At 50.1% G+C, this 47468-nt stretch carries 40 protein-coding genes, 2 tRNA genes and 2 pseudogenes; 16 read left to right on the top strand and 28 right to left on the bottom strand.

What is annotated here, in order from left to right; genetic code table 11:
* The first annotated feature begins 284 nt into the window (after nt 1-284).
* Nucleotides 285-653 (top strand): DUF6677 family protein, encoded by a 369-nt coding sequence (locus AB1611_21895; GenBank protein ID MEW6382225.1) that lies wholly within the window; start codon nt 285-287, stop codon nt 651-653.
* A gap of 147 nt (nt 654-800) precedes the next feature.
* On the opposite strand, the gene AB1611_21890 is transcribed toward AB1611_21895, so the two are convergent.
* The gene (locus AB1611_21890; GenBank protein ID MEW6382224.1) at nt 801-2237 is read right to left on the bottom strand and encodes a class II fructose-bisphosphate aldolase; all 1437 of its coding nucleotides are present in this window, start codon (nt 2235-2237) and stop codon (nt 801-803) included.
* Nucleotides 2238-2479: 242 nt separating this feature from the next.
* Entirely contained in the window at nt 2480-2743 is a 264-nt protein-coding gene (locus AB1611_21885) for a DUF6364 family protein (protein MEW6382223.1), read from the bottom strand.
* A gap of 55 nt (nt 2744-2798) precedes the next feature.
* Between AB1611_21885 and AB1611_21880 the strand changes: the two genes are divergently transcribed.
* The 3 genes from AB1611_21880 to AB1611_21870 all read left to right on the top strand — a co-directional run bounded on the left by AB1611_21880 (nt 2799) and on the right by AB1611_21870 (nt 5377).
* Nucleotides 2799-3791 (top strand): 2-hydroxyacyl-CoA dehydratase family protein, encoded by a 993-nt coding sequence (locus AB1611_21880; GenBank protein ID MEW6382222.1) that lies wholly within the window; start codon nt 2799-2801, stop codon nt 3789-3791.
* A 4-nt stretch (nt 3792-3795) separates the two neighbouring features.
* Entirely contained in the window at nt 3796-4581 is a 786-nt protein-coding gene (locus AB1611_21875) for an acyl-CoA dehydratase activase (protein ID MEW6382221.1), read from the top strand.
* Between the two features lie 211 nt (nt 4582-4792).
* Nucleotides 4793-5377, top strand: a complete 585-nt coding sequence (locus tag AB1611_21870; GenBank protein ID MEW6382220.1) for a hypothetical protein — start codon at nt 4793-4795, stop codon at nt 5375-5377.
* 90 nt (nt 5378-5467) lie between these two features.
* Here AB1611_21870 and lgt read toward each other — a convergent pair whose 3' ends face one another.
* From lgt to ileS, 3 genes are read right to left on the bottom strand one after another with little or no spacing between them, the layout of a single operon-like run.
* Nucleotides 5468-6235: a prolipoprotein diacylglyceryl transferase gene (gene lgt / locus AB1611_21865; GenBank protein ID MEW6382219.1), complete on the bottom strand. Its 768-nt coding sequence runs from the start codon at nt 6233-6235 to the stop codon at nt 5468-5470.
* A complete protein-coding gene (gene lspA, locus AB1611_21860) occupies nt 6216-6716 on the bottom strand; it encodes a signal peptidase II (GenBank protein ID MEW6382218.1) in 501 nt (166 codons plus the stop codon). The genes lgt and lspA overlap by 20 nt, the downstream gene beginning before the upstream one ends.
* An 11-nt stretch (nt 6717-6727) precedes the next feature.
* Nucleotides 6728-9601, bottom strand: a complete 2874-nt coding sequence (ileS, locus tag AB1611_21855) for an isoleucine--tRNA ligase (GenBank protein ID MEW6382217.1) — start codon at nt 9599-9601, stop codon at nt 6728-6730.
* Nucleotides 9602-10020: 419 nt separating this feature from the next.
* Here ileS and AB1611_21850 point away from each other — a divergent pair, with 419 nt between their 5' ends.
* The gene (locus AB1611_21850; GenBank protein ID MEW6382216.1) at nt 10021-12621 is read left to right on the top strand and encodes a hypothetical protein; all 2601 of its coding nucleotides are present in this window, start codon (nt 10021-10023) and stop codon (nt 12619-12621) included.
* A gap of 95 nt (nt 12622-12716) precedes the next feature.
* On the top strand, nt 12717-14621 hold the full coding sequence (locus AB1611_21845) for a hypothetical protein (protein MEW6382215.1): 1905 nt from the start codon (nt 12717-12719) through the stop codon (nt 14619-14621).
* 163 nt (nt 14622-14784) lie between these two features.
* Here AB1611_21845 and rnc read toward each other — a convergent pair whose 3' ends face one another.
* From rnc to AB1611_21785, 12 genes are all read right to left on the bottom strand, one after another.
* Nucleotides 14785-15486 carry a ribonuclease III gene (rnc, locus tag AB1611_21840; protein ID MEW6382214.1) on the bottom strand — a complete coding sequence of 234 codons (702 nt, stop codon included), beginning with the start codon at nt 15484-15486 and terminating at the stop codon, nt 14785-14787.
* Between the two features lie 93 nt (nt 15487-15579).
* Nucleotides 15580-16824 carry a beta-ketoacyl-ACP synthase II gene (gene fabF, locus AB1611_21835; GenBank protein ID MEW6382213.1) on the bottom strand — a complete coding sequence of 415 codons (1245 nt, stop codon included), beginning with the start codon at nt 16822-16824 and terminating at the stop codon, nt 15580-15582.
* A 15-nt stretch (nt 16825-16839) separates the two neighbouring features.
* On the bottom strand, nt 16840-17091 hold the full coding sequence (gene acpP / locus AB1611_21830) for an acyl carrier protein (protein ID MEW6382212.1): 252 nt from the start codon (nt 17089-17091) through the stop codon (nt 16840-16842).
* Nucleotides 17092-17154: 63 nt separating this feature from the next.
* Entirely contained in the window at nt 17155-17895 is a 741-nt protein-coding gene (gene fabG, locus AB1611_21825) for a 3-oxoacyl-[acyl-carrier-protein] reductase (protein MEW6382211.1), read from the bottom strand.
* A 69-nt stretch (nt 17896-17964) separates the two neighbouring features.
* Nucleotides 17965-19308, bottom strand: a complete 1344-nt coding sequence (locus tag AB1611_21820; protein MEW6382210.1) for a hypothetical protein — start codon at nt 19306-19308, stop codon at nt 17965-17967.
* Nucleotides 19309-19473: 165 nt separating this feature from the next.
* Nucleotides 19474-20667 (bottom strand): FAD-binding protein, encoded by a 1194-nt coding sequence (locus tag AB1611_21815; protein MEW6382209.1) that lies wholly within the window; start codon nt 20665-20667, stop codon nt 19474-19476.
* A gap of 178 nt (nt 20668-20845) precedes the next feature.
* Complete coding sequence (locus tag AB1611_21810; GenBank protein ID MEW6382208.1) at nt 20846-21637, bottom strand: electron transfer flavoprotein subunit beta/FixA family protein; 792 nt, start codon at nt 21635-21637, stop codon at nt 20846-20848.
* Nucleotides 21634-22791, bottom strand: coding sequence for an acyl-CoA dehydrogenase family protein (locus AB1611_21805; protein MEW6382207.1), 1158 nt, complete (start codon nt 22789-22791; stop codon nt 21634-21636). Before AB1611_21805 ends, AB1611_21810 begins: the two co-directional genes overlap by 4 nt.
* 48 nt (nt 22792-22839) lie before the next feature.
* Nucleotides 22840-23820: a beta-ketoacyl-ACP synthase III gene (locus AB1611_21800; protein MEW6382206.1), complete on the bottom strand. Its 981-nt coding sequence runs from the start codon at nt 23818-23820 to the stop codon at nt 22840-22842.
* Nucleotides 23821-23871: 51 nt separating this feature from the next.
* Nucleotides 23872-24906 (bottom strand): phosphate acyltransferase PlsX, encoded by a 1035-nt coding sequence (plsX, locus tag AB1611_21795; protein MEW6382205.1) that lies wholly within the window; start codon nt 24904-24906, stop codon nt 23872-23874.
* Nucleotides 24907-24914: 8 nt separating this feature from the next.
* Nucleotides 24915-25100, bottom strand: a complete 186-nt coding sequence (gene rpmF, locus AB1611_21790) for a 50S ribosomal protein L32 (GenBank protein ID MEW6382204.1) — start codon at nt 25098-25100, stop codon at nt 24915-24917.
* A gap of 23 nt (nt 25101-25123) precedes the next feature.
* Nucleotides 25124-25651, bottom strand: a complete 528-nt coding sequence (locus AB1611_21785; GenBank protein ID MEW6382203.1) for a DUF177 domain-containing protein — start codon at nt 25649-25651, stop codon at nt 25124-25126.
* 155 nt (nt 25652-25806) lie between these two features.
* Here AB1611_21785 and gltX point away from each other — a divergent pair, with 155 nt between their 5' ends.
* The 4 genes from gltX (at nt 25807) to AB1611_21765 (ending at nt 29774) form a co-directional block, all read left to right on the top strand.
* Nucleotides 25807-27360: a glutamate--tRNA ligase gene (gene gltX, locus AB1611_21780; protein MEW6382202.1), complete on the top strand. Its 1554-nt coding sequence runs from the start codon at nt 25807-25809 to the stop codon at nt 27358-27360.
* A gap of 47 nt (nt 27361-27407) precedes the next feature.
* Nucleotides 27408-27481 (top strand) — tRNA-Gln (locus AB1611_21775).
* Nucleotides 27482-27532: 51 nt separating this feature from the next.
* Nucleotides 27533-27607: transfer RNA gene (locus tag AB1611_21770), tRNA-Glu, on the top strand.
* Nucleotides 27608-28637: 1030 nt separating this feature from the next.
* On the top strand, nt 28638-29774 hold the full coding sequence (locus AB1611_21765) for a hypothetical protein (protein MEW6382201.1): 1137 nt from the start codon (nt 28638-28640) through the stop codon (nt 29772-29774).
* 30 nt (nt 29775-29804) lie between these two features.
* Here the strand turns inward: AB1611_21765 and AB1611_21760 are convergent, their stop codons facing one another.
* On the bottom strand, nt 29805-30269 hold the full coding sequence (locus AB1611_21760) for a type II secretion system protein (GenBank protein ID MEW6382200.1): 465 nt from the start codon (nt 30267-30269) through the stop codon (nt 29805-29807).
* Between the two features lie 302 nt (nt 30270-30571).
* Here AB1611_21760 and AB1611_21755 point away from each other — a divergent pair.
* Nucleotides 30572-30697 (top strand): annotated as a pseudogene (locus AB1611_21755) (transposase).
* On the opposite strand, the gene AB1611_21750 reads toward AB1611_21755, so the two are convergent.
* Together AB1611_21750 and AB1611_21745 are read right to left on the bottom strand one after the other, a co-directional pair.
* Nucleotides 30685-30840: a hypothetical protein gene (locus tag AB1611_21750; GenBank protein ID MEW6382199.1), complete on the bottom strand. Its 156-nt coding sequence runs from the start codon at nt 30838-30840 to the stop codon at nt 30685-30687. The pseudogene AB1611_21755 and the gene AB1611_21750 overlap by 13 nt on opposite strands.
* 219 nt (nt 30841-31059) lie before the next feature.
* The gene (locus tag AB1611_21745; GenBank protein ID MEW6382198.1) at nt 31060-31194 is read right to left on the bottom strand and encodes a hypothetical protein; all 135 of its coding nucleotides are present in this window, start codon (nt 31192-31194) and stop codon (nt 31060-31062) included.
* 154 nt (nt 31195-31348) lie between these two features.
* Between AB1611_21745 and AB1611_21740 the strand changes: the two genes are divergently transcribed.
* On the top strand, nt 31349-31621 hold the full coding sequence (locus tag AB1611_21740; GenBank protein MEW6382197.1) for a hypothetical protein: 273 nt from the start codon (nt 31349-31351) through the stop codon (nt 31619-31621).
* A gap of 272 nt (nt 31622-31893) precedes the next feature.
* The gene (locus tag AB1611_21735) at nt 31894-32805 is read left to right on the top strand and encodes a hypothetical protein (GenBank protein MEW6382196.1); all 912 of its coding nucleotides are present in this window, start codon (nt 31894-31896) and stop codon (nt 32803-32805) included.
* 80 nt (nt 32806-32885) lie between these two features.
* On the opposite strand, the gene AB1611_21730 is transcribed toward AB1611_21735, so the two are convergent.
* The 6 genes from AB1611_21730 to AB1611_21705 form a co-directional block, all read right to left on the bottom strand.
* Nucleotides 32886-34100, bottom strand: a complete 1215-nt coding sequence (locus AB1611_21730) for a zinc-dependent alcohol dehydrogenase (GenBank protein MEW6382195.1) — start codon at nt 34098-34100, stop codon at nt 32886-32888.
* A gap of 165 nt (nt 34101-34265) precedes the next feature.
* Complete coding sequence (locus AB1611_21725) at nt 34266-36404, bottom strand: amylo-alpha-1,6-glucosidase (GenBank protein ID MEW6382194.1); 2139 nt, start codon at nt 36402-36404, stop codon at nt 34266-34268.
* A gap of 147 nt (nt 36405-36551) precedes the next feature.
* Complete coding sequence (locus AB1611_21720; protein MEW6382193.1) at nt 36552-37856, bottom strand: alpha-amylase family glycosyl hydrolase; 1305 nt, start codon at nt 37854-37856, stop codon at nt 36552-36554.
* Nucleotides 37857-38010: 154 nt separating this feature from the next.
* Nucleotides 38011-41226 (bottom strand): PEP/pyruvate-binding domain-containing protein, encoded by a 3216-nt coding sequence (locus tag AB1611_21715; protein ID MEW6382192.1) that lies wholly within the window; start codon nt 41224-41226, stop codon nt 38011-38013.
* A 15-nt stretch (nt 41227-41241) separates the two neighbouring features.
* A complete protein-coding gene (locus AB1611_21710) occupies nt 41242-42018 on the bottom strand; it encodes a hypothetical protein (protein MEW6382191.1) in 777 nt (258 codons plus the stop codon).
* A gap of 13 nt (nt 42019-42031) precedes the next feature.
* Nucleotides 42032-42208, bottom strand: coding sequence for a hypothetical protein (locus AB1611_21705; protein MEW6382190.1), 177 nt, complete (start codon nt 42206-42208; stop codon nt 42032-42034).
* A 1397-nt stretch (nt 42209-43605) separates the two neighbouring features.
* On the opposite strand from AB1611_21705, the gene AB1611_21700 reads away from it, so the two are divergent.
* Nucleotides 43606-44397, top strand: coding sequence for a FliA/WhiG family RNA polymerase sigma factor (locus AB1611_21700; GenBank protein ID MEW6382189.1), 792 nt, complete (start codon nt 43606-43608; stop codon nt 44395-44397).
* Nucleotides 44398-44560: 163 nt separating this feature from the next.
* Here AB1611_21700 and AB1611_21695 read toward each other — a convergent pair whose 3' ends face one another.
* Together AB1611_21695 and AB1611_21690 are read right to left on the bottom strand one after the other, a co-directional pair.
* Complete coding sequence (locus AB1611_21695; protein ID MEW6382188.1) at nt 44561-45898, bottom strand: sigma-54 dependent transcriptional regulator; 1338 nt, start codon at nt 45896-45898, stop codon at nt 44561-44563.
* A gap of 164 nt (nt 45899-46062) precedes the next feature.
* A complete protein-coding gene (locus AB1611_21690; GenBank protein ID MEW6382187.1) occupies nt 46063-46290 on the bottom strand; it encodes a hypothetical protein in 228 nt (75 codons plus the stop codon).
* Here AB1611_21690 and AB1611_21685 point away from each other — a divergent pair.
* Together AB1611_21685 and AB1611_21680 are read left to right on the top strand one after the other, a co-directional pair.
* Nucleotides 46276-46590: pseudogene (locus AB1611_21685) on the top strand (glycogen debranching enzyme GlgX). The gene AB1611_21690 and the pseudogene AB1611_21685 sit on opposite strands and share 15 nt — an antisense overlap.
* Nucleotides 46591-47110: 520 nt before the next feature.
* On the top strand, nt 47111-47468 hold a 358-nt coding region (locus AB1611_21680; protein MEW6382186.1), incomplete at its 3' end, for a hypothetical protein.

Genomic DNA, 47468 nt, shown 5'->3' with positions numbered 1-47468 from the left:
ACTTTCATCAGGACCTTGCCGGATTGGTTGTTCTCTGCGTCTCTGCGTCTCTGCGGGAGATCTTTTTTCCCTGTGTGCTTTGTGTCCTCTCTATATTATAAGCTTGGCTTATGTAAGTGCCATTCGGGATAGGGATATTCGCACAGCTCATTCTGTAAAGTACCATTCCGAATAAATCTGCTCATTATGCAGAAAAGAAACTATGGGGAGTAATATGCAGGAAGGACTCCCTGAAAAAGAGACTCACACACAATACCAGCTCCAGCGAAAGAGGGGAGGTTCCAATGAGCACGAGTTCACCAACACAATCGGATATCCAGTCGGAAGTTCAAAATCTGCTGAAAAAATGCCCGTTTTGCTCTGAAGCAATTCTCATGGAGGCGAAAAAGTGTAGATACTGTGGGGAGTTTCTCGACCCGGAGTTAAAGGCCGCAGCGTCAAGCCGTTCTCAGGCAAAATGGAATCCGGCCATAGCGGCAGCTTTGTCGGTTCTGGTTCCGGGCGGAGGACATATCTATCGGGGCAGGGTTGCCAGAGGTTTCCTGTGGCTTCTGGTCGTAGCGGCAGGATACACCTTATATTTTCTGCCGGGCCTCATCCTCCATGCTGTTTCTATTGCCCTTGCCGCGGTGGGGAATACCCGCGAGGAATAGGCTCCGGCAGGGCTCCGAAGGACAGTCTGCACAATCGGGTGCAAAAGGCAGCAGTGTAAGAGAGGGCGCAGGGGAAAATCACCCCTTGCGCCCTGTTTATGATCCTGAATGAAAAGTCCTGAATGACAAACCCTGAGTGATTAATCCCTAATGACAGCAACTGCACTTTCTGGCAGAAGTGCCGGTAAGAGCAAGAAGGTCCTGGGGGATTTGTTTCGGGATCACCTGCATGTTGATATACTTCTCGATCAGCAACTGAGTGTTATTGGCATTCAATTTCTTGAAGAGAAAATCCAGTTGCGTCTCCAATTCCCGGCTGAGGGCCTCTTTTGTTTCAGGCGGCAGCATCCAGAGCTCTTTCTTGAATGGGCCAAACCCTTTCTTGCGGGTCTTGTAGATGAATTGCTCCTCGGTCTGCCCTTCCTTCCATTCGCTGGCGCAGTTGGTCTTCAGCCAGTCATAGATCCTGGTCCGCAGCTCCTGCGGCAGGGCTTTGCTCTCATAGACGATATTCTGGAATCCTGTAGCTAGGTGGACCTCGGCAGTCTCGGTGTCAGGGAAGCGGTGGAACGCCTCATCCGGCAGGGTTGACGCTCCATGCTGAACAGCCCCGGCCAGGCCGTATTCCTCTCTGGCTATTCTGGACAGGGTTTCCAGAGTATTAAAATCCAGCTTTACCTCGGCAATGCTTCCATCGGGCAAAACCACTCCGCCGTGCGCCGTGCCGGTCTGTACGCTGATCTTGCTGATTCCTTCCAGGTCAGGATCAATCTGGCGCAGGGTTTCACGATAGCCGTCCATGAAAGCGGTCAGCTCTTCCGGAGTACTGTTTTTCCCGCCAACCTCGCCGATCTCACCGCCTACGGAAACCGTGATCCCCCGCGGCTCGATTTGCCGGATATAGGCAGTAAGCTGGGCAGCGATGGTGTAGTTATCCTTCTGCTGCTCCCTGATGGTAGGTTTGCTCAAATCCACGACCGTGGAGCTGTCAATGTCAATGTTGTAAAAGCCGCTCTCGATCGCCTCGCTGATCAGTTTCTTGAGCCCGTTGATTTCAGCTTCCGGATCAGCCTTGTACTTTTTGGCGTTGACCTGGAAGTGATCCCCCTGGATGAAAATCGGGCCGACGTATCCGGTCTTGATGGCCGCAGCCAGGCACTGGGAGGCATATTCTGCCGGTGGCTGGAAGGTATAGCCGATTTCTGATTTGGCAATTTCAAAAATGAATGATTTGGATTGGTTTTTCAGAGCGGTTTTGATGATCGCCTGGGCCACATAGTAAGTAAGCCCGCGAATATTGATCGCCGGAACCGTAATTCCCTCAAATTCATCCCTTCCTCTGGCTTCGTAAAACTCCTGAATGGACGAAGGGAAAATGCCGAATTCCCGTGCTGCCTCCCAGATAATCCACTGGCTGGCCTGCTTAACGGCCTGGTCATCATTGAGGCTTGCATTCAAAGCCAGTTCATCGATCAACCGGCTCCTGAACAACTCCCGGTCAGTAATGTGCAGTGTGCCAGCCGAAATAGATACCCCATCTTTAATACTATCCAGCAATTCTTTTAAGTTACTGTATACGGTCATCGTTAAACCTACCCCTGAGTTTATTGATTCGTTTAAGGTTGTTGAGCTCATAGTGCACTTTCCTCCCCCTCAGAAATTGCCTCTCACTATTGCTGATAGAACGATGGACAGGTAACTACTTGATGATATTCCCCCCCTTTCTTTTTCATTGCGGTTTATCCTGCGGGTTGGATTGCGAAAAATTCCGTCGCGAATACCGGTTGAGATTCCGGCCTGAATTCCCTCCGGATCAGACCGGATTACTATAAAATCTTACGGGAGGAATGTAAAGAGAAAAATGCACTTCTTATGGTTAGCGATTTAAGATATTTCTCTACCATCTTTGATAAGCTCATATTTTTCCTTTGAGCATATTTTTTCACTTGTTGAATAATCTCTCTATCAAGTTTCTTGGAACATGGGGAAGATCTGCTGTGGTTTTCAAAGAATTGCCACTGCCGGGAAGATATGGTATTATAACTCGTTCTGTTATCGCATAAATATGCACAGAGTATAGCATACGGCATACTCCAAGCTCAAGATACATACTATTAGATATATACCGTGCCAGATATACCCAATATTCCAAAAATCGGCATCACCACCACAGTGCCCCTTGAAATTATCCTGGCCGCAGGATATGCGCCGGTCGATCTGAATAATCTTTTCATGAGCCGCGATTCCCTGCACCTGGTTCACCAGGCTGAGATTCAGGGCTTTCCCCGGAATCTGTGCGCCTGGATCAAGGGGATATACTCGGTTGCCCTGCAGGAGGGAATCTCCCAAATGGTGGCCGTGACCCAGGGAGATTGCAGCAACACTCAGGCCCTGATCGAAATGCTCAGCCTTGAGGGGGTCAGGGTCATTCCCTTCGCCTATCCCTATGACCGGGACGAGGAGCTTCTGAGGCTTCAGATGGAGCGCTTTTTGAAGTCCCTGGGATGTTCCTGGGAGAGCGCTCTGGCCATGAAGGAGAGGCTCGATGCCATCCGCCTCAAGGTGCACCGGATTGACCGGATGACCTGGGACGAGGGAGTGGTGAGCGGGTTTGAAAACCATTATTACCAGGTGAGTTGCAGCGATATGCAGGGAGACCCTGAGAGCTTCGAGGCCCAGGTCGATCAATTCCTGGATGAAATTTGCACCAGAGAGCGGATGCCGGAGAAAATCCGGCTGGGATTTATCGGCGTGCCCCCGATTTTCACTGATCTTTACTCTCTGGTAGAGTCGCTGGAGGGCCGCATTGTCTTCAACGAGGTGCAGCGCCAGTTCAGCATGCCCGCCTGCGGTCAGGGGGAAGACCTGGTGGAGCAGTACCGGCGCTATACCTACCCGTACGATGTCTTTGCCCGGATTGCCGATATCAGGGAACAGCTTGCAGTGCGCCGGATCGACGGCCTGATTCATTATGTTCAGTCCTTCTGCTTTCATCGCCTAGAGGATCTTATTGTCCGAAAGTCCATCAACCTGCCGGTCCTCACCCTGGAGGGGGATAACCCCGGCAGGATCGATGCCCGGACCAGGATCCGGATCGAAAGTTTCCTGCAGGTCCTGAAAGAGAGAAAGGGGGCATAAATCTATGGAAGCTCACGAGCTGGTCTGGGGAATGGATCTTGGCAGCAGAGAGGTAAAGATCGTTCTTCTGGAGAATGGCGATATCCGGCAGATGGAAAGTCATGAGACGATTGCCTTTTATCGCGCCTGCCGCCAGGTCGATCCGGGAAAGCTGCGAATTATGGATGAGACTATCGGTCCTGCCCAAAACCCCTGCTATCCGGTCGTGACGACCGGGTACGGACGCAACTCACTCACCTTCGAGAATTCCCACCAGATTCCGGAAATCATGGCCCATGCCCTGGGAGCCCGGTACCTGACCGGGTTATCTGACTTTCTCCTGGTCGATATCGGCGGCCAGGACTCCAAAGTGGTGCTGGTTGAGAATGGGAAGGTGGTTGATTTTATCATGAATGATAAATGTGCAGCCAGCAGCGGCCGGTATCTGGAAAATATGGCCAGGGTCCTGGGATTCAGCGTGGAAGAGCTGGGGCGATATTACCGGGACCCGGTCGAGCTTGATTCCACCTGCGCTATATTCGGCGAGTCAGAGCTGATCGGTAAGCTCGTGGAAGGCGTTCCCCTGCCCTCGCTGTGTGCCGGAGTGAACTTTTCCGTTTTTCGCCGGATCGCTCCCATGCTCAGCCGGTTTTCAAGTGAGATTGTCGTTCTTTCCGGAGGGGTTTCCCGGAACGAGGCCATTCAGCACATCATCCGGGAAAACTGCAAGCCCCGGCAGGTGCTGGTGCTTCCCCACGGCCAGTTTGCCGGAGCCATTGGCTGCGCCCATTGGTATACTCATCGTGTCTAAGCCTTCCATTCGCGCCACCAACCACAACAAGGGTTATATTTCCCCTGATTAATGATGTGCGAGGTGGAGTGATCAGATATCCTGGTGGCAAATATCCAAAAAATTAGATACAATATAATAATGACAGGTTTTTCAGGTATGAAGCAGCCGATCCCTTTTGGTAAATAAATTTTTGTAGAGAGATTGATTTTATTGGTGGAGAGCAATCCTGATGGCAGAGATCAACCTTACGACCAGCGACGAAATCGTCTACGAAGACAGCGATAGCGGCTGGAAGGAAGCTATAGAAATTTACTTCAAGGAGTTTGTATCTTTTTTCTTTCCAATCATATATCGAGAGGAGGAGCTTGAGGCCAGCCGCAATCCCTTTGGGATCATTGTGCTGGCTCATCTTAAGAGCTTAGAGACAAAAAGAGACTATCAGAGCAGGCTCCTATGGAAGCTGAGCCTGGTTAAGATGCTGTATAACAAAGGGTATAGTCGAGGAGATATTTTTAACCTTTATCGCTTCATTGACTGGCTGCTTGTTTTACCGAAGGAGCTTTCTCGCCAGTTTCAAGATGAGATCAGGGCATTTGAGGAGGAAAAGAAAATGGCTTATATCACTACTGCCGAAAGAATAGGCATTGAAAAAGGACGACAGGAGGGAATGGCCCAAGCTTTGTACAATCTGTATTGTGAAGGAGTCCTTACCTCTGAACAGGCAAAAGCAGAATTAAAAAAATTGTACACCAATAAATCACTGAGCGAAGAGATATATCGGGAGTTCATGAGTAAGATACAGGGGAATTCTTAGTCACTGGTTGTAGTTTGATCGGGCCGGATGGGACGGACGGCCGGATTTTCACGGCCTGGTAACAAGATGCCGGTACCGGGTTTCACCTTCTCAGCGCCCGGCAGCCACTTTTTTCAAGGTCCAGAGCATATAGAGGGAGCTCAGAAAAAGAGCGATCCCGATAACCTGAGTAAGGGAAAGGGTATGCCAGAAGAAGGCCCGGACTTCATCACCGCGGAAAAATTCAATCACAAACCGGAGCGCTGAATACAAGGCAATATACGTCCAGAAGATCTGTCCTTCAAAGCTTTTCTTTTTTCTCAATCCGAGTAAAAGGCCAAATATGAGCAGGGCACCGACGGCCTCATAAATTTGCGTTGGATGAAGCGGAACGTTCAGCACAGCCAGGCTATGGGGATCGGTAAAGCGGATAGCCCAGGGACAGGAGGTTTCTTTTCCATAACAGCAACCGGCCATCAGGCAGCCGATTCGGCCAATGCCCTGCCCCAGGGCAATGGCCGGGGCGAGAATGTCGGCATATTTCCAGACCCGGAGGCGGTGCTTTTTCAGGTAAAACAATCCTGTCAGAATGCTGGCGATCAATCCGCCATAAAAAACCAGCCCTCCCTCCCAGATTTTTACGATATTCCCCGGATGCTCGAGGTATTCCTGGATATTCAGGAAAATGAAGAGGATGCGGGAGCCGATGATAGCCGCAAGGGTGATGAAAAATCCAAGATCCATGATCCGCTCCGGATTTTCCCCCAGTTGTCTGGCTTCCCGCGAAGCCCAGAGGATACCGGCAATAAAAGCCAGGGCAATAAAAAAACCATAGGTGTAAATGGTAACCGGACCGAGCTTAAAAAGTATGGGATGCACCGGATATTCTCCCTTTCTTGCTCAAAAACATATCGATAATCAGCATGCCCACTCCGATGGAGATGGCGGTATCAGCCACATTAAAGGCAGGCCAATGATGGTGGTACCAGTGAAAGTCCAGAAAATCGATTACCCAGCCAAACCGCAGCCGGTCGATAAGGTTCCCCAGTGCGCCTCCCAGAATAAAGATCAATGCCAGATGGATCCAGGCCCCTCCTTCCGCTTTCCGGTAAAGAATAACAATCACCACAATGGCCACCAGAGAAATGAAAATAAAGAACGGGATACGGAACCGGGCACTGGTTTCGGCTAAAAAACCAAAGGCAGCTCCCCTGTTTTCGACATAGGTCAGATGGAAAAAGTTGGGGATTATGGCCAGGGAATGAATCCGGCTCAGGAAAGCCTGAGCCAGATATTTGGTTCCCACGTCCAGGGCCAGAATTGCAGCCAGGATGGACAAAGCCGCTTTCGGGGATTTCATATTCAGGGATCTCACCGGCTTGACTCTCCCGGCTCAACCGCTGGCTGAGGCTCCCTGCTGGGCAACTGATCGGGGGGCATGCTTTTCAACACCGAGATACAGGTATCACACAGATCCGGGTATTCGGAAGATTCACCGACCAGGGGGCTGAACTTCCAGCACCGGGCACACTTTTCTCCTTCGGCGTGAGCGACTTTCAGATAGAGCTGATCGAACAGGCTGCTGCGCGTGTAGCCGTCACCGTCATCCGGTGCGGCTGCGGCAGCTTCAAGTGATGCGGATGAAGTAATAAAGATTGTGGGCAGAAGCTCCTCATACCCTTTCAGAAAATCGTGCAACTTGGGATCGGTCAGGATCAATTCCACGCGGGCATCCAGGGAGTGGCCGATAAGCTTGGCATTTCTGGCAGCTTCCAGTACCTTTGAGACTTCAGTTCGAACCTGCAAAAGGGTCTCCCACTTCTGGGCCAGATCATTATCCAGGTAATCCTCGCAGGGAACTGGCAGGGAGGCCAGATGAACACTCTCCGGCAGGTCTTTTGATGCGGGCAGATACTTCCATATCTCTTCTGCGGTAAAGCAGAGGACCGGGGCCATCAGTTTCACCATGCCCAGAATTATCTCATACATTGCCGTCTGTCCTGACCTCCGGCTGAGGGATGCCTTCCCCCGGGTATACATCCGGTCTTTGGATACGTCCAGGTAAAAGGAACTGAGGTCAACGGTACAAAAATTATGGAGCCCGTGGAAGAAAATATGAAATTCGTACTCCTCAAAGGCCTTGCGGACTCTGGCCGTAAGCTCCTGGAACCTGTGCAGGATCCATCGGTCCATCTCCTCAAGCTGATCAAAGGGAACCCGGTCGGTTTCCGGGATAAAATCCTCAAGGTTGCTGAGAAGGTACCGGCAGGTGTTTCGGATCCGGCGATAGGCATCCGAAAGTCTCCGGATGAGATCATCCGAGATGCGGATATCGTCTTTGTAATCCTCGGAGCAGACCCACAGGCGCAGGATATCTGCCCCGAGTTTCTCGATTACTTCCTGCGGGGCAACAACATTTCCGGCAGATTTCGACATCTTCTTTCCCTCGCCATCGACCACGAATCCATGCGTCAGGACGGATCGATAGGGAGGTACTCCCCTGGTACCCACGGCAGCCAGAAGAGAGCTCTGGAACCAGCCGCGATGCTGATCGCTTCCCTCAAGGTAGAGATCGGCCGGAACATGCAGGCCCGGTCTTTTTTCAAGGACAGCGGCATAGCTGACCCCTGATTCAAACCAGACATCCAGGATATTCATATCCTTGGTGAATTCCACACCCTGGCAGTTCGGACAGGTAAACCCATCGGGCAGAAGCTCTTGTGGCTCTTTCCGGAACCAGATATCGATGCCTTCACTGGCCACCAGATCAGCCACATGGTTAATGATCTCACTGTCCATGATGGTATACTGGCACGACGAGCAGGAGAAGGCGATAATCGGCACTCCCCATGACCTTTGCCGGGAAATGCACCAGTCCGGCCGGTCGGTGACCATTCCGGTAATCCGGTTTTCACCCCATTTGGGGATCCACCGGATGCGGCGGATCTGCTCAAGAGCTTTCGCCCGCAGGTCATTTTTCTCCATGGAAATGAACCACTGCTCCGTAGCCCGGAAAATGACCGGATTTTTACAGCGCCAGCAATGAGGATAGGAATGGACCACGGTCTCTTCGAAAATGAGGGTTCCCCGCTCATGCATGAGGCGGATAATTTCAGGGTTGGCTTTAAAAATAGATAATCCGGCAAAATATTGAACCTCGGAAGTGAATTTCCCCTCATGATTGACTGGTGCATAGGGGGAAAACCCATGACGCTGGCCAACCTCGTAGTCCTCCTGACCGTGACCGGGAGCGATATGCACACAGCCTGTCCCCTGTTCGAGCGTAACATAGGCAGCCGGTACAACCGGCGACTCCCGGTCGTAGAAGGGGTGCTGACCGACGATCCCCTCGAGCATGCTGCCGGGAAAGGTCTTGAGAATCCGATAGTCGGAAATTTTTGCCTTGTGCATGGTCTGCTCCACCAGATCTTTGGCCATGAGCCAGACCTCATCTGCGACCTGGCAGGCGGCGTATTCATAGTCGGGATTAACAGCAATGGCCAGATTGGCGGGAAGCGTCCAGGGAGTGGTTGTCCAGATCAGGACCGACCAGGCGGCCTCATCGGCCAGGCCAGGAAATTTCTCCCGGAAGCCGGACCGGACGGGGAATTTTACCCATACCGAAGGTGAAGCGTGGTCAGCATATTCCACTTCGGCTTCAGCCAGTGCCGTCTGGCAGAAAGAGCACCAATAGACGGGCTTCAGACCCCGGTAGACCCCGCCGTTATGAACGAACCGGCCAAATTCCCGGACAATGGCTGATTCATATTCAGGATTCATGGTCAGGTAGGGATGGTCCCAGTCCCCGAAAACACCGAGCCGCTGAAATTCTTTTTTCTGGATGTCAACAAACTTTTGAGCGTATTCCCGGCAGAGCTTTCTGATTTCATATTTACTGGTCTGCTGCTTTTTGGGGCCGAGCTTTTTATCAACCTCGTGCTCGATCGGCAGGCCATGACAGTCCCATCCGGGAATGTAGACAGCATGAAAACCGGCCATATTTTTAGACCGGATGATAATGTCCTTCAATATCTTGTTAAAGGCATGCCCGATATGAATATGCCCATTGGCATAGGGAGGACCGTCATGTAAAATAAATGAACCATATTCTGTCCTGCGGTTTACCGTTTTATCATAAATTGATCTTTTTTCCCAGAACTCGATCAGCTCCAACTCTTTTTGGACAAGATTTGCTTTCATGGGAAACTTGGTTTTCGGTAAATTAAGAGTAAGGCTATAATCCATACTTTCGTCTCCTTAAGAGTCAGACCATAATAAATTCTTATCAGCCTAAGTATGAGAGGATATCATTTCATACGGGTAATGTCAATCCGACTGAACGGAGAAATAGTATTGAATTTCCGATAGGTAAATCTCTATAAATTATGATGATGGTCCTCTCTCATTATGAATATCGTTTCATAATTATGCAGAGAATTTCATAGTCGTTCAGCGGATCCTGGCTGCGGTCTGAAGTTTCATCCCTCCGGGGAAAGTGTTTTTCAAGGCTCTCGAACTAAAATCTTATCGTGACCAGGGGTAGGAAGATCAGCAGTTGCCATTCAATACCGGACTATGGCATGGGTGTTGCATTTAATTTTAAGGAATAAAATCTTGCCCGCAATTGAATATGAACCGTCCACGAGGAATAGGAGCATTATTCCATGCAGTTACGAAAAAATACAGGTTTTCCATTTCAGGTACATCCTCTTTTTATCGCTTTGCCGGTGGTAATTTTCTGTCTCGCCCGGGCACATAATGGCACCACGGCAAGCGCTCCGCCTGCTGTAATCAGCGGACGGGTGATTAAATATCCTGGTTCAGGCTCGGTCCAGGGGCTTGCCGGCATACAGATTACCGCTTATAACCCTGTCGGCATTACCCCTATCGAACAGACGGTAACCGATAGCAAGGGGTATTATACCCTGAATCTGAACCTGTCGGGATGGCAGGAGATATATCTGTGCGCTCAGGATCCTGGCAATCTTTATGTCAGCGAATGTTACGAGGAACACTACTGGCTTTATTCTGAAACCGGGCAATGGGGAGATGGAAACAAAATAGGGATTGCCCCCAACCAGAAAATCACCAGGGATTTCGCTCTCTGCCAGGGAGGGAGTATTCCGGTCACCGTTGATTTGCCTCACAATCATGGGTTTGTCTTGTATCTGGATGGTACGATTAACTATAAGGCCAAAACCTCCATGGTCTTCCCGCCTGAAAATCCACCCTGGAAGGGAATTTTCAGTGATCCCAATACAACGCATTACTCCCTTGATCTGGCAGATTATATTTTAAAACCCGATGCTAAAGTGCCGCTGCCATCGGGAAATTACACTCTCAGGGTGGAAGATTATGCCCAGTTCTTTTATGACTTCGAAATCACAACTCCGTATCTGACGTATTCCATCAATCCAATATCCTGCTTTCTCCCGAAAAGCAGCACTGTGGTTATCTCCTGTGACAAGCCACGAGCGGAACCGGTACATTTTGACTCGTTTGGTCGTGCGGGCATGATTTTCGGTATCATTACCGATCCGAATACCAGGGAAGTGACCTCTCACATTTTTTACGTTCAATCAGTTCAGGAAGGTCAGAGCGGCCAATCGGACCTGGATATTGGCAGGGACCCGAACCGCCGGGATCCTGCTAACCCGCAGATTACCTATTTTACGCAAGCCGATGGCAGTGACCAGGGAATCAAGGGCATCCAGGTGGAAATCGTTCCCGTCAATAACCAGCCAATAAGCCGATCTGTCATTCCGGCCAAGGTAATGAACGTTCCTGATCCCGATGCCAACCAGCCGGTAGTTTTCCATACCGGAAAATATGGAGGTTATGCTTTTAAGTTCCTCAAGCCAGGCGGGTATAAGGTACGGGCCTTTTCAAGGATTGGGAGTGTTGATATTTTTAGTGTTTTCTACGGTCAAAATGCCACTTCCACCAAGGAAGAGATAATTTCACTGGGGGAAGGAGAATCAAAGCAGATTAACTTTACCCTGGCGGAAACTTCTATCAGCGGCAAGGTGGCTGTCCAGGGAGGCAATTTGCCCAAGATTGCCATCTTGCTGACCAAAAACCATGAGCATATCAACTCTGCCTCTATCAATCCAACCACCGGAGAGTTTTCTTTTCACCAGCTGCTTTCGGGGGAGGTGATCCTTCGCATTGCCAAGGACGGCTACAGCGTGGTGGAGCAGACTCTGACGAATTTAAAATTGGGAGAAAACAGGAATGTCGGAACTATTACCTTAACACCGTTTATCCCCGGTCAGGGAACAGGAAAAATTCATGGCCGGATTTACCTGGATGAAGACCCTCAAAAAGGATTGGCTAATATTACGGTGCGTGCCCTCGATATCAAACACCTTCGTGACGTTGGCCAGATTCCCAGCTCCGCCATTACTGACACGGCAGGGAATTTCACCATATCCAATCTCCCAAATTCGGAATTTATTGTTTATACCGTTTATGATCCGAATAAAGTTACCGGTGGATATTTCAACGAGATGTATGACAATGTCATTGCCTTTAAGCAGGCGGAAAACTGGTGCCAATGGGAAACCAACCGACTGACATCGGTCCTGCAAAATATCGATTCGTCGCATATGGATGACCCCAACATTCTTATCACTCCTGTCTCTATTACTGGCGGGGAAGACCGGGAGGTCAACATCGGGCTGTCGAACCACCAGTATCCTTTTCCGGCAGGCATGAATCTATTCGCTTATCCAGGGACACCTCTCAAGGCTTGTGATACGGCCACAGAGTTCCTGGTGCTTTTCCCCCGCGAACCGCACAGCCAGACATCGATTGGAACAGGGGGGATCGGGAGAAAAACACTCTATATTGATCCCAACAGCAATTCTTTTCAAGGCAATGACTTCGCAATCGAAACCGGTCGCGGATATATATTGTATCTGGATAAGGAAGTCTCTAACCTTCGCATTCCTCCCTTTACTATCGCTCCACCACCCACAATCAACCTCGATAGTGGCCGCAATATTATTTCCGTCCCGGATGGACCTGATAAGCACTTGTGTGCTCAGGACGTTATCATTACCTTTGGAGGGAACAAACAGGATGCCAGACTCAACAGTACCGCTCTCAGCCACTTCGACCCCCGTGAAGGGAAGTGGAGATCCACAACCTGGCTCTGGGGGAGATGTGCGGGAGACAATTTCAAGATCGAAAGAACACGAGGATATTTGGCAGACATGAAAAAGGCAATATCATGGTCGAGAGGAAAAAGAACGACACCTTAACAAAAAATAACTCATTTTACATTTTTTATATTTATTAAATGGATAAAGAAGGAAAAAACAGCAGTCTTAGACCAAAGAGGGAAGGAGTTTCGGATATGAAGATTAAATTTTTGAGAGAATCAAAGGTTCAAAAACAAATATTTGGGCTGCTCCTTGGCGTTATTGTTCTTTTGTGCTGCCATAGGGTTTTGGCCCAGACAACACAGACAATTCGCTGGCAGGATTTTGAGTACTGGGATAATCCCCAAAACTGGGGGTGGAAAACTTCCAGTTATGCCTACCCCTACTTTGGTTATGGCGTCGGATATGGCAGCATGCATACTATCCTCGATTACACCGAGGGCAGCCGCGTCATGGAAGTCTGGTCATCCAATCCTTCAGTATTCAACAGCCTGGAACGCTTCTGGGTTATGAATGAGAACATTGCCTACTCGACATCAACGGGACCTCAGCCTGTCACCGATCACCAGGCCATCTCCTTTAACATTGCCTCAAGGCTCGGCCTGGAACAATGGGACCAATTTGAATTCCAGGTAGGGCTTGTTACCGCAAGTGGCCATTATGCAGTTTTAGGTTATCGTCCCCTCGGTACTCAGGGAGAGCCCCCCGCTTTGGTAGAAGGAGGATTCCCGGCAGGAGGAAATACGGAGAAGAATCCGGCCTACATCGTGGTCAACCTCGGACGGCAATATCAAGACGGGACCTGGCACATGGTGATGCGGGATATGGATGAGGATCTTGACCTGGCGGATGATGGAACCGATAATGATTCCCAGGCATTCGGGGGAGGCCAATCCAGGGTACTCTGGATCAGAATCTATGGTAACGGATACCGTATCGATAATATCTGGTTTCATAACAACAAGAACCTCATTACCAACCATCCGCCGAAACTTCAGAAGATCGGTCCTCAATTTGCCCAGCTTTTCGCTCCTTTCAATCTCGTGATCGAAGCTAGCGATATCGATGTATCTCCCCCGCCGGTAGGAGATCCTCAGTTACATTTTACCGCTAACATCGGTGGCTGGGGTGCACAGGGAACGGCTGCTCAAAACCTTATCACCCGGGTAAAACTTGTGGATGAGATTACTCCGATTCTTTATAGAGACAAATACCTTATGCCCTGCAGCATTGATGATCCGAAGGTCTTGTCCAATGTGGTAATGCTGACCTATATTCCGCAATACCTGGAAGAGATGGTAATAACTGTCCGGGTATCCGACCGGATGGGATTAAGCGATGTAGAGGTTTTTCCAATAACTGTGGTGAATTACCCGGTAGTCAATCATCCTCCCCGATTGGAGGAACTTGAGGATGATTTCTATCTTCTCGGAAGCTCCCAGCCGTATGAGAAATATTTCGTTTGTTATGATCAGGATAATCAACCAGATCAAAACGGGAAATCCGATTCTACCGGGGTTGGAACTTTCTGGGGCAACGTCACCTATACTGCCTTTATCGATGGAATGCCTTATTATGGATATGGACCCTATCAGGAGGATCTCATTCACGATCCCACCACGCCATATATCAGCTTTCATCCTCAATTTGAGGGGGTTCACCGAATCGTAGTGATTGCCAGAGATACCCGTGGCCTCAGCAGCGTGGGTGAATATACTCTTGTTGTGGCTAATCCCGGCAGTTGGTTGAATCATCCTCCAGTCCTGGGAGAAGATATCGACAGCCCCCAGGTTGCGCTGGCAGGTCAGTTGTTTTCCATTCCGGTTGAATTCTATGATCCTGACATAGAGCCTCTCTACTACTCCTGCAATATCGGCATGGTTACAGAGCTCTCGGGCAAGGGCATACAGGATCAGCTTAATGCTGATCAAAGCCTGAGCGGCGAGGCAGCCTACGGTCTGTATAGAGGCGGTGCTGTCTTCTCGTTCCTGACTTACTTCCCTGGCCTCTACCAGGTGCAGATTACCGCTTACGATACGCATGGAGCCTGGAGCACAGCACACTTCACCCTGGATGTACAACCCTGGTGGTCGTTGTAAGAGAGCGAAAGGTTGAAATAAAAAAAGGCGCCAGCCTCTCGAGAGACTGGCGCCTTTTGAATTTCAATGAGAAGAGAAAAGAATATTAACCACGAAACACACGAAAAGCACAGAAAATACTTTCGTGTATTTCGTGTGTTTCGTGGTCTAAAATATTTACTATTTAGAAGTCCAAACCATCAATGTTCATCTTTTTTAAGGCATGGTAGGCGGCTTTCTGCTCGGCCTCTTTTTTGCTTCGGCCCTCTCCGGTTCCATAGGTAGTTTGATCGATGGTCAATTTCACTTCAAAGATTTTTTCATGATCCAGGCCATTCTGGCTTGTGACTCGATAAATCGGTGTACAGTTGAGCTTCCCCTGCACATATTCCTGGAGAATGGTCTTAAAATCCGGGATGTAATTTTTTTGAGTTGCCTCTTCGATGTAGGGTTGAAAGTTCTGGATAATAAATGCCCTCACAGCCTCCAGTCCCTGATCCAGGTAAATTCCGGCAAACACAGCCTCCAGGCAATCGGCAAGGATAGATTTTTTTAATCTTCCGCCGCTGCTTTCTTCCCCCTTCCCCAACAGGAGATAATTCCCAAGGTTACTTTTCATGGCTATAGAGGCCAGAGTATTCTCACTGACAAGGTGAGCCCGCAGCTTTGAGAGCATTCCTTCGGTATATTCGGGAAACTTTTCCATGATAAAATCGGTAATTACATAGCAGAGAATAGCATCGCCGAGAAATTCCAGCCGCTCGTTATCTTCGATAACGAGGTTTCTGTCCTTGGCTTCATTGGCATATGATTTATGGGTCAGGGCTTGATTAAGAAAGGCTGGATTTTTAAATTGAGATTGGATATTGTCTTGTAATTCTTTCAAACAATTGATTCGATCTTCATCCATAAGTAATTTTGTTGTGTTAAATAGTTCGTTTCTCTTGAATCGACTTCCTGAAAGAGCCAGAATGAGCTTTCAAGGTTCAAACTTTTTCAACACGAGAGTAGCATTAGTTCCCCCAAAACCAAACGAGTTCGAAAGAGCCACCTGCACATCACTGCGCTGAGATTTATTGGGAACATAATTCAGATCACAGGCAGGATCAGGAGTTTCATAATTGATCGTCGGCGGAATGATCCCATGAAAAATCGTCAAAGCAGTAGCGACAGCTTCAACTCCACCGGCAGCTCCCAGAAGATGTCCGGTCATGGACTTGATTGCGCTGATCAGCAGCCGGTAGGCATGAGGGCCGAATACCTTTTTTATCGCTTCGGTCTCACTCCGGTCATTGAGCTCCGTCGATGTTCCATGAGCGTTGATGTATTGAACTTCAGAAGGTTCAATGCGGGCGTCCCGCAAGGCATTTTGCATGCAGAGGACAGCACCGTTTCCCTCCGGGTCCGGAGCAGAGATATGATAGGCATCACAGGACATGCCATAGCCGATCACTTCAGCATAAATTTTTGCACCCCGATTGACAGCATGGTTCATTTCCTCCAGAAGAAGGAGACCGGCACCCTCCCCCATCACAAAGCCGTCGCGGTCTTTCTCAAAGGGACGGCTTGCTCGTGCAGGTTCATCGTTTCTGCACGAGAGTGCCCTCATGGCACAGAACCCTCCCACTCCCATTGGGGTGATGACCGATTCAGCTCCACCGGTAATCATGCCGTCGGCATCTCCACGATGGATTATCCTGAATGCATCACCAATGGCGTTCGTGCCGGTAGCACAGGCGGTAACAACCGCGGAGTTTGGTCCCTTCAGTCCATGGCGAATAGCAATCTGGCCTGAGGCCAGATTGATAATCAGCATGGGAATAAAAAAAGGAGTGATCTTTTTGGGGCCGTTGTGCTGCAAAACAAGCTCATGGTATTTTTCAATGGTTGAAAGCCCACCAATACCTGCGCCAACCAATACCCCAAAGCGCGAGGATTCATCAGTGTCAATCTTGATACCTGCATCTTCCATAACCATATCTGAGGCAGCAAGCGCATAGTGGATAAAGGGATCCATCTTCTTGATTTCTTTTTTGGGTATAAAGTCTTCAGCATTGAAATCATGCACCTCGCCAGCGATCCTCGTCGGATAATTTTGAGCATCGAAACGGGTAATCGGCCCAATTCCCGGCTCACCAGCACACAGCGCCTTCCAGAATTTATCAACTCCCGTGCCCACTGGGGTTACTGCCCCCAGACCGGTTATAACAACCCGCCTTTCCAATGTTCCTCCTGCTCCTTATTCAGAATCTTCCTTAGCATTCTCAGTAATATAATTAACGGCATCACCTACCGTAATGATCTTTTCCGCATCTTCATCGGAAATCTCGATGTCAAACTCTTCCTCCAGGGCCATAACCAGCTCAACGGTATCCAGAGAGTCTGCACCCAAATCATCGATAAAAGAAGCATCTGGTGTAACTTCTTTTTCATCCACTCCCAACTGTTCCGTAATGATCTCTTTCACTCGATCTTCAATTGAAGCTGCCATCTTTTTTACCTCCTTGAGTTAAAATTCAAATCTTTCCGTACGGAGAATTAGTAATTAAGTTAATCACATGTACATTCCGCCGTTGACATTGATAACCTGGCCGGTAATGTAACTCGCCTCATCGGAAGCCAGAAAAGCGATAACCTGCGCTACATCCTGGACAGTTCCCAATCTTTTCAGCGGAATTGCATCTTCAAGTTTCTCTCTGGCTGCCTGGGGTAAAGCTCTGGTCATATCGGTATCGATATAGCCGGGAGCTACAGCGTTTACGGTAATTCCCTTGGCGGCCAACTCCCGGGCTACCGTCTTGGTCAGGCCTATCAACCCTGCCTTTGAGGCCGAATAATTCGCCTGTCCCGGATTGCCCATAAGCCCGACCACGGAAGCCAGATTGATAATGGTTCCCTTTTTTTGCTTTAACATAACCCGGGCAACAGCCTTGGTACAATGAAAAGCCCCTTTCAAATTAACCGAGAGCACGGAATCCCACGCAGCTTCAGACATCCGGAGAATAAGAGAGTCCCTGGTGATACCGGCGTTATTGACCAGAATATCGATTCGTTGAAATTGTTCAATAACCTTGGCTACAGCATCATTCACTTCCTGCTCGTCGGTGACATTCATGGCCAGAGGAAAATACTCCCGGTCAAGGCTCTGGAATTCATCAGCGTTTTTCAGAAGCAATTCTTTATTGAGATCAACGGCAACAATTATCGCCCCCTTTCGGGCCAGGGTCAGAGCGGTCTCTTTTCCGATTCCCTGGGCTGCTCCAGTAATAAAAGCAACCTTATTGTTTAAGCTCATAATTCCTCTTCACTTTCCTGCTCTTTGGGCACTTTTGTTCGTAAAACAGTACCAAGGTGAAGGCAGATATCAGTTTGGAGCCCTGCGCTCCCGCCAATTGGCAAGGAGAGAGGCTCCTGATGATGGAACAGATTCGCTGACTGCTTCCTCAAAGGCTGGATCGAATGCGATCTTCCAGGGTCTTCTGCTGCTTCCCTGCAGATCGTTGGTCATCGACCAGGCCACAATCCCACCCCGGATATCAACTCCAGCCTGCATTAAAAGCTCACAGCCAGGAGCCAGGATCGATCCGTAGACACGGCAGTTTTCCTGAAGTCTAAATTGCGGGTTATCACCGATACTATAACCCAGGATAGTGAGATTGCCGATATGGTTTGGATCTCCGATCTGGCTGTTTTTTCCCAGTAACATATCTCCAACGCAAAAAATTTTTACCTTACCCGTCCCCTTGAGCCTGGCGTCCGGCCTCAATTCCAGCCTGGTTAAGTAATAGTTCCCTTCAGACAGATTATACTCATGGTTGACAACAACCTCGGCTCTAGCCCCTGTCCCTCGTGCGTTGCCCGCTGTGCCGCGGTATTCGATATTATTGGTTGCATCGTGATAGTACCAGTCATACTCCGGATCCCTGCCTGGCAAGAGAGGTGACTTGGTAAGCGCGGCATTTGTGGTGGTGGGCAATAAAAGCCGTAAGCCATTTCCTTCCTCTTCATGCCTGGTCTCCATTTTCCTATAATAATTATCTTCAGATCTACAATTTACACCCTGGTTGCATCCTAAAGTAAGAAATGAAATAAATTCGTCGTGAAAATAGGTCGGGATGGTATAGAATAACTCATTTCTAATTCTACCTGCACTCTGGATGGCCAGAGAGTATTTATTTTTATCAATATCCAGGCATTTGCCATAGATATCCCCGGGAATAACGGCGAAGCTGGGCTCACTCTCAACATAAACCGCCGGTAGGGTAAAAGGCAATTCCCTTCTCCCCGGGCTCAACGTTGCCTCCAGAATCCGCCTCACTATATGCCCATCTTCAGTTCTGCACGCTCCCGAAACAACGATCCGAACAGGATTGCTGTCCGGCACCTTTTCCCCTTGGTACGTTTCGTCCTCCCCAAAGGAACCTAGCCACGGTTCCTGGCTCAGGTTTTTCTGCAACGCATCCGGATCCCTGGCAATCTTCTTCAATCCAGCCTGGGCAATATAAAAAGCCCTGATCGAACAGATTTCCCTCTCAAGCTGATACACCTGATTTGCCTGAAGACTCAGATATCCTGCGGCTAAAAGGATTAAGGTAAAAGAGATAAGACATGAAGAAATGATGAGAATATAGCCTGCCTCTTCCCGCTGATTAAATTGAGGATACGGCAGATTTGCCGCTTTCCTGGAATAATAAAAGCTATCCCTCATCAAAGTCGCGATCCTTTAACTCAACAGGCTGAGCGCCTGCTGTAATACCCGCCATATAGCTATACTGACGGCAAATATAGCAGGTTGTATATTTGTTGTCAATCCCAATTCTTTTCAGGAGTCAGGAGTCAGAATAACGGCTCCTGCTCCTGACTCCTTTCCTTTCTACCGTGCCTCCTGCAACTTTTTCGTCAGGGAGGGCACAATCTCAAACAGGTTTCCGACAAGCCCGTAATCAGCTACTGAAAAGATCGGCGCCTGCGGGTCTTTGTTAATGGCTACAATGGTGCTGGAGGACTGCATCCCGACCAGATGCTGAATCGCCCCTGAGATGCCGCAGGCAATATAGAGTTTGGGGCAGACGGTCTTACCTGTCTGGCCTACCTGGTGTGAATAGGGAATCCAGCCTGCATCCACAGCAGCCCGCGATGCACCGACGGCAGCTCCCAGGGCGCGGGCCAGATCGTGCAGCAACTGAAAGTTCTGAGGTCCTCCCAGTCCTCTTCCGCCGGAAACAATGATGTCTGCATCGGTCAGGTTGACCTGTTCGGTCAGATCCCTGACCAGGGATACAACTTTTGTCTCAGGCGATATCAGGTCTTCGGGTACGGTTTCAATCCGCAGCGTCCCGTGGGGAACAGCGGAAAAGGCGGCTTTTTTCATAACCTTATGCCGCACGGTGGCCATTTGGGGCCGGTGCAGCGGGGTGGTAATCGTGGCCATGATATTGCCGCCAAACGCTGGCCGGGTTTGCAGCAGAAGGCGCTGGTCAAGGTCGATATCAAGAGCTGTGCAGTCTGCTGTCAAACCGGTTTTAAGCCGGACAGCCACTCTCGGAATAAAAGAGCGCCCGATGGCCGTTGCTCCACTCAGGACAATTTCCGGCTGATATTTTTCGATCAGGTAACTGAAGACCCTGGTGTAAGAATCATCATGAAAATCAGCAAGGTCAGGATGATCGACCAGATAGACATGATCAGCCCCGTAATGCAGCAACTGTTCAGCCTCTGACTTCATGCCGGACCCTAAGACAATCACCCCCAGATGGGTGCCCAGCTTGTCTGCCAGACGTCTTCCTTCACCCATCAGTTCATAGACCACCTCCGATATGGTCCCATGCCTCTGCTCTCCAAAAACCCAAACCCCTTCACAAGAGCGGTCTTTGGGCGATGGCCTGCTTTTTTTCTCCTCTTCGAGAACAAGAGCCTCCGCTGGACAGACATTCAGGCACGCCTGGCAGAGAATACACTGCTCATTGATCTGAAGCCGGTTATTGACAAGACTAATGGCCCCGAGGGGACAGGCCAAAACGCATTCCCCGCAGCCAGTACAACGATCCTGTTGAATGATAATACCCATGTGGTCCCTTTTTTATAAGGAGTCAGGAGACAGAAGTCAGAATAAATACGCGGGAATTGCGCGGCTGGTTAAATAAAAGCCCCCCTCACCCGGCCCTCTCCCCCAAAAAAGGGGGCGAGGGAGTGGAGAGCAACTCCTCACTCTCCTGGCTCCTGTATTCTGACTCCTGACTCCTTTCCTATATAATTTTTTGTTCCCGTAACCTTTTCAGCAGCATTTGCGTCATCACCGCGGCCTCGCCGGTAAAAACTTCCCCTTTCCCTCTGGCAGGCGGGGCGAAGATACTTTTTACCTGAGTCGGCGACCCGGACAGGCCGAAATCCGCCATTTCTCCACCCAGATCATCCGCTCCCCAGATGGGAATTTCCAGCTTTTTAGCCCGCATTTTCCCCTTGAGCGAGGGAAATCTGGGCTCATTGATTTCCTTCACCATAGTTAACAGCGCAGGCAGCCGGACATCGAGGACCTCGTAACCATCTTCCATGAGACGCTGAACCCTTATGATACCCTTCTCCTGGTCAATCTCTTCGATCTTTTTCACATATGCGACATGCGCAATCCCAAGATGCTCGGCAAGACCGGGGCCAACCTGGGCGGTATCTCCATCGATCGCCTGCTTGCCGCAGAAAATCAGGCCAAAGGGGGCAAGCTTCTGGACAGCCAGGGAAAGGGTATAGGCGGTAGCATAGGTGTCGGCACCGGCAAACCGGCGGTCGCTCAGCAATATAGCCTGATCGATGCCCATCGAGACAGCCTCACGGAGGGCTTCTTCAGCCTGTGGCGGCCCCATGGTCAATACCAGCGTTTCTGCTCCCAGTTTCTCCTTCCACCGAAGCGCTTCCTCGATGGCGTACATATCAAGCGGATTGATGATGCTGGGAACGCCGCTGCGAATCAGGGTATTGGTTTGCGGATCGATCTTCACATTTCCCGTTTCCGGCACCTGTTTGATGCAGACAATGATTTTCATTTCTTCTGGGCCTTCTCCTTGATGAGCGACAGGGCGATGACATTGCGCTGGATCTGATTTGTTCCCTCATAAATCTGGGTGATCTTGGCATCCCGCATCATTTTCTCGACTGGATAGTCCCGCATGTAGCCATATCCGCCAAGAATCTGCACTGCCTGGGTGGTTACCTGCATGGCCACATCGGAAGCGAATACCTTGGCCATGGCCGATATTTTCGATACATCCTTGGCCCCGCTGTCGATGTACCGGGCGGCAGCATAGGTTAAAGCCCGTGCCGCTTCGACCTGGGTAGCCATATCAGCCATCATATGCTGGATAGCCTGAAGAGAGGAGATCGGTTTTCCAAATTGAACTCTTTCCCGTGCATACTCAATGGCCTCATCAAGGGCTCCCTGGGCAATGCCGAGAGCCTGGGCTCCGATGCCTGGCCGGGAGGTATCCAGGGTCTTCATGGCCACTAAAAAACCCATGCCGTCTTTGGCCAGGAGATTTTCTTTCGGGATCCGGCAATCGGTAAACACCAGCTCGCGGGTGGCGGAGGATCTGATCCCCATTTTTTTCTCTTTTTTACCGAATTCAAATCCGGGTGTACCCTTTTCAACAATAAAAGCACTGGCTCCCCGGCTTCCCCTGGCTCTGTCGGTCATGGCAATGACCGTATAAACCTGCGCCTCTCCGCCGTTGGTAATCCATTGTTTGGTTCCGTTTAAAACATATTCCTCACCTTCGAGCCTGGCCGTGGTTTGAATCCCTCCGGCATCGCTTCCGGCATTGGCTTCAGTGAGTGCAAAGGCAGCCAGTTTCCTGCCGCGGGCGATTTCCGGCAGGTACTTTTCCTTCTGCTGGCCATTGCCGAATAACAGAATCGGAATAGCACCCAGAGCACTGGCTGCAAACGAGACCGCCACTCCGCCGCAGACCCGGCTCAGTTCCTCGACTGCCAGGCACAATTCAAAAACTCCGCCGCCAGTCCCGCCGTATTCTTCAGGCAGATAAACACCGAAAAGATCCGCTTCAGCCAGACTCTGCATAACCGGCCAGGGGAATTCCTCCTTTTCATCCAGCTCAGCCCGGATCGGCAAAACTTTCTCCCGGGCGATCTGGCGGGCCAGGTCCCGAATCATGACTTGCTCTTCAGTCAGAAAATAATCCATATTCCTCACCTCTCTTCATTTCTTCATTTCATTGGATATCCAGCAATTTCACCATCTTATCACACTCGAAGCCCAGGTCAACCCACCGCCGAAAGCAGCCATACAGATGAGATCTCCCCGGTGAATCTTTCCAGCCCTGTTCAGCTCATCCAGGGTAATGGGAATACTGGCCGCAGAGGTGTTACCGTACCTGGCTATAGTCAACGGCATCTTGGACTCCGGGATGGACAGCCGCTCTCCCACGGATTGAATAATCCGGGCATTGGCCTGATGAAAAATGAAAAGATCGACCTCAGCGCAGGTGATCCCCTGATGGGTAACTGCGGCCTGGATAGAGTCAGTCAGGGCTTTAACGGCCACCTTGAAAGTTTCATTTCCCTTCATGGTGATGTAATGCAGCCGGTTTTCCAGGGTTTCGCGGGAAGCCGGCCGCAATGATCCCCCGGCTGGTACCTGAAGCAGCTCACTCAGGGTCCCGTCCGAGTATAAATGGGTGGAAAGTATGCCCCGCTCCTCATCCGTAGCCTTCAGAACCGCAGCCCCGGCTCCGTCTCCAAACAGGATGCAGGTGTTGCGGTCCGTCCAATCGGTTATTTTGGAAAGAGTGTCGGCACCGATGACCAGGATGTTCGCATACCGGCCGTTCCTGATGAATTGATCAGCAATACTGAGTGCGTATATGAATCCCGAACAGGCGGCAGAGACATCGAAAGCCGCTGCCCTGACCGCGCCGATTTTCCTTTGCGTCATGCATCCAGCCGAAGGAAAGGCCATATCGGGCGTTACCGTGGCCGTAATGATCAAATCCACATCCCCGGCCTCAAGCCCTGCATCCTCTAACGCGGATTGGGCTGCCTGGGCTGCCAGGTCCGAAGTAGGTTCTCCGTCCCGGGCAATTCGACGCTCTGAAATACCGGTCCGGGTGCGAATCCACTCATCGCTCGTCTCGACAATCTTTTCCAGAGCAAAGTTGGTAACTACTTCTTCGGGAACATAAGAACCTGTTCCTGCAATATAGGCAGATTTCATCTCTTTTCACTTTGTACCGTGCTGCATATCATGGATTTAATCGGGGATGGTCTAATTCTCTTGGGCAACTTTCCCGTGGTTCTCGAATTCCTTGGAAGGGGGGAAGGCCAGAGAATTCTGGATGTGACAGTTTACATTCTGCTGGATGAATCCTATTGCCACTTTAATGGCATTTTTGATCGCCTTTGCACCGGACCTGCCATGACAAATGATACAGACGCCATTGATCCCCAGAAGAGGAGCCCCTCCGTATTCGTCGTAATCCACCTTTTTTTTGAAACCCTTAAAGCAGGGTCTCATCAGAAAATAACCGATTTTCCAGATAAACTTCTTCGGAATTTCCTGCTTGAAATAGGAGGAGATCATCTCCGCCACACTCTCACTGATCTTCAAGGCCACATTGCCCGTAAATCCATCACAGACAACCACATCCACGTTTCCGGAATATAAGTCCTTTCCCTCTACATTACCGATAAAATTGAGTCCGCCATCTTTGAGTGTCTTGAAAGATTCCTTGGTGAGCTCATTCCCCTTGGATTCTTCCTCTCCGATATTCAATAACCCGACTCTCGGATTCATGATTCCAAGAATATCTTTGGAGTAGGTATACCCCATAATAGCGAATTGAAGCAGATGGCGGGGCTTGCAATCGACATTGGCTCCTACGTCCAATAACAGGGCAATATTCTTGGCCGTTGGCAGAATAGTCGCTATAGCCGGACGCTCTACTCCTTTCAGGGAACCTAACAGGATTTTAGCTGTAGCCATAGCAGCACCGGTATTTCCCGCGCTGACTACTGCATCGGCCTCACCGGTCCTTACCAGTTCGGTAGCTATCCGGATGGAAGAGTCCCTTTTTTTCCGGATGGCCATAGTCGGAGGCTCATTCATTTCAACCACTTCTGAAGCATGCCTGATACCGATATCCAGACCCTGCACATCGAAGCTCGCCAATTCGTGCTCAATCGTGCTTTGGTCTCCGACCAGCGACAACTGGACTCCAAACTCCCGGGCAGCCTGGATCGCTCCCTCCACAATTACCCTGGGGCCCCGATCTCCTCCCATCACATCAACGGCGATTCTCACTACTGTTCCTATATCTTCTCTTTTACTTCAATGATCTTTTGCCCGTTGTAATGCCCACAGTTAAGACATACGGCATGGGGAAGTTTCGCCTCCTGACATTGTGGACAGGTCGTGTATGTTGGTGGAGACAGCTTGTAATGAGTACGTCTCTTATCCCGCCTCGCTTTCGAGATTTTCCTTTTTGGCAGGGCCATATTGTATTCCTCCTTGTTTTTTCCTAGAGTGTTTTCTTCTTAGCCAGATACTGCAGTTTTTGCCACCGAGGGTCAACAGTCTCGGTAACGCACTGACATCGTGCCTGATTCAAATTCTGGCCGCACTGCGGACACAATCCCTGGCATGCTGGCTCGCAAACAGGTATCATGGGGATCGATAAGAGAATCTGATCTCTTACGATTTCCGTCAAATCAATTATGTCATCCTGGTAAAACTCTATATCCAGGTCCTCTTTGGCCAGTTCGATTTCCTCATCCAGTGTTCTGGGCGAAAAGGGCTGAAAAATCGTCTGAAAATTTTCAGCTACCGGATAGAGAAAATGATTCAGGCACCGGCTGCATTCCAATTCCAGTTGAGTATTGATAGTTCCCCGGATGAGAATCTCTTTCCGGATTTTCTCAATCTTTACGTTGACCTGGATATCTTTCCTGAGAACAGCTTCGTCAGGAGAAATATCAAAATGAGCAACGGGAACAGTAAAAACCAGGTTGGTTCTTTCGCCGACGATATCTTTAATGTTGATCTTCATCCTGAACCTTCCCCTTGAGCATTGAGAAAATGGGATTTTATTTTAAGGAGAAATTCTCCTCTTTGTCAAGCTAATTCTTGGCAGCCACATCAATAGGATAATACAAAAGTGAAGATCGGTCAACAGATTATCCTGAATATCATGAAAAATTATGCTTGACTGACCGGAAAGAGCAGTCCTATAATAAAGCCATGAATCAGCACACTCATCCGCCCGATGTATCGTCGAGGCCAGATAAAATCTGTGTCCGCTTCGCACCCAGCCCTACGGGATTTCTGCACGTAGGAGGGGCCAGAACAGCTCTGTACAACTGGCTCTTTGCCAGACGGAACCAGGGTATTTTCCTCCTGCGGATTGAAGATACGGATGTTGAAAGAAGCGAGGAACGATTCTGGAAGCAGATACTCGAAGACATGCAATGGCTAGGACTGGACTGGGACCAGGGGCCTTTTTTTCAGCACGGCAGAAAGGATATTTATGCCCGCTCCGCGAAAGATCTGGTCCAAAACCAGAAGGCATACTATTGCTTCTGCTCACCCCAGGAACTGGAACGGCAGCGGGAGGAAGCCAGCCGGAACAATATTCCCTTTCGCTATAATGGCCGGTGTCTGAAGATTCCGGCCCCGGAAGCCCTTGAGCGAATCAGCGCGGGCAATCCGGCAGCCATCCGCTTCCGGGTGCCGGAAGGCGGAAGAACCGAATTCCATGACCTGATCCGCAGGAAAGTTTCCTTCGATAACCGGGAGCTCGATGATTTCATCATCCTTCGATCCAATGGAGAGCCAACCTACAACCTGGCCGTAGTGGTCGATGATGCACTGATGAAAATCACCCACGTCATCCGGGGAGACGACCATATTTCCAACACTCCAAAGCAGATCCTGCTCTACCAGGCACTGGGTATCCCCTGCCCGCAGTTTGCACATATCCCCATGATCATGGGGCCGGATAATACCCGGCTGAGCAAGCGGCATGGGGCTGTGGCCGTCGGTCAGTACCGGGAGGCAGGCTATCTGCCCGAAGCCCTGGTGAATTATCTGGCTTTGCTCGGATGGTCCTACGACAGCCAGCAGACGCTGTTTTCAATCCCGGAGCTGATAGAGAAGTTCGACTTGAAAAAAGTCAGCAAAAAAGCCGCCATCTTCGACCCCATCAAGCTGGACTGGATGAATGGAAAATACATCCGGCAACTCGATGAGCCCCGGTATATTTCTCTCTCGCTGGCATATCTGCACAAGGCCGGCCTGGTGGATGAGGCGGCTACGCGGAAGCCGTCTGCTGAGGTTGTCCGAATTCTCGGAAGTGTCAGGGACAAGTTCAAAAAGTTCTCCGAGCTCCCTGACCTGGTCGATTTTTTCTTCGTCGATCCAATCACCCTGACCGAAGGTGCCCGAAGCCAGATTCTGGCCAGAGAGGATAATCTTTCCCTGCTTCAGGAGATTTCCGGGCGGCTGCCGGGTATCGGGGTGTTCGACGAGGCCGCAATAGAAAGCCTTTTCCAGGATATTATCAGGGAGAAGGGAATGAAACTTGCCGATCTTGCCCAGCCTGTCCGGGCTGCCATTACCGGGAAAACCGCCAGCCCAGGACTTTTCCTGACCATGTCGCTGCTGGGAAAAGAGCGGGTATTGAAGCGCCTGGCCGATGCCGTGCGCCAGCTTGCAGGAGTGAAAGCTTCCATATCAGATGGGGAACATCTGGCGTGTTGACAAAGGTCTTTACAGATAACAAAAAGTATGCTATTTTATATACATGCTGCAGGATCGGCTAATGGTAGGCCAGATGACTCTGGATCATCCAGTCCAGGTTCGAATCCTGGTCCTGCAGCCAATTCTTATAGAATAGAAAAGTCAGACCTTGATCAGAAATTGAAAGCCATGCGGCGCTATCGTCTAGTGGTTAGGACGGGTGATTCTCAGTCATCAAACCGGGGTTCGACTCCCCGTAGCGCTGCCAACTATCTCCTTGAAAATCCACCATAAAAATACTCGCTCATATGTTGTCTTACCAAATATGAGCGAAAATACTTATCCTACGCAAATAAATACAATATCTTGTCTTTTTAATGCGTGCTTCAGTTTTAATGCGTGCTTCAGATGGAGGGTAGAGGCAGCTACTTTGGAGTGCTCAGCGCACAAGACCGCTTTGCTGGCATAGTGCACAAACCTTGCATAGTATAACGCCCGGCAAAGCAGTATCGTGCCATCCCAATCCCAAATGGCCTGCCGCCGCAGTTGATAAAGGATGACTGTATGCTGAAGAATCCCTGCCCTTCAAGGAGCGCAAAAAGCCGCGCCCGCTGAAAAATGATAAATCTTTTATGTTTGCCGCTCATATGGATTTTTATAATATTTATGAAAATAGATGTTGAAATTTGTTGTATTATATTATATAATATTTCGGTATTAGTAAGCGCTCATATTAGATCTCAGCATGAAATTTTTGCTAATTTGATCTAATTTTTGCCTATTGATGTTATTGATCATGATATTAAGGTTTCAAGCGGTTATCCATCCTCATGCAGTAAAGATCAAAGTAGCCTCCATCGCAGGTTTGCTCTAAAAAGAGCCACATTCGCTGTAAATTCAATCCATAAGCGCATCTACTCAGAGATTGGTGAGACCAGGCTGAAGGCTGTTAGTCGATAGGGACCATATGCTCCTATGATCAATCAATTCAGGATAAATAAAGATCTTACTCCTTGATACAATCACAATTTTGTACTTAAATATCCTATTTTGATTGAATCTGTGATTCATTTTCCAATTATGTACACGGTATATTTTACTTGGAAAATATATTCTTTATCGGCAAAAGTTTTACTCAGTAACCTATTTACCGAAACCTCATACTTTTGATTTCAAAGAGCTATATAATTTTAATCATATTGTTTTAATTTGTCAAACAAATTGATTTCTATTTAAAACTAGTGGATTCTATTAAATAAGTTAATGAAAACAATATGTATTAAGATAAGGGGGCAGTAATGAAAAGGATATTCAAAGGTCAAAGGCAATGGCGGCAACTTTCTGGAATTATAGTTAACAAAGGGCTGTGGTTTTTTTCAGGCTCCAGGATGTTCGTTGGGTTACTTATCGGAGGATTGTTAGTAACCGGGTTTTCCCTGAAAGCATCTGCTACTGAATATTACGGATCTGGATATGGCCAATTGGCTGTTTTCAGCTCAAGAGTCAGCCCAAACAACCCAAACCCGGTATTTCGTGGTGGATTGGACTGCGCCAGCTATGGCGATCTTATCTATGTTCGTCATGCCATCGATAAGATCGATGAGTATAAGATTTCCGTGAATACCGATGATCCCTCTTCCAGAACACTGACTCATCAACGTACCATTACCCTGAGTGGTAATAATGAAGCAGTCAACCCTATCGGCGATGCTGAGATTTATGTGGATGCACGAGGCATATTCATTACAGGAGGGGGGGATCCAGCGTTCATAGGGACGGGCTTAGAGTTCGGAGGTGATGTTTTACACTTTAACTCTCAAGGCATATACATCGATAATGCAGTCAACAATAGTGACCCTACGATCGGCCTTATTGCGCTGTTAACCTATGATCCTCAAAACGACATCTGGTATGGCGCAGATAAACAAAGACGGGTGTATTCGTATTCGTCCACGGGAACAGGATGGAACCTGGAATTTGAATGGAGCATAATAGGTGCTGGTGCTCAAGGGGATGGAATGGAGTTTGTCAGGGATCCTGATGATGGAACCGGTTTTCTCTATGTACATGATTCAGCTTCAGACTATATCAGCCAATGGGCACAAGGTGATAATCCAGAAACCATCACCACTGAAGGACCAGAACAATGGACTGAATGGAGGCGCTTTGGGTATGTTGGATCAGATGATAGTAATGTCGAAGGGATGGGATTTGGCGCTTTTGGCCACTTTTGGGCAACCGCTTCAACTTCAGGAAGTGATACTTATAATCCAAATGAATGCTGTCTTCTTGAATTAGGTGGCTATGAAATAGACAATTATACTACCTCGACCCCACCACCAACTCCCGGGCCTGTTCCTGAGACGTCAACGATTTCTTTACTTGGATTGGGGCTGGCAAGTCTGGTGATTACAAGGAAAAAGCTTTTCCAGTGAGAAGGTGGAATTTCCATATCCAGACACTCACTAATACTTACCTCCTGCTAAATTCACTATTCCTGAGCCGGTATTCGTATACTGAAATATTCCAAACTGTTTGTCTCCATCCAGGTCTCCTACTGCATAAATTGTGTAAACGTTAGTATTGAAATCATTCACCAAAACTTGATAGCTATAGTAGACCTTGCCAGTTGGTTTAAAGCCTATGGAATTAAAACCACCATTATTCTGCCAGTCTACCTTAGTAGTATTTACCTGGGAGAGAGCCCTTGGACTGGCATTACAGACCCTATATTCCATATTCTCCGCTTTGTAGGATTCCTCACAGGTTCGAATTGATCCGATGTTAATTTTAGCTTCCGATGTTTTTGCTTTTAATTTAAAAGTAGAATACAGGGGAATGGCGTAGGATGCCAGTATGCTGATGATAGCTATAGTGATTAATAACTCTACAAGGGTGAATCCTCTTTCATTTGTCAGGTTCTCAGCCATAATGTATCCTAATTTCTCTGCCAGACACTTTTAGAGGAAAGTCTTAACCGGAAAGTGCTGCCCACTTTTAAGCTCTGCTGCTGAACCCGGATCCCGGATAGCTTTTATAGCCGAATGCACTCCCAGCAATATCAAGGACAGCGGAAAAGGGGCCCGTCACTATCTTATTTATCGTCATGGAATCTAAATTAAATTGGTAATAATCTGCATTACCGGTAAAATTTCAATTCTTACGGAGCCGGGCGTAAGCCTTCGCCATTTGGCGGAACTATCTCGGACGCAGGGTGCAGGTGTCAAAAAAGAAAAGAGGCAAGGTCAAGCAATCTCCCCCTGAAAACCTCCTTGACCGATTAAAGGAGCACAAACAGCAGGTGCTGACCTTTATGGATGACTTTCGTGTACCTTTTGATAACAATCAGGGAGAAAGGCTTTTCTTCTGCTGCTCTTCATCATCCAGTTTATCTGAAACAAACTTGGCTTTCTGGTAGCTTAACCCCCCATTTTGGGGAGCAAGTAACAGACATAGCCGGTTAAAGACGGATGAGCATACGAAAAAAATCCCGGTGGTCATGCTGACCGCATCCAAAGAGGACAAAGACCTGAAAAACGCTTAGGATCTGGGTGTCAATAGCTATGTGACCAAGCCGGTCAAATTTGAAGAATTTTCCCAGGTCGTGTCGGAACTGGGAATGTACTGGGTGTTGTTGAATAAGCTGCCCAGCCGATGATATTGCACTATTTTAATTCAGTGCATTTTTCCCAATCCCACCGCCCTCCGTTGTTCGCTATCTTATATCCTGAAAGCCAGGAGCCCGGAGAAAACAAGGTTATACCAGGGGTTATAGGCCGCAGAAGCAGGGTTTGAAGCTATATTTTCCCTGTTTCCCTGCTGGAACCATAAAGAACCAAAATAGTGATTTTTCATCAAACCTTTCCGTATCACCTCACGGCCGGAATTTTCAGAAAATCTTCTAACCTGTAGATAATTTTGACCATTTGAACCGAAAAAATAGAACCCCACATCTTGGCATGCAATATGCTATGGGATTTGGAGATTATTCGAAGGAGGAAACAAGACTATGCATGATTCCGATAACTCGAAGGCGGTGGGACCGAAGGCACGGGAAATTCTGGTTGCCGAATTGATCGATGCCCTGGAAGAAGAGCTGGAGCTCGAAAATCCCTTTATCCCTGAAGACGAAAAAAACCTTTGGGTAAAATACATGCTGCAGGATATCTTTCAGCGGGAGGGATGCGAGCCAGGGTTTGATATATCGAACCAGGATTTCTGGGCGGGGAGGAAATTAACACAAGAAATTAATAAAAAAGACATAAAGGTTATATATCATTAATAGTTAAACCGAAAATGAAAAAAGTTCTGATGAGTAAGGTTCGAGTGCTGGCTGATTTTCCAATCCGCTGTTTGCAGATTCCAACAGCCATCTCATGATCAGACCTCGATGAAAAATACCGTGAAATCAGGCAGAGAACATGCCGGGCCTTGGAATGTCTTTTTGGGGGGGAAGGCCCGGCAATTCCTGGCTTAATGGAGTATCGATTCGTGAAATTCCGATTCAGGTAACTGGCAGGAGAGGGATCGGGTAACTTACAGGAGAGAGAAAGAATGCAGATGACTCAGACGGAACCATCGGTCAATGTCGCCACCACCTGGCTCCGAAGCTGTTCTGGCTGCCATGTAAAAATGTTTGACCTGCGGGAGGATTTTCTCAACCTCCGTGGGGAGGATCTGAAAATTAATTTTTTTACCGCCATTGATGAGAAAAGCATTTCAGAAGTGGATATCGGAATCATTGAGGGAGCAGTTGCCAATAAGGAAAACGAGAAGATATTGAAGAGGTTTCGGGAGAAATCCAAAATTCTGGTGGCTGTCGGAACCTGCGCCTGTTTCGGTGCGTTGCCGGGAATACGGAGTATGTTTCAGGAAGAGTGCACTACCGACAGGAGCGATTATCAACCGGAAGAGCGGCTTGAACGGATAGAATGCAGTCATCCACAGGGCAGGCCGCTCCATCAGTTTGTCACCGTGGATCATGCTATTCCCGGATGCCCTCCCCTTCTGAAAACCCTGAAAGAAACCGTCATGGGTCTATTGAAAGGTCAAAAACCAAAATCAAAGGCAAAACACAGCCTCTGTGCTGAATGCAAAAGAAAAAAAGGTTCGGTATTATTCAACCATGACCTTCCGCCTGATCTTGATTCCTTCCATAGGGCCATTCAAAATTATAAGCTCGATCCGGCAGTCTGCTTTCTTGAGCAAGGGGTAATGTGCAGGGGAAAAACAACTGCCGAGGGTTGCGGGGCACGATGCTTAAAGGGAAATGTTCCCTGCTGGGGATGTATGGGGCCTGTTCCGGAACTGTATGAAGGCGAGATGGATAACTTTAAGATATTGACTCCTCCCCCTCCCGTTCTCAATCCAGGACCGTTATCCAACCAAAAGCCGGGCGAGGCATTTCCTTCTCCTATCGCTGTCGAACCATCGATCGGCGGCAAGGGGGCTTTTCTGGAACAGTAAGGGGAAAAAGGGGAGGATAAGATGTCCTCCCCCTTCAGCTCAATGCTATTGGCAGTCAATCGCCATCATGAGCCCTTGATTCATCTGCCAAACACCAGCTCCACTTTGATCCAGCCCGGCTCCCGCAGGTCAAAGGCCCTGTAGGCATCGATAATTTTGCTGAAAGGCTCAACCTGAGTGGGAAGCTCCGGCAGATCGATAATGCCGCTTTCGACTATGTCTATGAGCATCGGAATATACTTGCGGTGATTGCAGTTTCCCATGTTCACGGTGATGTTTTTATTCATCGAGACACCGAAGGGGAAGAAGCAGACCGTCTCTGGATAAACCCCGATAACAGAGAGTGTTCCCGCCTTGTCCAGGGCTTCCACTTCCCACTCAAGTGCCTGCGAGGGTGCATCTCCCGGCTTCCAGAGCTCGCCGCGCGGATTGGCATGGGGAGCGACCTGCCGGATCTCCCACCGGAACTGCTCGGACTTTTGGTCGGCCTTCGCTGCTGCCGGGCCCCGCTGCGGACGCTGGGCATCGACCCCGACTGCATCGATTATCCGGTCAACGCCGATGCCGCCGGTGAGATTCAGGATTGTTTCAACCGGATCCTCGGCATTGAAGTCAATGATCTCAGCCCCCTGATCCCTGGCCATCTGGAGCCGGGAAGGAATATGGTCCACAGCCAGAATACGGCCGGCTCCCAGGAGTTTGGCACTGGCAATGGCCATTTGGCCAACGACCCCGCATCCGAAGACGGCAACGGTATCACCGGCTTTGATTTCAGCCAGTTTTGCCCCAAAATAGCCCGTAGGAAAGGCATCGGAAATCAGAATGGCTTCCTCGTCCGTCATCCCTTCGGGGATCTTCTGCAGTCCGACGTTGGCAAAGGGAATACGGGCCCGTTCGGCCTGAAGACCGTGGAAGGGTCCGGACATCTTCGGCCCCCCGAAAAAGGCGGTCCCGGCCCGCTTCCCGTTCGGGTTGGCATTGTCGCACTGGGCGTAATAACCGGCCCGGCAGTAGGCACAATAACCACAGGCAATCGTGGATGGAATAACGACCCGGTCGCCGATGCTCAGGTTCCTGACATCGGAGCCGATATCCTCGACAATGCCGACACCCTCATGGCCCATGATCGTGCCCGGCTCCATCACACCCATTGTGCCGCGAATCATGTGCAGGTCCGTCCCGCAGATCGAAGTGGCCGTGAGTCTCACGATGGCATCGGTAGGTTTCTGAATCATCGGCTCAGGCACATCTTCAAGGCGAATATCACCGATTGAATGAAAAACAACAGCTTGCATGGTTTAATCTCCTTATCTGATTAAGGCATTACCTGAAGTTATCAGGATTAGCTCTATGTTTATCAGTTGGTTATGGAAAACTACTCAGGCACAGAGGCACAGAAAAGCAAAGGCACAGAGAAAAGCATGAGAGAATAACTCAACGGGTTCCCCATTTCCCCTTTTTCATGTGGTGTTTCGGCCACTGGCGGTGGTTTTCACCCAGCAGTGAAGCATTTGAGCGACGCTCCAGGCCTGCGACACGCATCCTCTGCAATTGAATGGCGGCTCTGCATCGAAAATCTCGCTGATCGATCCAAGGCAGGCATCATCGAGGTGAGCGATCAATCCATCGAGAAAGTGCCTGCCTCCTGACCGGTCATCAGGGTAAACCTTGAGCCAGGCGTCGATGAAGGGGCCGATGAGCCAGGACCAGACAGTTCCCTGATGATAGGCTGCATCGCGTTGCCGGATGTCTCCGCAGCATCTTTGCCGGTAGTCCGGATGTCCGGGAGCCAGGGACCTCAGCCCGAAGGGGGTGAGAAGCTCCTTTCGGACGGTTTGGAGGACAGATTCCCACCGGTCGGGATCGAGCACCGGATTGGGCAGGGATATGGCCAGAATCTGATTGGGGCGAAGTGAGGCGTCATCACCGGCTTCACCATCAACGACATCATACAGGTAATTTCCTTCCTCATACCAGAAACGGCGGTTAAAGGAATCATAGACCCATTCGGCCAGTCTGGCAATCGGTTGGGCTTCCTTTGCCCCCCGCTCCCTTGTCACCCACTGCCCCAGGAGGCACAGGGCATTGTACCAGAGCGCATTGATCTCAACCGCTTTGCCGCGTCGCGGAGTAACTACCCAGTCGCCCACCTTGGCATCCATCCAGGTGAGCTGATAGCCGGCCTCGCCCTGTCTCAGAAGCCCGTCTCCCGGATCGACGCCGATGCCAAAGCAGGTTCCGGCCAGGTGATGATTGACGATTTCAAAAAGCAGGGGCAGGAGATTACTCAGCATAGACTGGTCCCCGCTGACCAGAAGATAGTCCGAAAGGGCCTGGAAGAACCAGAGGGTGGCATCAGCCGTGTTATACTCTCCCTGTGACCGGCCTTCGGGAAAAACATTGGGAATGAGGCCGTGGCGAATGTGGCGGGCAAAGCTTTGCAGGATATATGCTGCCTCGGCCTGACGTCCGGTGATCAGGGTGAGCCCCTCAAGGCTGATCATGGTGTCGCGGCCCCAGTCGGTAAACCAGTGATAACCCGCCATAATGGTACGCCCCCGCTCATCGGTCGTGGCAAGGTCTGGGGCGTTATCAGCTATCCGGAAGCCGGGAGTGACGATGAACTGGTCAGCCGCAAGGACGAGCTCCGATGCCGGGCCTGACCGCACCTGCGGCCAGGCTGCGGCCAGAAGCCGCTGCCGCCGCTCGATCTCCGACCTGAAGGCTTCCCGGGACTTTTGGGCCAGCATAACCTCCCAGCTTTCCGTGGAGGCCATCAGCGCTACTTCATCACCACTGTTATCACCGTCATTTCCCATCGCTGCCTCCAGGGAGCCAGGACCCCAGAGCGTGCCCAGGCAGGGGTAGCCCCGCTCGTGCTCAACCCGGTAATAGACACCTCTGAATCCCCTGCCAATCAGATTCAGTGAGTTCTCCCGGCCATGCAGCACGAGGCGGAGCGAGGGGAAATCTCCATCCGCCCTGATCTCGATCCAGTTCCTCATGACCTTCATAGTATAAGGGGTCTGAAGGCTTGTATCCACCTCGTCATGGATCGGACGAAAGTGCATGAAGGGCCGAAGCCGAAGCCGGAACGGCCTGCTGCCTGAAATCAGCCGGTAATTGATAAAGACGGTATTGTGCAGGTAGGAAAGGAAAACTCTTTTCTCAACAACCAGCCCCTCCACTTCGAAGCGCCACACGGGAAGCCCGCTCTCAAGCCTGAATTCCCGAAGAAACCCGGCTCCGGGCAGATGCAGCTTTCCTCCGGGATGATTCCCTGACGGAGGGTTTTCTCCCGGCGGTTTCTCTCGCGAAGAGTCCTCTTCCAAGCCCTCTTTCCAAAAATTTCCTTCGGCCCGCTCCTCATTTCCCAATTCGACCACCCTGCCGTCAGTAAACGCTATCTCTTCCAAAAGATTGGTAAGCATCACCAGTCGGCCCCGGCGAGCAGGCAGAGCCGCAATCAGGAGGCCGTGATATTTCCGGGTGCATACCCCGGAAACAGTAGCCGATGCGTAGCCGCCAAGGCCATTGGCTACCAGCCATTCGCGGTTGAGAAGCGGGCTTGAATCGGTTTCAGCCCTTGCCCAGGACATTCTCCTGATGGGCGGACTGGGGAAAATATTTCCGGCTGTGGCATGCTCCATAGGACAGTCTCAGTTTAGTGGTCAGTGGCCAGGGGCCAGGGGCACCTTTTCTCCCTCGCCCCTAATGCAGGGACACCTTCCACTGACCACTTCTTTTCACCCCGCAACAGCATCCCGTGAGGTGATCAGCACAATACCCTGGCCGGGCCGAAGGTCATAGGCAAATGGCACAGGAATGTAATCCAGGGTGAATTCCGGGGAGATATCCTTGAGCGGAGCCCCTGATTGAATGAATTTTTGCAGGCTTTCCGTGCGAAAATGCTGCCTGTTATGAATATCCTTATTGAGAATGACCAGCGATTCTTCCCGGTCACTGGTAGATGCTTTCCACATGAGTAAAACATGATGATTGTCTTCATGATGGTGTATCTCGGTGGGAGCATCCTCCTGAAAGATTGCATGTGCTGCCTTGATCCTGTTGACTGCGGTGATGAAGGAAGTCAGATCGATGTCTGTCTCCTCCCAGTCTTCAGGCCTGGTTTTGGCTACATGGAGCTTTTTGCGAAAGCCGAATTCAAAGCCGATGGGCATCATGACCCCGCCGGAAAAAAGCGCGGCAAACAGATACCGCTGCTTCAGTCCGTCGATATTGCCCTTGAGCTCCTCACAGAGCCTTATTGTATCGTGACTCTCAGGGAAGCCGATTGAGGGGGCAATATCCCGGGTGAGATCATATTGCTGCATCAGCCACTGGCTGTTGAAATCCCACCATTTGGAGCTGTTGAAGATGTAATCGAAACCGGCACTGGCGGTGTTTCTGGTCAGATCCGGCGGACATCCGAGGGTTTCGGCAAAAAAGAGCACATCCGGATACAGTTTCCTGGTTTCACGAATGAGCCGCTCCCACAGATTCCGGGGAACCTGGTAGGCTGCATCGCAGCGAAATCCGGTAAAGCCAAGCTCTACCAGAGACTTCACCACCCCGAAGAAATAGTGAAAAACACCTTCCTTGTCCCTGGTATGTTTGAGGTCGAACTGAGCCAGGTCCATCCAGACCACCTTTTTCCCATTTTCGTCAGCAAAAGGATGAGCAACATGCCCCTTGGACTCCCAGAGAAACCATTCGGGGTGCAGCTTCAAGAGGTCGGAATCCACGCTGCAATGATTGATAACCAGATCCACCATCATTCGAAGGCCAAGCCTGCCTGCCGTCCTGGTGACTTCCTTGACCTGCTCCTGAGGACTTAAGCTGCTCTTCTGATCGATCAGCAGGGGATTAATATCGGCGTAATCCGCTATACCGTAAATACTGCCTGACGTTCCAGGGCGTTGAATGGGATTGACGAAAATCCAGTTGAAACCCATTTGGGAAGCTCGATCGAGATGTTTTTCCCAGTCAGAAAATTTTCCAGCCAGAAGGGGAAACAGGTTGTAGATGATCATCTTTTCCGGTCTACTCATGCCACATTGCTCCTTTTATGCAAATTGTTCCGTTCCTGCATCGTGTGGTTTTGGCTCCAGAGAGGTCTTATTGTAGCATAGATTTTGAACAAAAGGTCACTATTTCGTATCGACAGGGAATGACAGGATAAACGGGCAGAGAAGTGACCAGTGATCACTGGCCACTGGCCACTACCTTTTCAACTCCCACCTGTGGCCGGGTCTGCACAACATAATATTGCCCTTTGGAATAGGCCCCTTCAATATCCTGCGGGGCTCCCAAGATCCGTTCGATCGTTGTTCCGATTCGGGAAATAGTAGCCAGGAATTCGTTCCGGAAAGCATCATCCCACACCAGTTTCTCACCCGCGTAGTCAAGGACAGCTTCGCGGGGCGGCGGGAGCATGATACTGCTGTAGAGTCCTGCACCTGCATAGGTTGAAAGGTCTTCCCCGCTGAAATCCGAGCGGAAGATCAGGCCGCCGCCAAAAAGGCCCGTGCTTTTACTCGGAAAGGAGAGCAGTTGCGGCGAGCATTCTCCTTTACCGCACGTAAAGCCGAGGGCACGGCCGGGATAATCGCCGACCAGGGTCTCTCCAAGTCCCAGGACCGCTTCGGCATACATCTTGTCCCGGTCGCCGGACAGCGGATTGACCGTATGGATCACGAAGCTGTATTCAGCCTCGACAACCCGCTGAATAAGCACGGCCATATGCAGGTCCTTATGGGAAAAGCCCCGTGCCCTGCGGCTCAGGTATGCCCGTTCGTTCCATTTGGAGGCCCACACCTTCTTGATGCACATCCAGGCATCCTCCCAACTTGCAGCCCCCTGCGGGGTGGCTGGCCAGGGGAGCCCTGCTTCTTCCATGGTCCGCCGGAAGGAGGAAATGAGTTCATCCGGTGCGTTGAGGGCCAGGATCGCCCGCTGAAGCTCATCGAGCAGGGTGCGGTCGGCTTTCTCTTCCTCCCCATCGATCCGGCTGCTCAATTGCCGGTAATGGCCGGATACCTCGATATTGCGCTCGTCATCCAGGACCTTTTCAAACACTCCGTATGGCAGCGCTATTGACGAGGGAAGGCTGATCCAGTCAGGCACCTTGCCCGGCAGGCGTTTCAGGTTGTTGGATTTACTCCCCACGTTCTGCCCGCTGAAATCGCTCATCGGAATCGCATAGGCAGTAAAGCCGGGCTGGCAGCGCGGTGCCCTGACCTTTGGCAGTCGCAGGGAAGGAGCTTCAATACGTTCTTTCGGATGTTCTTCGATCATCACCTCACCGCAGGTATCCACCTTCAGTTGAATCACCTGCCCTTTGAGCGATTTCAGCCGTTTGACGATCTCAGGTTCATAACAGGTGGCAAACAAAACCCGCGCATTTCGGGCCCGGATCGCCACGTGGGAGACGATATCGGTCGAATCCGGGGTGATGACCGCAGTCGCTCCGTCCGGAATATTCTCATCGCCGTCAATCTGATCGCTCACGATGATTGTTGGCTGGCGAAAGGTTTTAGCCTGAATGGATCTCAGGGTTTTCACCGCTTTCACCTCGCCTATGACCCGGTTCAGGCTGATAACCTGCCAGTTGCCGAGATTGGCGCTCCGGCGCAGGATTGGATCGAGGGAGCGCAGGAGCACAGCCAGGATAAAAGCCGGACGTCCCCGCACAACCTCTTCGCTGAAAAGGGTGATGGTCCAGGTATCAGCCCCAAAGGCATGTCCGAGAAACTCGGCCTTGGGCTGAATGAGGCGATACAGGCTGTCGATAAAGCCGCTGAGGTTGCGGCTCAGGCGGCCAAGGGCAGCCTCGGCCCGAAGCGACCACTCCCTGTCAAAGCGCGGCATCTGCCGCAGGCGGCTCCATTGGTGAAAAATGGCGGAAAGCTCGTCATCCTGCCGGGAAAGGATGAGATTTTCAAGAATCAGGCCTGTCAAGTCCACCATCTGATTCCCTTCCAGCCGGGAATACGAGGTCCGCTCCACCACGACCCGCAGGAAATCCTCCAGGGCAAGATCAAGATAGAGCATATCCCGCACCTGAGGCGGCGGCCCTCCCTGGAGGCGGCCGGTCAGGTTCTTTCGGGCTTCGGTGATTTTCTCCACCATGGCGCCTGCCGGCATCCAGGGGTCAGCCTGGTGTGCCCAGATAAAATCCATGAGGCCGTGCATCCCGCCATCGAAAAGGTAGCGGGCGGCCTGGATGGCAATTCCAAGATCAGTGCCGGAGTGAACCGACTTGAGGACCCCCAGAAAATACTCGAAATCGTGGATCAGGGCATCTTTCAGATGCGGCATGAAATCGGGGTGAGACCTGATCGGCCGCTCATAGCTTTCCAGCCGCTCTTTGGTGATCCCGCCCCCTTTGAGTCTCTGGTAGAATCGGTCACGGTTCCCATTGCTCTGCAAAAACTCCAGAAAGGCCTCGCAGATGACTACATCGTCGGGAGTTGTGTTGTTGTGGAGCTTCTGATGCCACTCCTCCAGAAAATGGCCGGAAGTCTCCTTGATGTCGTGGCGGTGCATGATGGTTAAAACCTCATCGCGGACCCGCTGTCCCTCGCCTCCCCGGCCCACCGTGGTCAGCATCAGCCGGATAAGTTCGCGCTCTCCGGTGCCTGCGCTGGTGAACCGCTCAGCCAGTTTCTGGGTCAGGCGGTCCTCGGCGTGGCTCAGCTCGCTGGGCTTGGTGTTATAGTTTCTCTGCCAGGCCAGTTGCCTGATGGCTGAAAACCGCAGCCAGACAAAGAGCAGTGCCAGGCCGTCGAGGTTGTCCCTCCCGATCTGGTCCACAAGGTCATGACAGAGGTTGAAGCGGTGCATCAGGGTCCACGAACCGCTGTTGACCTCCCGGTCAATGATGGTCTCAGCCAGGGTGGCCAGTTCAGGACTGCCGAAAGCCACCCGGTATTCCTGCGGGATAACGACCGGAATGGTGAAATTGCGGCCATGATCCTTGATCCACTGCCCGTGGTCAACCTGCTGAAAGAGCACAAAGGAAATACCAAGGGGTGCCTCCTGCCCGCTCATCCGAAGGTGCAGTTGCCGGCAGCCTGCCAGGTCGGCAAACGGGGTCCGGGCTGCGGCATTTTGGAAAACAGCCGTCCCGTCAGGCCGTATCTCTTCCGGCGGCAGGACCCATTCGGAGCGAAACCGCCTGGCCACTCCCCAGTGCAGGAGCAGCGGCCCCGGAATGTCGGTGGCCAGCACGATCCGGTAGTAGCCTTTCTCTTGGCTGTGGCTGTGGTCTTTCTCATGGCTGACCACAACAGCCAGTTCATGGCCGTCATCAAGGTGATAAAGATGCTCAAAGGAGATATCCTCCCGCCTGATCCGTTTTCTGGCAGCCTCCAGAAGGGAGGAACCTGTATTTTTTGGGTTGTCGGTCATTTCTTTCATTCCCCCTCCCCTGCCCTACTCCCACTTTCCTTTCAGCAGAGGTTCAACCGGATGCTCAGACTTGCGCAGCCGGAATTCATTCAACACATCAGCCGTACTTTCGGACTCATCCTCGGAACTGAGCCGGATGTCAAGCTCCCCGCCGACATCCTCGGCAGCGCCGATGATTAAAAGCTCCGCCCCCTCGTAATCCAGAAAATCGGGCGGATCAACGGCGATCCACCGCTGGTCTTTGAACCTGTCCCGAAGCTGAGGCGGGAATCCGGGTTTTCGCTCCCCACCAAGTCCGGCCTGAGAGGGAACATCTGGATTTTTGACACTGATAATGTAGCTTCCTTCCTCTTCGATGTTCAGAGCACGCTGCACCTCCCCGACGCCCTTGGGAAGCTCCAGCATATACACCAGATGAGTATGACTGCCATGCCGGGCAAGAGCATATACACCCTCACCCGCAGGCCGGGCAGCCGGAAGAGCCCGCTCACCGCGGGTTGCGGTCTGATATTTTTCTCCCCTCAGCGCATCCCTGATCTGCTCGCCGGTCGAGCCTGCTCGATCCACAAAACCCCAGTATTTATTATGCTCTTCCGGCTCAGGGAGCCTTTTCTTCCCCACAGTGATCAGCCGATACCGTTCTTTGTCCTCCGGGCCGAGTACGAATTGAAAACGCTGGACATCCGAAAGCCCCTGCGCTGATTCCTCCTGCACCTGCGGACGGTAAAAAAAATAGATATTACCGCGCTCAAGTATATCGACAGCCTGATCAGGCCGATTTCCGGTCCGGTTTTTCGCCATGCTTTGTTCCTCCTCAAAGATTCAGTGGCCAGGGGGGAAGAAAAGTGGTCAGTGACCAGTTGTCAGTGGCCAGTGATAGGGAATTCAGCAGCCGGAATAAAACCTCCTGAATTCTGACTCCTGACTCCTTGCTTTCCATAAAGCTTCGCCCTCTCATTTCCCAGGAAACCTTTTTGAATTTTGGTTCCATTATTCACCCTTTCTGGCCAGTATGGGTGATAAAATACACTTTACTTAACCATTTGATTAAATGTTACATATCTTAACGGTTTGATATCTCTCTATCGGATAAATGCCGGTTTTTTTCCCATCCCAGCCCCGGAAGTTTCAATATGACCATAACTTCTTCAGGTAGTAACATCTTCAGATTAAACAGGGACAATCATGATGATGGTTTGGTCCGACCCCAGGACCACAGGCTATATGGGGAGCAGGAGAAAGGAAAAGAAAAAAATCATTTATTTCCTGGAATTTGATAGATTATCCATTCCATGATTTTTTATCAGCATTCTATCGGTAATTATTGAGAAAATCCTCCTTAGCCGGGCTATTCCTTACCCCGGTTTATGGATGTGACGACCATACTTTCAGGTTATGTCTCCCTTGGAAAAAGAATTTTTTACTAATACCTGGATTTTATTCCCTCATTTTTTCCGTTCCCGCCGCTAAATTTTATCTTTTAAGATAACGATAAAAAATTAAGATATTATTTATTTACAAAAATAAAAAATTTACCAGAAAGGCATGTATATTGCTTCTTTAATTATCAATGAAGGAAATGTTGTTGAGCAGAGGATTGGGAAATTGAAGAAAGCGCCGTCTCTTCCCACGAGATGGCAAGAGGTATGAATTAACATGCAGGCCGGTTGTAATAATAAATGGGGTAACCTTCTCCCTCTCTCCCCCCGGCCTGCATTTTCCTTTCTCTGAATAAAAAAACCAAGGAGCATGGAGATAATACCGCTCTTTTTGGTTCCAGAACCGGATTGTTGATGGAGACCCTGGCTGAGTTTATCTCTCAGCCGGATTGTTACAGACCAGGTTGAGGGAAAGTTCCAGCAGGTAAATGCATTTTCCAAGAATGCCCGATGCATACACGGTTGTTGAGAAATACCTCGGCAAAGTCTCGAACAGAACCAGATTGAGCATATAGAGCAGAGAGGTATTTATTGATTCCTGATCTTCCAATCGGAAAATCTATTGATGCCATAGGCGCTCATGTTGTTTTCATTTTCAGTATCGGAAGAAATGTGAAAGCAATAACGGGCAGATTCCCCTGAATGGGTCTGATGAGGGAGGGATACTGGTGATTGAAGAGCAATGTCGGTATCTATCTGAATCGTAACTACTCAGACACAAAGGCACAGAGAGACAAAGGCACAAAGGGGGCAAAGGCACAAGAGGCATTCGAAAAGGAAGAGGTCATTCGGATACAAGGTTATATCTTGGGTATGACACCTGATGGAGTCAGGTTCCCGGCTGATGGAGACCATTTTTAGAACGGTAACGGTAATTGGAATGGCAACAGGAATGGAGGTAAATAAGCTTTTGGGGAATAGAATATTTATGGTAAAAGGGGATGATATTTTGGAAGAGCAGAGAGAAGAGGAAGGAAGAAGAGACGGGGGGAAAGAGAAAAAGGGTTTCGATTCGGAGACCCGTGAGAGAATGATCCTGGATCATCTCATGCTGGTCAAATATATTGCCAAGAGATTGGCAAATCATCTGCCTGCATGTCTTGATCTGGAAGATTTAATTGAAGTAGGAATCATTGGACTGATTGATGCCATCGAGAAATACGACCCCACCAAGAATATTAAGTTTAAAACTTATGCGGAATTCAGGATTCGCGGAGCTATTCTGGACGAGCTGCGATCCCTTGATTGTACTCCCAGGTCTATTCATCAGAAAGCCAAGCTGTTTGAAAGCGCCTATCAGGATGCGGAAAAAAAGGTTGGAAAGGATGCAACTCCAGTGGAAATTGCCCAGGAAATGGGGCTCTCCGTAGAGGAATTCAATCAATTGAGCCAGCAGACAAAAGGGTTTTCCGTTCTCAATCTGGAGGACCTTGACAAGGGGTTATCCAAAAAAGAGAAGGACAACCTTATCGGCATGCTCCGATATTCGTATGATGAACATGTCCTGGAGTACCTTAACTATAAGGAGATTCGTGATGTGTTGAGCGAGGCGATTGATGAGTTGCCAGCCAGACAGAAAACCGTTCTTTCTCTGTATTACTGGAAGGAGATGAGCATGAGGGAGGTAGGAGAACTGCTGGGACTGGCCGAATCGACTGTTTCCTCTCATCATCACCGTGGAATCAAACATCTTCGGCAACGGGTCAAGGAACTGAGCAGTCGACTGGATATCTGTCAATGAGGATAAGGTTGGGGGAGTCAGCCCTTGACATTTGATCAAGGGCTGAGATGTTTTAAGTGTCATTCAGCTTAAATGTAGTATTAGGCGGCCGAGGAAAACAAAACAGCCCACCCTTCCTTTGGAGGGTGGGCTGTTTTGCAGGATATTGAAAGTTAGCAAACCTTCAATTTTCAGCTTTTCTGAGGGGCATAATATCAGCCCCGTACTCTTTCAATCTTCTCCATAAAGTTGTCCGTCCGATTCCCAGGTTCTTGGCTGTCTTTTTCTGGTCCCAGCAGTTAGCTTTCAATTGCTTTAAGATATAAAGCTTTTCCAGTTCCTTCAGGGTAAGGTTCCGCTCCTGAAGAACCTGAGGGAAGAGAAAATCTGACTCTCTGAGATAGCTGGGGAGGTCTTCCAGGGTGATTTGCTCCTGGCTCGACATAAGGACCGCATACTCGATGACGTTCTTGATTTCCTGAACGTTCCCCGGCCATTGATATCTCATGAACCGTGACAATACTTCCGGGGAGAGAGACTTGGCCGGAGAGATGGCATATCTGCTGAGAAAATGGTTAGCTAAAAGGGGAATATCGACTTTTCTCTCCCTCACGGGAGGAAGATAAATGGGAAGCCCGTTTATCCTGAAAAACAGATCCTGACGGAATAATCCCTGTTCAACCAGGGTTTTGATGTTCCTCTTGCTTGAGGCGATCAGCCGGATACTTCCGCTCATGAAGTTTTTCTGGTTCCATGAGCAGGAGGCGGCATCGAGGAGAAAAAGCAGACTTGCCTGAACGAAAGGCGTAGCCCGGTCGATGTTATTCAGATGGAGTGTGCAATGCACTTCCTCGCCATTGACCTTTTCCGCTTCTTCGAGGATTCTGTCTCTCAGGTACTGGAAGGTTTGTTCTTCGGACAGGTTATCCGGAATCGTTGTGCAGTTGATGGTGATGAAAGGAGAAGTCCGCCGGGGGCTGTTTTGATGGATCATGGTAGCCAGAGTCTTTTTGCCGGTTCCATCCTCGCCGATAATCAAGGCCGGGCTCTCGACATCTGAGATTCTGGCCAGGAGTTTGAAGATATCAACCATCTGCCGCGATCTTCCAACCAGAGAAGGTATTCCGGTGTAATTTTCACCGCACGAGCGCTTCATGAAATTCCTGCGCTCAATGGCATGATGGACGGTCTCGATAATCCGCCGGGGTTCAAACGGCTTCAGTAAATAGTCGTAAGCCCCGAGCTTCATTGAATTAATGGCGCTGTCGATGGATTCATTTCCGGTAATGACGATGACTTCGGTATTGGGAGATATCTCTTTTACCTTTTTCAGCAGATCCAATCCATTGATGTAGGGTAAAAGCAAATCAACCAAAATAAGGTCATAGGGCATTCCGGTAATCATGGCTTCAGCCTCAAAACCATTGCACGCCTCATCTACCTGATAGCCTGAATTTTTCAGGAGAGAGGTTAATCCCTGCCGAGTACTTTGATGATCTTCAATGATAAGAATATTATCCATCTCTGTCCCCCTTTATGGAATTTTGTATAATTTAACATGTCATGTTATTTTTGTCAATATTATACTTAATTAATAAATGCAGGAGCTTGACTGGCCAGGAGTTTACGGCTATTCCAGACTGAAAATAAAAAGATCCCAAAAAGGAAAAGCAGGCAAAAATTTCTCTACTCCTCATCCCAGCTTGGATATTGTTCCGGAGCCTTGCCGTGAGCTTCAAGGATAACCGGTTTCTCGATCTGAGGGTCTGGCGGGTCAATGCGCTCCAGTTTCACCTCGAATTGCCAGTTATCACCAAAATCATATAAATACGTCATGGTCGTGTTGGGTTTAAGACCTATCTCACCGATAAGAACATCATCGGCCCAGGGGGATTCCTCTTTGTCACCTCTCATGACGGATTCACCCTCCATGACCTGGTGAGCTATAACGGAAAGCATAACGAAGCCAATGGCGAGGGAAACCGTGATGGCGCAAACGAGAACCTGAGCTGGAACTTCGGGGTCGAAGGGCCGACCGACGATCCGGAGATGCTGAAGCTGCGGGCGCGACAGCAGCGGAATTTCCCGGCCACCCTGTTCTTCTCGCAAGGGGTGCCGATGCTGCATGCCGGTGATGAAATTGGCTGCACCCAAAAGGGGAATAACAATGCCTATTGCCAGGATAATGAGATTTCCTGGCTGGACTGGAACCTCGATTTTTGCCTGCCTTGAGCGGCGGCAGCCGCTGGGGTGTGGCGGGGGAATCGGTTGAGAAGGGCCTTCCCTCCTGCTATATGCGTATGCACCTTCAGATCGCCTGAGCAGGCATGATTCCCTTGACCGAACAGCGCCTGCTTACCGAGCTTGAATATTTCAACAATATACACAACTTTTATGAGTTAACCTTAATATCTTCTATGACAACTGCCCGCCTTAAGTTTGCCTTGCTGACAGCTTCGAGTCCGGCTTAAGGCTTGCAGCTTGCAGACTATGGGCTTTGCGGCTCGCCAGCCTTGAGCATCGGCGGAAAAAACCGGCCCACTCCCCGCTGGTATCAATATTGCCATATCTCAAAAATAAAGAAGTATGGAGAGGGAGCAAGGGGGAGTGAACGGTTAGGAAAGGAGGTGGAGAGCAGCCACTGGCCTTGGTAAGGAACAGGTGAAGGCATATTGTATTAGCGATTGTTCGATTTCCCGATGTTTTTTTTCGTATGGTTATGGAGGAGAGTATCATGAGGAATCTATTTATTCGACCGAAGGCTTTGATTGTTTGGTTTCTTTTCCTGTTTGCTTTCACAGTTATTCCCGCTGGCACTGCCCGGGCTTATTACAGCTATGGCTATGGCGGACTTATGGGCGGGTTATATGGCCTTTACGGTGGCGGTCTCTACGGCTATTCCGGGCTCATGGGCAGACTCTACGGGCTGTACGGCGGCGGATTGTATGGACTCTATGGCGGGCTGTATGGCTATGGCGGACTTATGGGCGGGTTATATGGCCTTTACGGTGGCGGTCTCTACGGCTATTCCGGGCTCATGGGCGGACTCTACGGGCTGTACGGCGGCGGATTGTATGGCCTTGGCGGTCTTT

The organism is bacterium (assembly GCA_040755755.1).
In the GTDB taxonomy this organism is placed as follows: Bacteria; SZUA-182; SZUA-182; order DTGQ01; family DTGQ01; genus DTGQ01.
This window is presented reverse-complemented; position numbering and strand designations above follow the sequence as displayed.

Excerpts from the sequence above, each read along its gene's own strand:
- rpmF (MEW6382204.1), bottom strand. The coding sequence starts at position 25,100 with ATGGCCCTGCCAAAAAGGAAAATCTCGAAAGCGAGGCGGGATAAGAGA.
- AB1611_21875 (MEW6382221.1), top strand. The coding sequence starts at position 3,796 with ATGGAAGCTCACGAGCTGGTCTGGGGAATGGATCTTGGCAGCAGAGAG.
- AB1611_21805 (MEW6382207.1), bottom strand. The coding sequence starts at position 22,791 with ATGGATTATTTTCTGACTGAAGAGCAAGTCATGATTCGGGACCTGGCC.
- AB1611_21760 (MEW6382200.1), bottom strand. The coding sequence starts at position 30,269 with ATGGCTGAGAACCTGACAAATGAAAGAGGATTCACCCTTGTAGAGTTA.
- AB1611_21690 (MEW6382187.1), bottom strand. The coding sequence starts at position 46,290 with ATGAGAGGTGACAAAGAGGAATCCCCCTGGGCCGATGATGTTCTTATC.
- AB1611_21730 (MEW6382195.1), bottom strand. The coding sequence starts at position 34,100 with ATGCAAGCTGTTGTTTTTCATTCAATCGGTGATATTCGCCTTGAAGAT.
- AB1611_21765 (MEW6382201.1), top strand. The coding sequence starts at position 28,638 with ATGAAAAGGATATTCAAAGGTCAAAGGCAATGGCGGCAACTTTCTGGA.
- AB1611_21750 (MEW6382199.1), bottom strand. The coding sequence starts at position 30,840 with ATGACCACCGGGATTTTTTTCGTATGCTCATCCGTCTTTAACCGGCTA.
- AB1611_21850 (MEW6382216.1), top strand. The coding sequence starts at position 10,021 with ATGCAGTTACGAAAAAATACAGGTTTTCCATTTCAGGTACATCCTCTT.
- AB1611_21895 (MEW6382225.1), top strand. The coding sequence starts at position 285 with ATGAGCACGAGTTCACCAACACAATCGGATATCCAGTCGGAAGTTCAA.
- AB1611_21725 (MEW6382194.1), bottom strand. The coding sequence starts at position 36,404 with ATGTCCTGGGCAAGGGCTGAAACCGATTCAAGCCCGCTTCTCAACCGC.
- AB1611_21705 (MEW6382190.1), bottom strand. The coding sequence starts at position 42,208 with ATGGAACCAAAATTCAAAAAGGTTTCCTGGGAAATGAGAGGGCGAAGC.
- AB1611_21815 (MEW6382209.1), bottom strand. The coding sequence starts at position 20,667 with ATGGGTATTATCATTCAACAGGATCGTTGTACTGGCTGCGGGGAATGC.
- AB1611_21715 (MEW6382192.1), bottom strand. The coding sequence starts at position 41,226 with ATGAAAGAAATGACCGACAACCCAAAAAATACAGGTTCCTCCCTTCTG.
- AB1611_21785 (MEW6382203.1), bottom strand. The coding sequence starts at position 25,651 with ATGAAGATCAACATTAAAGATATCGTCGGCGAAAGAACCAACCTGGTT.
- AB1611_21740 (MEW6382197.1), top strand. The coding sequence starts at position 31,349 with ATGCATGATTCCGATAACTCGAAGGCGGTGGGACCGAAGGCACGGGAA.
- lspA (MEW6382218.1), bottom strand. The coding sequence starts at position 6,716 with ATGAAATCCCCGAAAGCGGCTTTGTCCATCCTGGCTGCAATTCTGGCC.
- AB1611_21745 (MEW6382198.1), bottom strand. The coding sequence starts at position 31,194 with ATGAAAAATCACTATTTTGGTTCTTTATGGTTCCAGCAGGGAAACAGG.
- AB1611_21890 (MEW6382224.1), bottom strand. The coding sequence starts at position 2,237 with ATGACCGTATACAGTAACTTAAAAGAATTGCTGGATAGTATTAAAGAT.
- AB1611_21710 (MEW6382191.1), bottom strand. The coding sequence starts at position 42,018 with ATGGCGAAAAACCGGACCGGAAATCGGCCTGATCAGGCTGTCGATATA.
- acpP (MEW6382212.1), bottom strand. The coding sequence starts at position 17,091 with ATGGCAGCTTCAATTGAAGATCGAGTGAAAGAGATCATTACGGAACAG.
- ileS (MEW6382217.1), bottom strand. The coding sequence starts at position 9,601 with ATGGATTATAGCCTTACTCTTAATTTACCGAAAACCAAGTTTCCCATG.
- AB1611_21885 (MEW6382223.1), bottom strand. The coding sequence starts at position 2,743 with ATGCCGTATGCTATACTCTGTGCATATTTATGCGATAACAGAACGAGT.
- AB1611_21870 (MEW6382220.1), top strand. The coding sequence starts at position 4,793 with ATGGCAGAGATCAACCTTACGACCAGCGACGAAATCGTCTACGAAGAC.
- fabG (MEW6382211.1), bottom strand. The coding sequence starts at position 17,895 with ATGAGCTTAAACAATAAGGTTGCTTTTATTACTGGAGCAGCCCAGGGA.
- AB1611_21800 (MEW6382206.1), bottom strand. The coding sequence starts at position 23,820 with ATGAAATCTGCCTATATTGCAGGAACAGGTTCTTATGTTCCCGAAGAA.
- AB1611_21810 (MEW6382208.1), bottom strand. The coding sequence starts at position 21,637 with ATGAAAATCATTGTCTGCATCAAACAGGTGCCGGAAACGGGAAATGTG.
- AB1611_21735 (MEW6382196.1), top strand. The coding sequence starts at position 31,894 with ATGCAGATGACTCAGACGGAACCATCGGTCAATGTCGCCACCACCTGG.
- AB1611_21820 (MEW6382210.1), bottom strand. The coding sequence starts at position 19,308 with ATGAGGGATAGCTTTTATTATTCCAGGAAAGCGGCAAATCTGCCGTAT.
- AB1611_21845 (MEW6382215.1), top strand. The coding sequence starts at position 12,717 with ATGAAGATTAAATTTTTGAGAGAATCAAAGGTTCAAAAACAAATATTT.
- AB1611_21695 (MEW6382188.1), bottom strand. The coding sequence starts at position 45,898 with ATGGATAATATTCTTATCATTGAAGATCATCAAAGTACTCGGCAGGGA.
- AB1611_21720 (MEW6382193.1), bottom strand. The coding sequence starts at position 37,856 with ATGAGTAGACCGGAAAAGATGATCATCTACAACCTGTTTCCCCTTCTG.